Annotated in this window: 53 protein-coding genes (1 of these 53 only partly in view); 35 read left to right on the top strand and 18 right to left on the bottom strand. The window is 64.0% G+C overall.

The genetic code is table 11. The features are described from left to right. On the bottom strand, positions 1–1,429 hold a 1,429-nt coding region (locus KLP40_RS17660; protein ID WP_215595155.1), incomplete at its 3' end, for a sensor histidine kinase. 223 nt (positions 1,430–1,652) lie between these two features. Here KLP40_RS17660 and KLP40_RS17665 point away from each other — a divergent pair. Next, a complete protein-coding gene (locus KLP40_RS17665; protein ID WP_215595156.1) occupies positions 1,653–1,961 on the top strand; it encodes a thioredoxin domain-containing protein in 309 nt (102 codons plus the stop codon). Positions 1,962–2,051: 90 nt separating this feature from the next. On the opposite strand, the gene KLP40_RS17670 is transcribed toward KLP40_RS17665, so the two are convergent. Next, positions 2,052–2,432, bottom strand: a complete 381-nt coding sequence (locus KLP40_RS17670; protein ID WP_215595157.1) for a group III truncated hemoglobin — start codon at positions 2,430–2,432, stop codon at positions 2,052–2,054. Positions 2,433–2,688: 256 nt separating this feature from the next. Here KLP40_RS17670 and KLP40_RS17675 point away from each other — a divergent pair, with 256 nt between their 5' ends. From KLP40_RS17675 to KLP40_RS17730, 12 genes are all read left to right on the top strand, one after another. Beyond that, positions 2,689–5,250, top strand: a complete 2,562-nt coding sequence (locus KLP40_RS17675; RefSeq protein WP_215595158.1) for a heavy metal translocating P-type ATPase — start codon at positions 2,689–2,691, stop codon at positions 5,248–5,250. A gap of 219 nt (positions 5,251–5,469) precedes the next feature. Further along, complete coding sequence (gene ccoS, locus KLP40_RS17680) at positions 5,470–5,655, top strand: cbb3-type cytochrome oxidase assembly protein CcoS (RefSeq protein ID WP_215595159.1); 186 nt, start codon at positions 5,470–5,472, stop codon at positions 5,653–5,655. A 70-nt stretch (positions 5,656–5,725) separates the two neighbouring features. Continuing rightward, positions 5,726–7,927, top strand: a complete 2,202-nt coding sequence (ccoN, locus tag KLP40_RS17685) for a cytochrome-c oxidase, cbb3-type subunit I (RefSeq protein ID WP_215595160.1) — start codon at positions 5,726–5,728, stop codon at positions 7,925–7,927. Between the two features lie 20 nt (positions 7,928–7,947). Then, positions 7,948–8,151: a hypothetical protein gene (locus tag KLP40_RS17690; RefSeq protein ID WP_215595161.1), complete on the top strand. Its 204-nt coding sequence runs from the start codon at positions 7,948–7,950 to the stop codon at positions 8,149–8,151. Next, positions 8,145–8,468: a hypothetical protein gene (locus KLP40_RS17695; RefSeq protein WP_215595162.1), complete on the top strand. Its 324-nt coding sequence runs from the start codon at positions 8,145–8,147 to the stop codon at positions 8,466–8,468. The genes KLP40_RS17690 and KLP40_RS17695 overlap by 7 nt, the downstream gene beginning before the upstream one ends. Positions 8,469–8,472: 4 nt before the next feature. After that, positions 8,473–9,336 (top strand): cbb3-type cytochrome c oxidase N-terminal domain-containing protein, encoded by an 864-nt coding sequence (locus KLP40_RS17700; protein WP_215595163.1) that lies wholly within the window; start codon positions 8,473–8,475, stop codon positions 9,334–9,336. 242 nt (positions 9,337–9,578) lie between these two features. Then, positions 9,579–10,994: a cytochrome c oxidase accessory protein CcoG gene (gene ccoG / locus KLP40_RS17705; RefSeq protein ID WP_215595164.1), complete on the top strand. Its 1,416-nt coding sequence runs from the start codon at positions 9,579–9,581 to the stop codon at positions 10,992–10,994. Positions 10,995–11,046: 52 nt separating this feature from the next. Next, positions 11,047–11,520 carry a FixH family protein gene (locus KLP40_RS17710; RefSeq protein WP_215595165.1) on the top strand — a complete coding sequence of 158 codons (474 nt, stop codon included), beginning with the start codon at positions 11,047–11,049 and terminating at the stop codon, positions 11,518–11,520. Between the two features lie 85 nt (positions 11,521–11,605). Next, positions 11,606–12,355: a sulfite exporter TauE/SafE family protein gene (locus KLP40_RS17715; protein ID WP_215595166.1), complete on the top strand. Its 750-nt coding sequence runs from the start codon at positions 11,606–11,608 to the stop codon at positions 12,353–12,355. 56 nt (positions 12,356–12,411) lie between these two features. Next, positions 12,412–13,290, top strand: a complete 879-nt coding sequence (locus KLP40_RS17720; protein WP_215595167.1) for a universal stress protein — start codon at positions 12,412–12,414, stop codon at positions 13,288–13,290. Positions 13,291–13,346: 56 nt separating this feature from the next. After that, on the top strand, positions 13,347–14,270 hold the full coding sequence (hemF, locus tag KLP40_RS17725; protein WP_215595168.1) for an oxygen-dependent coproporphyrinogen oxidase: 924 nt from the start codon (positions 13,347–13,349) through the stop codon (positions 14,268–14,270). A gap of 29 nt (positions 14,271–14,299) precedes the next feature. Next, positions 14,300–14,983, top strand: coding sequence for a hypothetical protein (locus KLP40_RS17730; RefSeq protein ID WP_215595169.1), 684 nt, complete (start codon positions 14,300–14,302; stop codon positions 14,981–14,983). Between the two features lie 65 nt (positions 14,984–15,048). Here the strand turns inward: KLP40_RS17730 and KLP40_RS17735 are convergent, their stop codons facing one another. Next, positions 15,049–15,915 carry a universal stress protein gene (locus tag KLP40_RS17735; RefSeq protein WP_215595170.1) on the bottom strand — a complete coding sequence of 289 codons (867 nt, stop codon included), beginning with the start codon at positions 15,913–15,915 and terminating at the stop codon, positions 15,049–15,051. Between the two features lie 57 nt (positions 15,916–15,972). Next, positions 15,973–17,256: a glutamyl-tRNA reductase gene (hemA, locus tag KLP40_RS17740; protein WP_215595171.1), complete on the bottom strand. Its 1,284-nt coding sequence runs from the start codon at positions 17,254–17,256 to the stop codon at positions 15,973–15,975. Positions 17,257–17,738: 482 nt separating this feature from the next. On the opposite strand from hemA, the gene KLP40_RS17745 reads away from it, so the two are divergent. From KLP40_RS17745 to KLP40_RS17760, 4 genes are all read left to right on the top strand, one after another. Then, positions 17,739–18,965: an NAD(P)/FAD-dependent oxidoreductase gene (locus KLP40_RS17745; protein WP_215595172.1), complete on the top strand. Its 1,227-nt coding sequence runs from the start codon at positions 17,739–17,741 to the stop codon at positions 18,963–18,965. A 283-nt stretch (positions 18,966–19,248) separates the two neighbouring features. Continuing rightward, entirely contained in the window at positions 19,249–19,452 is a 204-nt protein-coding gene (locus tag KLP40_RS17750) for a hypothetical protein (protein ID WP_215595173.1), read from the top strand. 50 nt (positions 19,453–19,502) lie between these two features. Beyond that, entirely contained in the window at positions 19,503–20,936 is a 1,434-nt protein-coding gene (locus KLP40_RS17755) for a bifunctional metallophosphatase/5'-nucleotidase (RefSeq protein ID WP_246558988.1), read from the top strand. 30 nt (positions 20,937–20,966) lie between these two features. After that, the gene (locus KLP40_RS17760; protein ID WP_215595174.1) at positions 20,967–21,233 is read left to right on the top strand and encodes a YidH family protein; all 267 of its coding nucleotides are present in this window, start codon (positions 20,967–20,969) and stop codon (positions 21,231–21,233) included. A 46-nt stretch (positions 21,234–21,279) separates the two neighbouring features. On the opposite strand, the gene KLP40_RS17765 is transcribed toward KLP40_RS17760, so the two are convergent. From KLP40_RS17765 to KLP40_RS17815, 11 genes are all read right to left on the bottom strand, one after another. Further along, the gene (locus tag KLP40_RS17765) at positions 21,280–21,516 is read right to left on the bottom strand and encodes a YgaP-like transmembrane domain (RefSeq protein WP_215595175.1); all 237 of its coding nucleotides are present in this window, start codon (positions 21,514–21,516) and stop codon (positions 21,280–21,282) included. A 52-nt stretch (positions 21,517–21,568) separates the two neighbouring features. Beyond that, the gene (locus tag KLP40_RS17770) at positions 21,569–22,522 is read right to left on the bottom strand and encodes a sterol desaturase family protein (RefSeq protein WP_215595176.1); all 954 of its coding nucleotides are present in this window, start codon (positions 22,520–22,522) and stop codon (positions 21,569–21,571) included. Between the two features lie 94 nt (positions 22,523–22,616). Further along, complete coding sequence (locus tag KLP40_RS17775; RefSeq protein WP_215595177.1) at positions 22,617–23,315, bottom strand: carbonic anhydrase; 699 nt, start codon at positions 23,313–23,315, stop codon at positions 22,617–22,619. Between the two features lie 204 nt (positions 23,316–23,519). Then, complete coding sequence (locus tag KLP40_RS17780) at positions 23,520–24,956, bottom strand: MBL fold metallo-hydrolase (RefSeq protein ID WP_317196792.1); 1,437 nt, start codon at positions 24,954–24,956, stop codon at positions 23,520–23,522. 126 nt (positions 24,957–25,082) lie between these two features. After that, complete coding sequence (locus tag KLP40_RS17785; protein ID WP_317196793.1) at positions 25,083–25,757, bottom strand: Crp/Fnr family transcriptional regulator; 675 nt, start codon at positions 25,755–25,757, stop codon at positions 25,083–25,085. Positions 25,758–25,760: 3 nt separating this feature from the next. Next, positions 25,761–25,967 (bottom strand): YgaP family membrane protein, encoded by a 207-nt coding sequence (locus KLP40_RS17790; RefSeq protein WP_215595178.1) that lies wholly within the window; start codon positions 25,965–25,967, stop codon positions 25,761–25,763. A 144-nt stretch (positions 25,968–26,111) separates the two neighbouring features. Further along, entirely contained in the window at positions 26,112–27,494 is a 1,383-nt protein-coding gene (locus tag KLP40_RS17795) for a toprim domain-containing protein (protein WP_215595179.1), read from the bottom strand. 105 nt (positions 27,495–27,599) lie between these two features. Continuing rightward, positions 27,600–29,414, bottom strand: a complete 1,815-nt coding sequence (locus KLP40_RS17800; protein WP_215595180.1) for a DUF3945 domain-containing protein — start codon at positions 29,412–29,414, stop codon at positions 27,600–27,602. A gap of 218 nt (positions 29,415–29,632) precedes the next feature. After that, on the bottom strand, positions 29,633–31,642 hold the full coding sequence (gene mobC / locus KLP40_RS17805) for a conjugal transfer protein MobC (protein WP_246558989.1): 2,010 nt from the start codon (positions 31,640–31,642) through the stop codon (positions 29,633–29,635). Positions 31,643–31,774: 132 nt separating this feature from the next. After that, on the bottom strand, positions 31,775–32,644 hold the full coding sequence (locus tag KLP40_RS17810) for a relaxase/mobilization nuclease domain-containing protein (RefSeq protein WP_215595182.1): 870 nt from the start codon (positions 32,642–32,644) through the stop codon (positions 31,775–31,777). Next, positions 32,641–32,964, bottom strand: a complete 324-nt coding sequence (locus KLP40_RS17815; RefSeq protein WP_215595183.1) for a plasmid mobilization protein — start codon at positions 32,962–32,964, stop codon at positions 32,641–32,643. The genes KLP40_RS17810 and KLP40_RS17815 overlap by 4 nt, the downstream gene beginning before the upstream one ends. Positions 32,965–33,723: 759 nt before the next feature. On the opposite strand from KLP40_RS17815, the gene KLP40_RS17820 reads away from it, so the two are divergent. The 18 genes from KLP40_RS17820 to KLP40_RS17905 all read left to right on the top strand — a co-directional run bounded on the left by KLP40_RS17820 (position 33,724) and on the right by KLP40_RS17905 (position 50,964). Further along, positions 33,724–34,539: a ParA family protein gene (locus KLP40_RS17820; protein ID WP_215595184.1), complete on the top strand. Its 816-nt coding sequence runs from the start codon at positions 33,724–33,726 to the stop codon at positions 34,537–34,539. Between the two features lie 11 nt (positions 34,540–34,550). Further along, positions 34,551–35,234 (top strand): hypothetical protein, encoded by a 684-nt coding sequence (locus tag KLP40_RS17825; RefSeq protein WP_215595185.1) that lies wholly within the window; start codon positions 34,551–34,553, stop codon positions 35,232–35,234. A gap of 366 nt (positions 35,235–35,600) precedes the next feature. After that, a complete protein-coding gene (locus tag KLP40_RS17830; RefSeq protein WP_215595186.1) occupies positions 35,601–37,268 on the top strand; it encodes a sensor histidine kinase in 1,668 nt (555 codons plus the stop codon). A gap of 35 nt (positions 37,269–37,303) precedes the next feature. Then, positions 37,304–38,065 carry a LytR/AlgR family response regulator transcription factor gene (locus KLP40_RS17835; RefSeq protein WP_215595187.1) on the top strand — a complete coding sequence of 254 codons (762 nt, stop codon included), beginning with the start codon at positions 37,304–37,306 and terminating at the stop codon, positions 38,063–38,065. A gap of 523 nt (positions 38,066–38,588) precedes the next feature. Continuing rightward, positions 38,589–39,395: a hypothetical protein gene (locus KLP40_RS17840; RefSeq protein ID WP_215595188.1), complete on the top strand. Its 807-nt coding sequence runs from the start codon at positions 38,589–38,591 to the stop codon at positions 39,393–39,395. 44 nt (positions 39,396–39,439) lie between these two features. Further along, positions 39,440–39,757, top strand: coding sequence for a DUF4134 domain-containing protein (locus KLP40_RS17845; protein ID WP_215595189.1), 318 nt, complete (start codon positions 39,440–39,442; stop codon positions 39,755–39,757). Between the two features lie 11 nt (positions 39,758–39,768). Then, positions 39,769–40,101 carry a DUF4133 domain-containing protein gene (locus tag KLP40_RS17850; RefSeq protein WP_125423216.1) on the top strand — a complete coding sequence of 111 codons (333 nt, stop codon included), beginning with the start codon at positions 39,769–39,771 and terminating at the stop codon, positions 40,099–40,101. A gap of 29 nt (positions 40,102–40,130) precedes the next feature. Then, the gene (locus tag KLP40_RS17855; RefSeq protein WP_215595190.1) at positions 40,131–42,617 is read left to right on the top strand and encodes a TraG family conjugative transposon ATPase; all 2,487 of its coding nucleotides are present in this window, start codon (positions 40,131–40,133) and stop codon (positions 42,615–42,617) included. A 32-nt stretch (positions 42,618–42,649) separates the two neighbouring features. Then, positions 42,650–43,207: a hypothetical protein gene (locus tag KLP40_RS17860; RefSeq protein WP_215595191.1), complete on the top strand. Its 558-nt coding sequence runs from the start codon at positions 42,650–42,652 to the stop codon at positions 43,205–43,207. Between the two features lie 27 nt (positions 43,208–43,234). After that, positions 43,235–43,888, top strand: a complete 654-nt coding sequence (locus KLP40_RS17865; protein ID WP_215595192.1) for a hypothetical protein — start codon at positions 43,235–43,237, stop codon at positions 43,886–43,888. A gap of 15 nt (positions 43,889–43,903) precedes the next feature. Continuing rightward, positions 43,904–44,560, top strand: a complete 657-nt coding sequence (locus tag KLP40_RS17870) for a hypothetical protein (protein WP_215595193.1) — start codon at positions 43,904–43,906, stop codon at positions 44,558–44,560. A gap of 38 nt (positions 44,561–44,598) precedes the next feature. Further along, positions 44,599–45,708 carry a hypothetical protein gene (locus KLP40_RS17875; RefSeq protein ID WP_215595194.1) on the top strand — a complete coding sequence of 370 codons (1,110 nt, stop codon included), beginning with the start codon at positions 44,599–44,601 and terminating at the stop codon, positions 45,706–45,708. Between the two features lie 38 nt (positions 45,709–45,746). After that, positions 45,747–46,361 carry a conjugative transposon protein TraK gene (traK, locus tag KLP40_RS17880; RefSeq protein ID WP_215595195.1) on the top strand — a complete coding sequence of 205 codons (615 nt, stop codon included), beginning with the start codon at positions 45,747–45,749 and terminating at the stop codon, positions 46,359–46,361. Positions 46,362–46,371: 10 nt separating this feature from the next. After that, complete coding sequence (gene traM, locus KLP40_RS17885; RefSeq protein ID WP_215595196.1) at positions 46,372–47,571, top strand: conjugative transposon protein TraM; 1,200 nt, start codon at positions 46,372–46,374, stop codon at positions 47,569–47,571. 8 nt (positions 47,572–47,579) lie between these two features. Next, positions 47,580–48,740 (top strand): conjugative transposon protein TraN, encoded by a 1,161-nt coding sequence (gene traN, locus KLP40_RS17890; protein WP_215595197.1) that lies wholly within the window; start codon positions 47,580–47,582, stop codon positions 48,738–48,740. 126 nt (positions 48,741–48,866) lie between these two features. Continuing rightward, positions 48,867–49,055 carry a hypothetical protein gene (locus KLP40_RS17895; protein WP_183405375.1) on the top strand — a complete coding sequence of 63 codons (189 nt, stop codon included), beginning with the start codon at positions 48,867–48,869 and terminating at the stop codon, positions 49,053–49,055. A gap of 188 nt (positions 49,056–49,243) precedes the next feature. Then, complete coding sequence (locus tag KLP40_RS17900; RefSeq protein ID WP_215595198.1) at positions 49,244–49,993, top strand: type IV toxin-antitoxin system AbiEi family antitoxin domain-containing protein; 750 nt, start codon at positions 49,244–49,246, stop codon at positions 49,991–49,993. After that, the gene (locus KLP40_RS17905; RefSeq protein WP_215595199.1) at positions 49,978–50,964 is read left to right on the top strand and encodes a nucleotidyl transferase AbiEii/AbiGii toxin family protein; all 987 of its coding nucleotides are present in this window, start codon (positions 49,978–49,980) and stop codon (positions 50,962–50,964) included. Before KLP40_RS17900 ends, KLP40_RS17905 begins: the two co-directional genes overlap by 16 nt. A gap of 115 nt (positions 50,965–51,079) precedes the next feature. Here KLP40_RS17905 and KLP40_RS17910 read toward each other — a convergent pair whose 3' ends face one another. The 3 genes in view from KLP40_RS17910 to KLP40_RS17920 are tightly spaced (at most 36 nt apart) and all read right to left on the bottom strand, a layout consistent with a single transcriptional unit that may run on beyond the window. Beyond that, positions 51,080–51,925: an HNH endonuclease gene (locus tag KLP40_RS17910; protein ID WP_215595200.1), complete on the bottom strand. Its 846-nt coding sequence runs from the start codon at positions 51,923–51,925 to the stop codon at positions 51,080–51,082. A 2-nt stretch (positions 51,926–51,927) separates the two neighbouring features. Then, complete coding sequence (locus KLP40_RS17915; RefSeq protein ID WP_215595201.1) at positions 51,928–53,190, bottom strand: AAA family ATPase; 1,263 nt, start codon at positions 53,188–53,190, stop codon at positions 51,928–51,930. Positions 53,191–53,226: 36 nt separating this feature from the next. Further along, positions 53,227–56,217, bottom strand: the 3' portion of a protein-coding gene (locus tag KLP40_RS17920; protein WP_215595202.1) for a DEAD/DEAH box helicase. It continues 111 nt past the right edge of the window; the window shows 2,991 of its 3,102 coding nt (coding positions 112–3,102); the start codon falls outside the window, past its right edge; its stop codon occupies positions 53,227–53,229.

Here is a 56,217-nt window from a genome sequence, read left to right on the forward strand (position 1 = left end):
GCTGGTCTTCCGCGGAGATGCCGATGCCCGGGTCCTGCACGCTGATGGTGAGCTGCCCGGCCCGGGCCTGGGCGCGCAGGTGCACCACGGCCGCGGGGCCGGAGTACTTGAGGGCGTTGGAAAGCAGATTCACCAGCACCTTGCGCAGCAGGGAGGCATCGAGCCAGAGCTGCTCGTCGCCGCTGAGGGCCAGTTCCACGCGCTGGCCGGGGCGGGCCAGGGGCTGCACGTCGGCCACGGTTTCGGCCAGCAGGGCCGGCAGGTGCACGCGGCCGGGCCGGGCCTGCACCTGCCCCTCCTCGATGCGCCCCACCGAGAGAAACTCCTCCAGGATGCTGTTGAGATGGTTCACCGCCTGGCGGATGCGGGTCAGCTGGCGCGGGCGGCGGGCTTCCAGCTCGGCCAGGGAGTATTTTTCGAGCAGGGCAACCGAGGTGAGCACCACCGTGAGCGGGGTGCGGAACTCGTGCGAGGCCATGCTCACGAAGCGCGACTTGAGCTCGCCCAGTTCCTGCTCGGCCTGCAGGGCCTGGGCCAGCTCCTGCTGGCGCTGCTCCAGCTGGGCCAGCGTGTGGGTCAGGGCCAGGGTGCGGTCGGCCACCTTCTGCTCCAGCTCGGCGTTGAGACGCTCCACGCGCCGGCGCTCGGCCACCAGGGCCTGGTCGGCCTGGCGCTGGGCCGTAATGTCGAGGATGTACGACACCACGAACAGCTCCTCATCGAGGTAGAAATAGCTCAGGCTGACTTCGACCGGAAACACGGAGCCATCCTGGCGCCGGCCTTCCAGCTCGCCGCGGTGGGCCCCCATGGCCCGCACCGAGGGGTTGGCGTTGAAGCCCTGGCGCAGCTGCTCATGGTGGCGGCCGGGTGCCGTGGGCACCAGCTGGTCGAGGCTGCGGCCGGGCAGCGAGCCGGGGGCATAGCCGAACTGCTGGTGGGCCATCTGGTTGGCCGACACCATGCGGCCGGCCCGGTTGCAGACAATGATGCCGATGGTGGCGCTGGCCACCACGGCCTCGAAGCGGCGCACGCTCTGGACCAGCTGCTGCTCGGCCTGGTGCAGGCGCTGCTGCCCGCTCAGGCGCACCAGCAGGTAGTCGTGGCCGTCGGCAGCGAAGGGCGTGAGCACCACCCGGGCCGGGAAGGTGCTGCCGTCGGCACGGCGGATGTCGGTATCGGTTTCAGCGTGGCCGTGCTGGCGGGCCCGGGCCAGGTGGGCCACCCAGGCGGTGCGGCCCAGGGCGGGGGCGTGGCCTAGGGGCCGGGGCGCGGCCAGCAGGGCGGCCTCGGAGGGGTAGCCCAGCAGCTGCACGCCGGCCGGGTTCACCTGTACTAGGCGGCCGCGGCGCACCGCCAGCACCCCCACAAAGCCGGGCGCGGCGGTGGTGGCGGCAGCAAGCAGGGCCTGGGAAAACGCGGCAGTGGGCATGAGGCGGAAAAGGCGAAAACGGAAGGCCGGCGCCGGGCAGGGCATACCAGCGCGAAGCCGGGCCGCCGCCGCCGGAAACCAGCCGGATGCGGCCGCAAAGTGCAACGAAACCACCAAAACACCGCATGACGAAGGTCACGCCCCCGGGTGATGCCGCTCATGGGCGGGCGGGGGCCGCGGCTGGTAGTTTTGTGGCTACCAACCCCTCCCCAGGCTTCTGCTCATGACTGTTCTGTCCTCCCCTCCGGTGCTGGCGCCCGAATCGACGGTGCTGCTGGTGCTGCTGCCGCTGGCCCCGCGCCCGGCCGACCTGCCAGCCGCGCTGGGGCAGCTGCAGCACCAGCTGGGCCCCCAAGTGCAGGTGCTGCGCATCGACGAAGCCACGCACCCCGCAGTGGTGCGCAGCTTCGGCACCACCGAGCTGCCGGCCTGCGTGCTCCTGCGCGACGGCGTGGAGCTGTGGCGACACCAGGGCCTGCCCAACGATGCCACCAGCCTGGGCAGCCTGCTCCGAACGCTGCACCCGGCCTAGGGCAGACAGACAATCAGGCACACGCGGCGGACTACGCACACGACATGTCCGCCCGCGCCACACGGCCCCGGCACGGCTACCGGCCGGCGGCTACTGCCCGCGCACCAGGGCCAACCGGCTCGAAAACACCTGCCCGATGTGGTGGGCGCGCAGCTTGGCTTCTTGGGCCACGGGGCCGGCAAACAGCTCGTCCACCGTCATGAAAAACAAGGCCAGCCAGCGCGCAAAGTGCGTGTGGTTGATGGGCAAGGGGAAGTGGTGGCGCAGCGGGTGGCCCTGGTAGCGGTTGGTGCGCAACAGCAGGCCGCTCCAGAAGTCGTAGAGGCGGGGCAGGTGCTCGGCCCAGTTCACCTGGGCTACGTCGTCGAAGATGGGAGCCAGCACGGTGTCAGCGCGTACTTTCTGGTAGAAGGTGTCCACCAGGCGGCGGATGTCGTCTTCGGTTTCGATATCGGCGGTGGGGTGGCTCATGTGCAGTAAGCCGGGTGGCAGCAATGGTTCATAGGTCGTCATGCTTCGACTGCGCTCAGTATGAAATTCTTACTTCATGCGCCAGGCTCCCCCTCTCCCCAAGGAGAGGGGGCTGGAGGTGGGGTTTCCGCTGCAAAGATGCCCGGATATTCCCGGCCGGCCCGCTGACGATAATCACGCCCCAGCGTGAGGCTTCTCATGGGGGGCGGGCAGAGCGAGCCGGAGCTTTGCGGCTGTACCATCCGGCCGAACTGTCGTGTCTGCTTCCGTACTTGAACGCCCGGCCACCCGCCTGGCCTGCACCCACTGCGGCGACGAGTGCCCGCCCGAACCCCTGCTGCTCGACGAGCAGCCCTTCTGCTGCGCCGGCTGCCGCACCGTGTACGAGCTGCTGGCCGCCCACAACCTCTGCACTTACTATGCCCTCGACGAGCGGCCCGGCCTGAAGGTGCAGGCGGTGGAGCTGCCCGGCCGCTTCGATTACCTCGACGAAGAAAGCGTGCAGGCCCAGCTGCTCAGCTTCCGCTCGCCTGAGCGCGCCCGCCTCACCCTGCACATTCCGCAGCTGCACTGCACCTCCTGCATCTGGCTGCTGGAGCAGCTCGGCCGCCTCGATGCCGGCATTGTGGAAGCGCGGGTGCAGTTTCTGCGCAAGGAAATTACCCTCAGCTACCGGCCCGACCAAACCAGCCTCAAGGCCGTGGTGCAGCTGCTGGCCTCGGTGGGCTACGAGCCGCAGATTACGCTGGCCGAGCTGGGCGCCCAGCCCCACCGCGCCAGCCGCACGCTCTACTACCAGCTGGGGCTGGCGGCCTTCGCCTTCGGCAACGTGATGCTGCTGGCCCTGCCCGACTACTTCTCGTGGGTGGAGGAGCTGCAGGCCGGTTTCGGGCGGTTTTTTGGGGTGCTGAGCCTGGCGCTGGCCCTGCCGGTGCTGCTGGTGAGTGCGCGGCCCTTCTGGCACTCGGCCTGGCTGGGCGTGCGCCAGCGCTACATCAACCTCGATTTTCCCATCACGCTGGGGCTGTTTTCCCTGTTCGGAGTGAGCACCTGGGAGGTGCTGCGCGGCACCGGGCCGGGCTACTTCGATTCGTTTACGGGCCTTATCTTCTTCATGCTCATCGGCAAGTGGGTGCAGCAGCGCACCTACGATGCCCTGCGCTTCGACCGCGACTTTACTTCCTACTTCCCGGTGGCCGTGACGCGCCTGCTGCCCGAGGGCGGCACCCGGTCGGTATCGGTGAAGGAGCTGCGGGCGGGGCACCGCATCCGGGTGCGGCACCAGGAAGTGGTGCCCGCCGATGCCGTGCTGCTGCGCGGCGCGGGCCAGATCGACTACGCCTTCGTGTCGGGCGAGAGCACGCCGGTGGCGCGCGCCTCGGGCGAACTGGTGTACGCCGGCGGCCGGCAGCTGGGCGAGGCCATCGAGCTGGAAGTGGTGCGCGAAGTCAGCCAGGGCTACCTCACCCAGCTCTGGAACAACCCTGCCTTCGCCAAAACCGACGCCGCCGCTACCCTGGAAACCTACGCCAACCGCGTGGGCCGCTACTTCGTGGCCGTGACGCTGGTGCTGGCCCTGGGTACGCTGCTCTACTGGGGCCCGCGCGACCCGGCGCTGATGTGGCAGGCCTTCACCTCGGTGCTCGTCATTGCCTGCCCCTGCGCCCTGTCGCTGGCCTCACCCTTTGCGCTGGGGGCCGCGCTGCGGGTACTGGGCCGCCACCAGCTCTACCTCAAAAACGGCACCGTAGTCGAAACCCTGGCCCGCGCCGATACGCTGGTATTCGACAAAACCGGCACGCTCACCGATGCCGGCCAGGCCGAAGTGCAGTACCACGGCCGCCCGCTCACGGCCGCCGAGCAGGCCCTGGTGGCCACCGCCGCCGCCCAATCCACGCACCCGCTCAGCCAGCGCCTGGCCCGCGAAGCCACCGGCCCCGCCGTAGCCCTGCACACCTGCCGCGAAGTGGCCGGGCAGGGCGTAGCCGCCGCTGCCGCCGATACGGCCGCCACCGTGCGCCTGGGCGCCGCCGCGTTCTGCGGCTTCGCCCCGACGGACCTGGCCGCCGCCGCGCCGACACCAACTTCCGGGGCCGCTCATTCCGCTGCTGCCGATGTGCCCTCCCAAGCCGCTGCTGCCGTTCCTGCTGCTGCCGGTGAAGCGCCTGCTCCGTTCGCCGCCGCCGGGGCCGTTGCCGCGCCCGAAACGCGGGTGTACGTGGCCCTGAACGACGAGCCGGCCGGCTACTACAGCTTTCACAACGTGTACCGCCCGGCGGTGCCCGCGCTGCTGGCCGGGCTGGCCGGGCTGGCCGGCCGCTACCGCCTGGCCGTGCTCTCGGGCGATACCGAGGCCGAGCGGCCCCGCCTGCGGGCCCTGCTGGGCGAGCGGGCCGAGCTGCGCTTCCGCCAGTCGCCGGCCGACAAGCTGGCCTACATTGCCGCCGAGCGGGCCCGGGGCCACACCGTGGTGATGGTGGGCGACGGCCTCAACGACGCCGGCGCCCTGCGCGCCGCCGATGCCGGCGTGGCCCTCACCGACACGCTCACCAACTTCTCGCCTGCCTGCGACGCCATTCTCGACGCCCGCGAGCTGGGCCGCCTGGCCACGCTGCTGGCCTTTGCCCGGGCCAGCCTGCGGGTGGTGCTCCTCACCTTCGGCCTCTCATTCTGCTACAACGGCTTCGGGCTGGCCCTGGCCGTGCAGGGCCGGTTCACACCCATCGTCTCGGCCATTCTGATGCCCATCAGCTCCCTGAGTGTGATGCTGGTAGCCACGCTGCTGGTGCGCCGCGCCGCCCGGCGGCTGGCGTTGTGACCTCCCCCCCCCGCCCCCCTCTCCTTAGGGAGAGGGGGAGCCTGGCGTAAGAACTGAGAATCGAGAAGTAAAAACGGAGAAGTCAGGCCCTCATGCTGAGCGCAGTCGAAGCATGATGACCTTATAGTCCCGTATCCCATCCAACCCCTAAACCACCCTCCATCGTCTGGCTCCCCCTCTCCACAGGAGAGGGGGCCGGGGGGTGAGGTGCTCTTCCCCATGACCATCATCTTCCTGCTCATCGGTATCAGTCTGACGGTGGCCCTCACGTTTCTGGGGGCGTTTTTGTGGGCCGTGCGCTCGGGCCAGTACGACGATGCCTACACGCCCGCCGTGCGCATGCTGTTCGAGGACGAGCCGGCGGCCCGCCCGGCGGGGCATGACATCAATCAACCCCGCCCGTAACGGCCGTCATGCCCGCCGGGGGGGACGCGCAGGACCTTTGGGCTACTGATTCACCCAAGCTTTCTGCGCAATGCAAGCCACCTCCCCGCCTCCCCTGACCGCCGCTGCGCCGCTGGCGCCGGACCGGCCCCGACCGGCGCTCGACACGTTTCTCTACGACAACCGGATTGTCCGCGACTTCGGCCTGGCCACCGTGTTCTGGGGCGTGGCGGGCATGCTGGTGGGCATCCTGGCCGCCTTTCAGCTGGCCCTGCCCGAGGCCAACCTGCACACCTCCTTCACTACGTTTGGCCGCATCCGGCCGCTGCACACCAACGCGGTCATCTTCGCCTTCGTCGGCAACGGCATTTTCATGGGCGTGTACTACTCGCTGCAGCGGCTGTGCAAGACGCCCATGTTTTCGCGGGTACTCAGCCGGGTACACTTCTGGGGCTGGCAGCTCATCATCCTGAGCGCGCTGATTTCGCTGCCGCTGGGCATCAGCACCAGCAAGGAGTACGCCGAGCTGGAGTGGCCCATCGACATTGCCATTACGCTGGTGTGGGTGGTGTTCGGCTGGAACATGTTCGGCACCATTGTGCGGCGGCGCGAGCGGCACCTGTACGTGGGCATCTGGTTCTACATTGCCACGTTCCTCACGGTAGCCGTGCTGCACATCGTCAACTCGATGGAGGTGCCGGTGACCTTCTTCAAGAGCTACTCCATGTACGCCGGGGTGCAGGATGCGCTGGTGCAGTGGTGGTACGGCCACAACGCGGTGGCTTTCTTCCTGACCACGCCCTACCTGGGCCTGATGTACTACTTCCTGCCCAAGGCCGCCGGCCGGCCGGTGTACTCATACCGCCTGAGCATCATCCACTTCTGGTCGCTGATTTTCATCTACATCTGGGCCGGGCCGCACCACTTGCTCTACACCGCCCTGCCCGACTGGGCCCAGAGCCTGGGCGTGGCCTTCTCCGTGATGCTGATTGCGCCCTCGTGGGGCGGCATGATTAACGGCCTGCTCACGCTGCGCGGCGCCTGGGACAAGGTGCGCGAGGAGCCGGTGCTCAAGTTTATGGTGGTGGCCGTGACGGCCTACGGCATGGCCACCTTCGAGGGCCCGATGCTGAGCCTCAAGAACGTGAATGCCATTGCCCACTTCACCGACTGGATTGTGGCCCACGTGCACGTGGGGGCCCTGGGCTGGAACGGCTTCCTCACCTTCGCCATGCTCTACTGGCTGTGGCCGCGCCTCTACCGCACCGCACTCTACTCCAAGCGCCTGGCCAACGTGCACTTTATGCTGGGCGTGTTCGGCATCCTGCTCTACGCCCTGCCCATGTACTGGGCCGGCTTCACCCAGGGCCTGATGTGGAAGCAGTTCAATGCCGAGGGCATGCTGCAGTACCCCAACTTCCTGGAAACGGTGCTCAGCCTCGTGCCCATGTACTACCTGCGCGGCATTGGCGGGGTGCTGTACCTGAGCGGTGTGCTGCTGATGGTGTACAACCTGTACCAGACTGCCCAGGCCGGCACGCTGCTGGCCCGGGAACCGGCCCAGGCCCCCGCGCTGCTGCCCGAAGCCCAGGACCCGCACGTGCAGCCCGGCCACTGGCACCGCTGGCTGGAGCGCCGCCCCTTCCAGCTGGCCGTGCTGGCCACGGTGGCCATCCTCATCGGCGGGCTGGTGGAGATGATTCCGACCTTCCTGGTGAAGTCCAACGTGCCCACCATTGCCTCGGTGCAGCCCTACCGCCCGCTGGAGCTGCAGGGCCGCGACCTGTACATCCGCGAAGGCTGCCAGAACTGCCACTCGCAGATGGTGCGCCCCTTCCGCTCCGAAACCGAGCGCTACGGCGAGTACTCGAAAGCCGGCGAGTACGTGTACGACCGGCCCTTCCTGTGGGGCAGCAAGCGCACCGGCCCCGACCTGCACCGCGTGGGCCGCAAGTACCCCCACTCCTGGCACTACAACCACATGCTGGACCCTACCAGCATGTCGCCCGGCTCCATCATGCCGCCCTACCCCTGGCTGTTCGACGACGCCATCGACTACCGCTCGCTGCCGAAGAAAATTGAGGTGCTCCGCGGCCTGGGCACGCCCTACCCGGCCGGCTTCGAGCAGCAGGCCGTGGCCGACGCCCGCCGCCAGGCCCAGGGCATTGTGCAGGAGCTGAAGAAAGAAGACATCGAGGTGAAATCCGACCGCGAAATCGTGGCCCTGATTGCCTACCTCCAGCGCCTGGGCACCGACATCAAGGGGAGGGCCGACTCCCCCGCCGCGCAGTAACCCTTAACGCCCGCTTTGCCATGGATAAAAACGTGCTCCAACACATTGCCGGCATCGAGCTGTACCCGCTCATCTCGCTGGCCATCTTCTTCCTCTTTTTTCTGGGCCTGCTCGCCTACGTGCTGCTGGCCGACCGCCGCCACCTGGGCCGCATGAGCGAGCTGCCGCTGAGCGCCGACGCTGAACCCGCTTCTTCACCTTTCACCCCTCAACCGCTATGCTAACCCGTCGCACCCTCTCGCTGATTTTTGCCGCCCTGCTCACCGGCTATTCTGCCGCCGCCCAAACTGCTCCTGCTGCGGCCGGCCCGCAGGGCACCGATGTGCTGTCGTGGGCCGTGTGGTGGGTGGCCGGCCTGGCCCTGCTCATGGCCATCATCACGGGCTCCTCCATTGCTTCGGCGGCCCAGCGCTACGGCGCCGAGGTGGCGGCGGAGGAAACCCCGGCTCCGCGGGCAGCCGAGCCGGTAGCCGCGGCAGCGCGTCCCCTGGCCCCGCAGGCGCGCCCGGTGGCGGCCCCGGTTGAATGCGTAGCTGCCTAATCGTATGCGTACCCTCCGAATCCTGCTGGGGGCGGCCGGGGCCGGGCTGCTGACGGCCGCCCCGGCGCTGGCCGCCGACACCCCGCCCGCCGCCGCCGGCCCCGACAACCGCCTCTGGCTGTTCTGGTTTCTGCTGAGCACGCTGCTGCTGGTACTGCTGATTTTCCTGCTTTTGTTCGTGGCAATGGTAGTGGCCCTGCGGCCGCAGCTGCGCAAGCTCTACGCCCTGCCCACCGTGCACGACTCCTGGAGCGGGCAGGTGCTGGGCCTGCTCATCGGCGATGCGCGCCTGGTGACGGGCCAGTACCGCGACGAGCAGCTCGACCACGACTACGACGGCATCCGTGAGTACGACAATGACCTGCCGCCCTGGTGGAAGTACGGTTTCTACTTCACCATCGTATTTGCCGTAGCCTACCTAGGCTACTACCACGTGAGCCAACGCGGCCAGCTGCAGACGGCTGAATACGAAACCGAGATGCAGCAGGCCGCCCTGCTGCTGGCTGCCACCCCCGACGACCCCACCAAGCTTACCACGTTCGCCGCCCTTACCGCCCCGGCCGACCTGGCCGCCGGCAAGAGCATTTTCGCCACCAACTGTGCGCCCTGCCACGGGGCCAACGCCGAGGGCAAAGTGGGCCCCAACCTCACAGATGCCTACTGGCTGCACGGCGGCGAAATCAACCACGTGTACAAGACCATCAAGTACGGCGTGACCAGCAAGGGCATGGTGGCCTGGAAGGGAAAGTTAGCCAGCAAGCAGCTGCTGCAGGTGGCCTCCTACATCGAGTCGCTGCAAGGCTCCAACCCGTCCAATGCCAAAGAGCCCCAGGGCGAGGAAGAAGCTCCCGCCGTGGCCAAGCGGTAGGCCCCCACGGGAACACTCCGGGGCCGGCCCCCTCTCCCGTGAAGAGGGGAGCCAGGCGGGCCTGAAAACCGGCCGCTTCCTGCCGGCCAGTGCCCCGAACGCGCCGCTGCCAGATCTGCGCCGCACCACATCATTTGCCTTACCTCTAGCCAGCCCGCCTGCTCCCTGCTATCGAGTCGTCCGGCTCCCCCTCTCCACGGGAGAAGGGGCCGGGGGGGGGGGGAGGTTACCACCAATCTGCCATGTCCACCACTGCCGTTTACGAGCCCGATGAAGACTTCCGCAACCACCTGTCGACGGTGGATGCGGCCGGTAAGCGGGTGTGGCTGTACCCGCGCAAGCCCAGCGGCCGGCTGTACCGGGCCCGCAAGTGGCTGAGCTACGGGCTGCTGACCCTGCTCTTTGCCGGCCCCTGGCTGCGCATCAACGAGCTGCCGGTGCTGATGCTGAACCTGCCGGCGCGGCGCTTCATCATCTTCGGGCAGATTTTCTGGCCCCAGGATTTCTTCATTCTGCTGGTAGGGGCGCTGGCCTTCGTGCTCTTCATCATCCTGTTCACCATCGTGTACGGGCGGGTGTTCTGCGGTTGGGTGTGCCCCCAGACCATCTTCCTGGAGATGGTGTTCCGGCGCATTGAGTACTGGCTGGAAGGCGACGCGCCCCAGCAGCGCGCCCTCGACCGCCGCCCGCTCGACTGGGACAAGCTCTGGCGCAAGACTACCAAGCACGCGCTGTTCCTGCTGATTTCGTTCCTGATTGCCAATACCTTCCTGGCCTACATCATCGGCTCCGATGCGCTGGTGCAGCTGGTGACGGACCCGCCCACGGCCCACCTGGGCGGCCTGGCGGCCATGGGGCTGTTCACGGGCGTGTTCTACGCCGTGTTTGCCCGGTTCCGCGAGCAGGTGTGCACCATTGCCTGCCCCTACGGCCGCCTGCAGGGCGTGCTGCTTGACCAGCGCAGCCTGGTGGTAGCCTACGACTACCAGCGCGGCGAGCCCCGCGAGAAGCTGCGCAAAAACCAGCTGCGCACCGCCGGCGACTGCATCGACTGCCACCAGTGCGTGCAGGTGTGCCCCACCGGCATCGATATCCGCAACGGCGCCACCCAGCTGGAATGCACCAACTGCACGGCCTGCATCGATGCCTGCAACAACATCATGGCTCTGGTGGAGAAGCCGCCGGGCCTGATTCGGCACGCCTCGGTGGCCGACATTGCCCAGGGCACGCCGTTCCGGTTCACCGGGCGCATGAAGGCCTTGAGCGCGGCGCTGGTGCTGGTGCTGGCCGGGCTCACGTTCCTGCTTGTGTCGCGCGCCAACGTGGAGGCGCGGGTGCTGCGCACGCCGGGCCAGCTGTACCAGAAAACCGGGCGCGGCAGCATCACCAACCTCTACAACCTCTCGGTCATCAACAAAACCAACCACGCCTACCCCATCACGCTGCGGGTGCTGGAGCCCGCGGGCGGCACCATCACGCTGGTGGGCACGCCGGGCGGGCTGCGGCTGCCGGCGCAGGGCATCGTGGAGGGGGTATTTTTCATCGAGCTGCCCCGCACGGCCCTGCACCAGACCAACCAGCCCCTGCGGCTGGGTGTGTTCAGCGGCGGCCGGCTGATGACTGAAACCCGCACCAAGTTTCTGGGCCCGGTGCAGTAGCCGCGCTGCCCGCTGCTTCGTCCATCCTCTCGCTTTTTCGCCGCTTCGCGCCATGGTCTCTTCCCCGCCCCGTTCTCGCAGCCGCTGGCCCCTGGCCATCGGGGCCGCGTTTGTGCTCTTCGCCACCTACATCGGCCTGATGGTGCAGCACGCCCTGCGCACCAGCGTCGACCTGGTCAGCCCCGACTACTACCAGCAGGAGCTGCGCTACCAGCAGCGCATGGAGGCCACCGCCCGCACCGCCGCCCTGCCCGCCCCGGTGCAGGTGCAGCTCGAGGCTGCCGCCCGGCGCCTGCGCCTGACGCTGCCCCCGGCCCTGGCCGGCCAGCCCGTGCGCGGCACCCTGCAGTTCTTCCGCCCCGCCGACCAGCGCCTGGATTTCACCCTGCCCTTCGTGCCCGCCGGGCAGCCCCCGCAGCAGGTTCTGAGCACCCGCGCCCTGCGCCCCGGCCACTGGCGCCTGCGCCTGGCCTTCAGCGCCGGCCCCCAGGAGTACTTCCTGGAAAGAGAGCTGACGATACACTAGCGCCTCACCTGCTGCCACTCCCGGCCCTGCTTTACAAAAGCACCGGGTATTCAAATAACCACTCACTCATTCACTCATTCACCACATGCTCTGGGCCGGTTTCTTGTTTGGATTGGTGGGCAGCCTGCACTGCGTGGGCATGTGCGGGGCCCTGGCCGTGGCCCTGCCGGGTACCGACGGCCCCCGCCGACGCTACGTGGCCGGGCGTGTGCTCTACAACCTGGGCCGCCTGACCACCTACGCGCTGCTGGGCGCGGCCGTGGGGGCGGTAGGGCAGGGGCTGCGGCTGGCGGGCTGGCAGCAGGGGCTGTCGGTGCTGTCGGGGGCGCTGGTGCTGGCGCTGGTGGCGGTGCCCGAGGCATGGCAGGCGCGGGCCGCCGCCGCCCTGGGCCTGGGCGCGGTGCTGGGCCGGGTGAAAGCGCGGCTGGGCTACTTCTACCAGCGGCCCGCGCTGGGTAGCCTGTACGCGGCCGGCATGCTGAACGGGCTGCTGCCCTGCGGCCTGGTGTACGTGGCCCTGGCCGGCGCCCTGAGCGTGCCCGGCGTAGCGGGCGGGGCTGCCTACATGGCCCTGTTTGGCCTGGGCACCCAGCCGCTGATGCTGCTGGTGGCGCTGGGCGGGCCGCTGCTGCCCTGGCACTGGCGGGGCCGGCTGCGGCGGGCCGTGCCGGCCCTGGCGCTGGGGCTGGCGGCGTTATTCATCGTGCGCGGGCTGGGGCTGGGCATCCCGTACCTGAGCCCGCGCCTGAGCGCCACCGTAGGCGCCCCCGCCGCGCCGGGTCGCCAGCAGCCGGCCTCCGTCACCTGGTGCCACGGCCCGGCCCCGCAGCCCTGAGTGGCGGCCTCCTTCATCATGCCTCGATTTTTCCTCCTCTAAAGCTTCCCCTACTTATGCCTACGCTGCTGGTTCCCATCGACTTCTCGCCCGCCTGCGAAAATGCCCTGCGCTACGCCAACAAGCTGGCCCTGCGCCTTGGGGCCGACATCGTGCTGGTGCAGGCCTGCCCCGACGCCCACCTGCACCCCGACCGCCAGGACAACGCCCTGCACCGCCTGCAGGCCCTGGCCGAGCGCCTACGCTACCAGCGGCTCACCCGCCAGAACGGCCGCCGCATCAACTACCATTACCACCTGTCCTCCGAGCCGCTGGCCGAGGGGCTGCAGGTGCTGGTAAACGGCTACCAGGCCGAGCTGGTGGTGGCCGGCCTCACGCTGCGCGACTGCGCCGCCCCGCCGCCCGCCGACGAGCCCCTGGCCCAGCTGCCCGAATTGGTGAGCTGCCCGGTGCTGCTGGTGCCGCCCGGCCACCACGAGCTGCCCGCCCGCGTAGCCCTCAACGCCGACTTTGAGCACTTCGATGCCGCCCGCTGGCTGCCGCGCGTGGCGGCCCTCACGCGGGCCGCCGGCGCCCGCTTCGAGCTGGTGCAGTTCTACGCCCCCGACCGCCGCGAGTGGCCCGCGGCCCAGAAGGCCCTGCAGGCTGCCGCCGCCCTGCTGCCCGCCGCCACGCCCCACCTGCTGCCCGAAGACGACATCCTGGAGGATTTCAGCGAGTTTGGCGAGCAGCACGAAGCGCAGCTGCTGGTGCTGGCCACTGCCGACGGCTGCCTCTCGCGCCGCTTCTGCCACCCCACCTTCCGCCGCACCAATGCCTACCACCTGCGCGTGCCGGTGCTGGTGCTGCCCACCGGCCGCCAGCCCTCGGCGGCCCGCTGTGCCCAGTGCGGGCTGCTGCAGGCCGCCGTTGAGCCTATTGCCCTTTCGTTTTAGTCCGCTACCTACGTGGCCGCGCCCACGGGCGGCCCTCACCCTTGCTTCCGCATCCCATGACCACTGTACTGCCGGCGGTTGAATCCGCCATTTACCGGGCCCGGGCCGAAGCCTGGATGAAAACCTTTCAGGACTGGCTCTGCCAGCAGCTCGAAGTCGCCGACGGCGGCGCCACCTTCCGCGAAGACCCCTGGACGCACGAGGAAGGCGGCGGCGGGCGCACCCGCGTCATTGGCGGTGGCCGGGTGCTGGAAAAAGGGGGCGTGAACTTCTCGGCCGTGTGGGGCCGCATGAGCGAGGGCGCCGCCCGCCAGCTGCTCATGCCCGACCCGGGATATTTCGCCACCGGCGTATCGGTGGTGCAGCACCCGCAGAGCCCCATGGTGCCCATCTCGCATATGAACGTGCGCTACTTCGAGGCCGGCAACGGCGAAGCCTGGTTTGGCGGCGGCCTCGACCTCACACCCATTTATGTGGATGAGGAGCAGGCCCGCTGGTTTCACCGGGAAATCAAGGCCGTGTGCGACCAGCATAACCCCACGTACTACCCGCGCTTCAAGCAGTGGGCCGACGACTACTTCTACCTGGCCCACCGCCAGGAAACCCGCGGCGTGGGCGGCATCTTCTTTGACCGCCTAACCGTGGGCCCGGATGGCACCTTTGGGGAGCTACTGGCCTTCGTGCAGGCCGTGGGCGAGGTGTACGGCCGCACCTACTCGGCCCTGATGCGCCAGAACGCCGACCTGCCGTACACCGAGCGCGAGAAGCAGTGGCAACTGGTACGCCGCGGTCGCTACGCCGAGTTCAACCTGGCCATCGACCGCGGCACCAGGTTCGGCCTCGAAACCGGGGGGCGCACCGAGAGCATCCTGATGAGCCTGCCCCCGCTGGCCGCCTGGCACTACGACTACCAGCCTGCCCCCGGCACCCCCGAAGCCGCCACCCAGGCCTGGCTGCACAAAGGTCTGAGTTGGGTATAACAACGATTCAGCGAGTTGCCTCCCCGCCTATGAAACCCGTACTCTCTGCCCTGGGCCTGCTACTGCTGGCCGCCTGCGGCGACGTGAAAAACCCCAACGGCATGCCCGCCCGGGCGCCCGCCTCCGCCTCCCCGCAGGTAGTGCCGGCGCGTCCGCCCAAGCCCGACCCGGCCGCCGCCACCACCGAAAACCCGGTGATGCCCGCCGACACCTCCCTGGCCGGCGCCTGGCTGATTTTCGACGGCAGCCTACGCGGCCACGACGCGGCCACCCTCAACCAGCTCATCGACCCCGAGTACGGCCTGTGGGTGCTGGAGCAGGCCGGCGGCCGGCCCCTTGTGTCGCGCGTGGCCGACGTGCGCCAGTTCCGCGACCAGCGCCGCCAGCCCCTGTTTGCGCTCGATCAGACCCTGCTGCGCGGCGCTCCGCCCCAGCCCGTGGCCGCGTTGCCCGCGCCCGCCTGCCCGGCCGGCACCTACGCCCGGCGGGGCACCTTTGCCGGGCCGGCCACCGCCTTCCGGGCGCTGAATTTCTGGCAGACGGCCCCTATCCACGGCGGCACCCGCAACCAAGCCCAGGCCGCCCAGGGGCGCGTGGTGCGCAGCGTACTGCAAACCGGTACCGGCTACCAGTTCCACTTCGCCAAGTCGGCCGGGGCCGGGGGGCGCTGGCGCCTGGTGTTCATGGACCTGCGCGGGGCCTGCCCCCGGTAGGCGTCGGCGCAAAAAAGCCGCTGCCTCATCAAAGCAGCGGCTTTTTTGTGTTGGCACGCGGCGGCCTACAGCCGCACCGTGAGCACCGGCGGAAATGCGTGCGTGGCCACGCGCTCGGCAATGCTGGCTTGCAGCCAGCGGCTGAGGCCGGTGCGGCCGTGGGTGGGCAGCAGCAGCAGGTCGGCATCGGCCCGGTCGGCGTAGGCCGCGATGCCGGCGGCCGGGCTGGCGGCGTGTACCACCACGGGGTGGGCGCGGGGGAGCTGGTGGTGGCGCGCAAAATCGGCCATGGCCAGCCGGGCGCGTTCCTTGTCGGCTCCGGGTTTCACCACCTGCAACAGGTGCACGGCGGCCTCCGGATACAGCTGCCCCAGCGCCCGCAGCGAGTCGGCACCCGCGGTGGGGGCTTCGGCTACAAAATCGGCGGGCATCACGATGCGCTGCACGGCCAACGCGCCCACCGGATGCTTGATGGCCAGCACCGGTCGCGGCGCCGTGCGCACCATGCGCTCGGTGTTGGAGCCCAGCAGGAAGTGTTCGAGCGGGGTATGGCCCTGGGCGCCCATCACAATCAGGTCGATGTCATCCTGCTCCACGGTTTCGGCCACGGCCTCACTCAGGCTTTTGGTAGATACCCGGTCCGTGACCAGCACGTTGGGGGCCTTGCCGGCCGCGTCGTCGAGCAGGCGGTGCATGCGCTGCTTAATCACACGCAGCAGCCGCAGCACAAACACGTCGTCGAGGCCGCCACCGCCGTTGGGCAGCTCGCCGCTCACCGGCCCGCCGTAAGTGCTGAAGTTGGCCGTTTCGGGCAGGTCGAGTACGTGCAGCACCACTACCCGCCCGCCGGCGCGGCGGGCCAGCTGCAGCGCCCCGTCAAAGGCGTAGCGCGACTCCGAGGAAAAATCGGTCAGGACCAGAAGATTTTTCATGGCAGTGTGGAAATGGGCGGGCGGGCCCCGCGGTGAAGAGGTTAAGCGGTGAATGGGTCAATCGGCCAGGACCAGGGTGGCGGGGGCGGGCAAGGCAAAGAGCGCGGCCAGCGTGGCGGCCAGCGGCTCGGCGTGGCCCTGCCCGGCGGCAGCCTTCAACTGCAGCACCGGCTGGCGCAGCAGCTTCTGCAGCAGGCCCCGGCTTAGGTCTTCCAGGTAGGCGGTTTCGGCCGCGCTCAGGTGCTGCTGCCGCCGCACCCGTCCGATTTCCTGCTGGCTAAGTTCTTCCAGCCGGGTTTTCAGGGCCTGGATGACGGGCAGGGACAGGTGCTGGGCACTCCACTGGGCCAGTTCGGCGCGGCCCTCGGCAATGATGGCGCGCACCTGCGGAATGGCGGCCAGGCGTTGGGCCAGGGCCGCGCTGGCCCGGCTTTGCAGGTCTTCCAGGTTGTAGGCTACCACGCCCGGCACTTGCTCCACGGCCGGGTCCACGCTGCGGGGCAGGGCTAGGTCGAGCAAAAACTTAGGTTGCATTACCGGCAGGGCGGCCAACTGACCCGGCGTGAAAAAGTACGGTGCCGCCACCCCCGACACCACCACGTCGGCCGTGCGCAGGCCCTCAATGAGGTGGGCAAAGGGCAGGTCCAGCAGGCCGCACTCGGCCGCCAGGCGGCGGGCCACGGCGTCGGTGCGGTTGCACACCTGCACGGTGGCGCGCCCGCGGCGCTTGGCAAAGTGGCGGCATAGGTCGGTGCCGATTTCGCCCAGCCCTACCACCAGCACCCGCGGCCGAGGCAAGTGCGCCGTCAACTCCTCCACCAGCTCCAGGGCCGCGTACGAAGTCGAGGCGGCCCCGTCGCGAAACGCCGTTTCGTGCTGCACGCGCTTGTGGGCCGCCAGCACGCCCTGCAGCAGCCGGTGCAGGTAGGGCCCGGCCGCGCCGGCCGCCACCGAGCGCTGGTAGGCCCGCTTCACCTGATGGCCGATTTGCAGGTCGCCCACTACCTGGGCTTGCAGGCCCAGTGCCACCTCGAACAGGTGCTGGGTGGCAGTTTCTCCGGTCGACAGGCTAGTGAAGTACGCGTCGTAGGCGGCCACGTCGGGCAGGCCCGTCACGGCGGCCAGCTCGGCCAGAATCAGGCGGCGCTGGTCGGTGGGCGCCTGGTAGTAGATTTCGGTGCGGTTGCAGGTGCTCAGCACCAGCACGTCGCGCAGCCCGTGGTGGCGGTGCAGGCGCTCGAGCAGGGCATCGCAGGCAGGAGGCTGCAGGGCCAGCGGCTCGCGGATGGCCAGCGGGGCCTGGCGGTGGGTTAGGATGAAGGCTTTGAAATGCGATTCCACGGGGCAGCGTAAGGTTGCCGGTTCAGCCCGGCTTAATGACTTCACAAAACTGCCACCGGTGACTCCGCAACTCCATGATGCCGCTTACCACTTCGCATGATTGTGCTCACGCCCCTTCGGTGGCAATTGACCAGTAAGCATGGTACAGACGCGCACCCAATAGATTACATGCAAAACCCCTGGTTTGCCAACACCCCAAATCGTGGGGGAGCAGATAGCAAGTGCCCAGGCCCCTAGGCTGCTACGGAGGGCTTTTGCCCCACATAAATTATGGAGGCTATACTCAGGCTGCAGGCTGAAGATAAGCCCCGCCCGGCTTGCGTCAAAGCATGAGGCATGCTGCAATTTGTAAAAGCAATTCGTCTGCATTGGAATACAATTGAAAAAATGTTAATATGTACCTTGATTCATGCGAAAGCCGGAATTTCGTTTGGCTGCTGCGTGACACGTCCTCCTTTCATTTATCATACTCCCACTCCACCATGCCTGACTCAGCAATTTCCCGGCATCATCAGTTTCTCATCATCGGCGGCGGCAACGCTGGCCTGTCCGTGGCGGCGCAGCTGCTGCTGGAAGACCGCCGCCTCGACGTGGCCATCGTGGAGCCTTCCGCCAAGCACTACTACCAGCCGGCCTGGACGCTGGTGGGTGGCGGGGCCTACGACATCCGGGACACCGAGCGCAACGAGGCGGACTACATTCCGCAGGGGGCGCAGTGGATTCAGGACGCGGCGGCCACGTTTGAGCCCGAAGCCAACACAGTGGTCACGGCCGGCGGTCAGCGCCTGACCTATGACTACTTGGTCGTGTGCCCCGGCATTCAGCTCGACTGGCACAAGATCAAGGGGGCCAGGGAGGCGCTGGGCAAAAACGGGGTGTGCTCCAACTACGGCTACGAGCTGGCCCCTTATACGTGGGAGTGCGTGAAGAATTTCCAGGGTGGCACGGCCCTGTTTTCGGCCCCCGGCACGCCCATCAAGTGCGGGGGCGCGCCCCAGAAAATCATGTACCTGGCCTGTGACAACTGGCGCAAGCGCGGCGTGCTCAGCAAGGCCGACGTGCGGTTCACTTCGGCCGGCAGCGTCATTTTTGGGGTGAAAGTATTTGCCGAGGCCCTGCTGAAGGTGGTAAAGCGCTACGGCATCAAAACCGAGTTCTTCCACAACCTGAAGGAAATCCGGGGCGAAAGCCAGGAGGCCGTGTTCGACATCATGCAGGACGGCAAGGCGGTGGACGAGGTGACCCTGAAGTTTGATCTGCTGCACGTGGTGCCGCCCATGAGTGCCCCGGACTTCATCAAAAACAGCCCGTTGGCCGCGCCCGGCAACCCACTGGGCTGGGTGGATGTGGACAAGCTCTCCCTGCAGCACGTACGCTACCCCAATGTCTTCAGCCTGGGCGACGCGGGCTCCATGCCCAACTCCAAAACCGGCGCGGCCATCCGCAAGCAGGCCCCGGTGGTGGTGAAAAACCTGCTCTCGCTGCTGCACGGGAAGGCCCTGGCCGGCAACCCCGTCTACAACGGCTACGGCTCCTGCCCGCTGGTAACGGGCTACGGCAAGCTCATTCTGGCCGAGTTCGACTACGATAACAATCCTACGCCTACTTTCCCCTTCAACCAGGCCGAAGAACGCTACTCCATGTGGGTGCTTAAGCGCTACGTACTGCCCTGGCTGTACTGGAATAAGATTCTGCCCGGCAAGGCTTAAGCCATTTTTGCCGGCGCTTTATCGCCGCCACGACGGCCGGAGCCCTTCCGGTCGTCGTTTTTTTTACGGCCGGGCTGTCCCGGTTTACCTTCTTTCCTTCTTTTGCTTACGGTGTTTCGCCTACTACTACTCTGCTGCCTGGGCCTTGGTAGCCCTGGGCGGCCGGCCAATCCTTGCGCGTGTATGGCCCCGGTGACCCGTCCGAGCCTAGGAAAGAATGCGCGGCCTCGTTCACCAGGCAGACCGGCATTCCCGTGGAAGTTACCGCCGGGCGCGAAGCGCAGTGGCTGGAAAAGCGCTGCAGGATGCCGATGTGCTCTACGGCGGGGCCGAGTACCTGCTCACGCAAACCGCGCTGGCCCGCCCCGGCTTTCTCGACAAGCAAAGCCGCGTGAGCCTCTACGCCCGTGAGGCCGCCCGGCAGTTCGTCACGTTTCTGCAGTCGGCGGCGGGCCACACTGTTTTTCGTAAGTGGGGCTGGCAGTAATCTCGCTCGCCGTGGCCCCGTAGTAGTTTGATTCTCCCTTCCTCTCCCCTATGGCTACCCTGACCCTATTTCAGCTTAACGATGTGCACGGCTACCTGAACCTGCACCAGGAATTATTTTACGGCCCCCAGGGCCCGGAGTACCGGCCCTGTGGGGGCTACGCCCGCATTGCTACCCTGCTGCGGCAGTGGCGCGAAGCCTACCCCACTCACCTGCTCTTCGACGGGGGGGACACGTTTCACGGTACCCGGCCCGTGGTAGACACGAAAGGGGAAATTCTGGTGCCCATCCTCAACGAGCTGGGTATTGCCGGCATGACGGCCCACTGGGACTTTGCCTACGGCCCCGCCCACCTGCGGCGGCTGGTGAACCAGCTTAACTACCCGCTGCTGGCGGCCAACGTCTATGATAAGCTGTCGGGTGAGCTGGTTTATCCGGCGTACCACGTCTACGAAACGGCCGGGCTGCGCGTGGGCGTCATCGGGCTGGCCTGCCCCATCGTTGACAAAACCATGCCGCCCCACTTCAGCGAAGGCATCCGTTTTACCGATGGTACGCGGGAGCTGCCGCGCCACGTGGCGCAGCTGCGCGCCACTGAGCGGGTGGATCTGGTGGTGCTGCTTTCCCACTGCGGCTTTCCGCAGGACGTGGCCCTGCTGGAGGCCCACCCCGGCGTGGACGTGTGCCTGAGCAGCCACACCCACAACCGCCTCTACGAGCCGTTCCGGGTGGGAGAAACCCTGGTGATTCAGTCCGGCGCGCACGGTTCCTTCGTGGGCCGCCTCACCCTCACCGTGGAAGCCGGCCGCGTGACGGCCCACGAGCACGAGTTGCGGGAGGTAACGGGTGACCTGGTGCCCGACGCGGCCCTGCAGGCCCAGATCGACGCGGCGCTGATACCCTATGCCCACCTGCGCGAGGCCGTCGGCGTTACCACCACGAGTCTGCACCGGGGCACCTCGGTGGAGTGCCCCATGGACGATTTCCTGCTGGAAAGCCTGCGGGCCCGGGTACCGGCCGACCTGTACTTTTCCAACGGCTGGCGCTACGGCGCGCCCGTGCCCTCCGGTACGGTTCGCCTGGAGGACCTCTACAACATCGTGCCCATGGACCCGGAAATTGAACTCGTGCAGCTCACCGGGGCCGAGTTACGGCATATGCTGGAAGCCAATCTGGAAAGCACCTACAGCGGGCAGCCCCTGCACCAGATGGGCGGCTACGTGAAGCGGGCGCTGGGGCTGAAGGTCTATTTCAAGGCGGAAAACCCGAAGGGCAGCCGCCTGCAGACCGTGTACGTGCAGGGCCAGCCCCTGGCCCCCGCCCGCACCTATACGGCCGCCTTCATTACGGCGCAGGGCGTACCGCCCCGGTTTGGGCGGGAGCGCCGCAAAACCGGCCATCACGCCGTGGCAGCCATGCGCGCCTACCTGGAGCAGCACCGGCCCCTGGCCATCGGCAACCACGAGACCTTTCAGGTGGTATAGCCGTCGAAACCGTCCAGCCCGTCTGCTTTTATGCCGCAACCAGCCTACGACCAGCAGCGCCTGGCCGCCGCCCGCACCCGCATGGCCAATGAGCGCACCTTTCTCACGTACGTGCGTACCAGCCTGGCCATGCTCGGCTTTGGCCTGGTCCTGATTCAGCTGCACCCCGTGCGGGCCGGCTCACTGGGCTATTGGGCCGTCGGAGCTGCTGCCCTAGTGCTGCTTATCGGCTGGCTGCGGTTTCGCATGCGGCAGCGCGAGATTGAAAAATGCCGAATGCCGGCCGATACTCCCTGAGAATGGGAGCCGGCCGGCATTCGGCAATCGGCATGATCTATTCTGGCTAGGCTGGAACCGGGCCCAGAATGTCCCGCAGTTGGGGACCTTCAAACGGCAAGCCGGCCAGCGGGGCCAGCAGGCAGGAGTCGGTAGCCCCCATAGCCAGCGGCAGCAGCCCAATAGCCACCAGGGGCAGCCCCTTGCGGCCCTGCGCGAGGCCGGTACCAATCAGGGCTGTGCCAATAGCCACCCGGGCCAGCCGGCCCGCGGGGGAAGCAATGTAACGCAGTAGAGTATCCATGGCAGCAACGTGGGTAAAAGTGAATGGGAAAAGCAACTGCCCGGTTATACGGCTAATCCGGCTGGGCAGCTAGGCTATCCTGTTTCCGTTCCTGGACCAGTAGGGGCTCCGCTACGGTGGCTAGCTGGGTGAAGGGAGCCAGCTGCTGGGCCACGAACGTACGCGGGTAGTGCTCCACGCCATCGAATCCCAGCGGCAGATTTGCCTGCGCACGGGGCACGTAGGCCGTACCGAACAGGTAATCCCAGATGGTCAGCGTCAGGGCGAAGTTCACCCCGTGGCGGCGGGCCAGCGGCAGCTCCTGGGCGTGGTGCCACAAGTGCGTTTGCGGATTATTGAAAACGTACTTGAATGGTCCCAGCGGGGCGTACAGGTTGGCGTGGTTGAAGTGGCCGACGGTGAGTGTAAACAGATGCACCAAAAAGAAATCGGTCAGCCCGAAACCAATCAGGGCCAGCGGCAAGTACTCGAACAGGCGGTACACGACCGTCTCGACGGGGTGGTAGCGCAGGTGGGCGGCAAAACCCATTTCCTCCACCGAGTGGTGCACCTGATGAAAGGCCCAGAGCCAGTCGACGCGGTGCAGCAGCCGGTGCACGTTCCACTGGATGAAGTCGCGCACCACAAACAGCGTCAGCAGCCGCGCCCACAGCGGCCAGTCCTCGATTTCGACTGCCACCAGATTATGAATGCCCACCAGCGCCAGCCCGTCCTGAAACAGCTGGACGAAGACGTTGGAGAGGGCATTGTAGAGGATGAGCGAGAACAGGAAGTAGTTGAAAAACATGTAGAATACATCCAGCCAGAAATCCTGGCGGAACGCGCCCTGCCCGCGCCGCCAGGGCCAGGCCAGCTCCAGGCCCCAGAACCCCAGCGAAACTGCCACCAGCCAGTAGAAGTAGTTGGTGGGGTGCGGGTGCAGGACTTCCGTGAGCAGGTAGCGCCCGTAGCCCGTAAAGGAGTCGCGCACCAGGTGGGCGTAGTCGGTCAGCGAAAGCAGCAGCATAGACAAGGATAGCTGAAAACCCCGGACGGGCATCCGGTACTAAAAACACTACGCTCCGGCAGCCCGGGCCGGATTGCCGGGCAGCCAAACCGGCTCAGGCCAGGAACTGGACGATGCCGGACTCCAGCTCGTAGTAAGCGCCCACGATGCGCAGGCGCTGCTGCGCCACCGCTTCCAGCAGCAGGCGCGAGTTGGCCAGGCGCTCCATCGTCAGGCGCACGTTGGCCTGCACAATGCTGGTGAAGCGGGCCTCGCCCGCGCCCTGGCCCAGCAGCACGGCCGGCCGGATGGCATCCACGAGGGTTTCCATCTGCCCCGCGGCCAACCGGGTGCTTTCCACCGACTGCAGCGTGGCGGCCACCGCGCCGCAGCTCTGGTGGCCCATCACCACCAGTAGCGGCACCTGCAGCTCCTGCACGGCGTACTCGAGCGTGCCCACCACCGCATCGTCGAGCACGTGGCCCGCGGTTCGCACTACGAACAGGTCGCCCAGACCCTGGTCGAAAATTAGCTCCGGCGACTCGCGCGAGTCGGAGCAGGCCAGCACAGTGGCCAGCGGGGCCTGCCGGCGCACGATTTCGTGGCGGCGCTGCAGGGTTTCGTGCGGGTGCTGCAGCCGGCCCTGCTGAAAGCGCAGGTTGCCGGCCCGCAGCGTTGCCAGGGCCTGCTCGGCCAGGGACTGGGGGTCGGTGGCGGCGCGGGCCACGGCTGATGGCAGAAGGTAGCCGGCCGCGGCCAGCAGCGCGGCCTGACGCAGAAACACGCGCCGGGTTACGGAAGCGGAAGAAGACATGCAGAACAACTCAAGAGGGGAAGTACCGGGACCGGGGCGGGCACCCCGCCGCGACGGACGTCGGCAATGCGGGCCGCCGGTCAGGCGCAAAAAATAGTCTGGCAGCCGCACCTTACCGTTCCGGCCGGCCACACAAGCCAGCGCCGCACAGCGGGCCCTGACCTGCCTGGCCGGCCGGAACGAAAGGCGTTGGCCGGGCCTGCATCAGGCAGGCTCCGACGCGGGCATGGCCAGCGGCAGCCCGGCCTGCCGGATGGCCTGGAAGCCGCCCGCCACGTTGATCAGGTTGCGCCAGCCCCGGGCCTGCAGCACGGACACGGCCATCATGGAGCGGTAGCCGCCGGCGCAGTACACGTACACCGGCCCCTGCTGCGGAATAGCGGCCAGCTGCTCGTTGAGCGCATCCAACGGCACGGAAACTGCCCCGGTCAGCGCCCCGTCGGCAAACTCGCGGGCCCGGCGCACGTCCACCACCACTGTGGCCGGGTCAGCGGCCAGGCGGCGGCCCAGCTCCTCGGCCGTCACTGACTCGATGGTGTCCAGCGCGTGGCCGGCCTGCTGCCAGGCGGCGGGGCCGCCACTGAGGTAGCCCAGGCTCTGGTCGTAGCCCACCCGGGCCAGGCGCGTAACGGTTTCCTCCTCGCGGCCGGGCTCGGTGACCAGCAGCAGGGGCTGGCTCAGCGGCTGCACCAGCGCCCCCACCCAGGGGGCGAAGCTGCCGTCAAGGCCGATGTTGACGCTGCCAGGCACAAAGCCTGGGGCAACATCTTCGGGGCGGCGCGTATCGAGCACCAGCGCCCCGGCGGATTCGGCTACCAGTTGAAAGTCGGCCGGGCTCAGGGGCGTCAGGCCCTGGGTGAGCACCTGCCCGAAGCTGCCGTAGCCGGCTTTGTTGAGGCGGGCGTTGGCCGGGAAGTAGGCGGGTGGGGGCAGCAGCCCGGCGGTGACTTCCTGCACGAATTCGGCCCGGGTGATGCCCGGCCGCAGGGCGTAGTTGGTGGCTTTCTGGTGGCCCAGCGTATCCACCGTTTCCGCACTCATGTGCTTGCCGCAGGCCGAGCCGGCCCCGTGGCCGGGGTACACGGTCACCTCGTCGGGCAACGGCAGGATTTTAGTTTGCAGCGAGTCGTAGAGCAGGCCGGCCAGCTCGTGCTGGGTGAGGCCGGTGGCCGCCTGGGCCAGGTCGGGCCGGCCCACGTCGCCCAGAAACAGCGTATCGCCGGTGAACAGGGCCACGGGGCGCTCGTGCTCGTCGCGCAGCAGGTAGCAGCTCGATTCCAGCGTGTGGCCGGGCGTGTGCAGCACTTCCAGCGTCACACGGCCCACGCGCAGCCGCTCGCCGTCGGCGGCCATGTGAGCGGCAAAGTCGGGCGCGGCCGTGGGGCCGTACACGATGGCGGCCCCGGTCTGCTGGGCCAGGTCGAGGTGGCCCGAGACGAAGTCGGCGTGGAAGTGGGTTTCGAGCACGTACTTCAGTTGCACCCCGTCGCGCTCCAGGCGGTCAAGGTACGGCTGGGTTTCGCGCAGCGGGTCGATGAGGACGGCCTCGCCGGCGGAGCGGACATAGTAGGCCCCGTGGGCCAGGCAGCCGGTGTAGATCTGTTCAACCTGCAGGGCGGCATCTTGAGGGTGTTCGGCCATGAGTGAAAGTGGCGGCGGGGAAATAAGTGAGGTAGCGGCCCGCCGACTCTACAAAGGTGCATTCCCCCCCTGCCCCGGTCAGTGACTTTTGTCACCGCCACCACGCTGCGGCCTCGGCCGGCACTTTCAGGGATGCAGCGCGTCCAGGTTGCGCACCTCGATGCCGTGGCGGTGCAACACCAGCAGGCCCCGCTGCTCGAGCTTCTTGAGCAAGCGCGACACCACCTCGCGGGCTGTGCTCAGCTCGTCGGCAATCTGCTGGTGCGAGAGCAGCAGCACCGGGCCCTGGGCCTGCACGTGGCGGCGCAGGTAAAACACCAGGCGCTCATCCAGGGCCCGGAAGGCCACGGCGTCCAGGGTCTGCAGCAGCTCGTCGAAGCGGCTGCGGTAGGCTTCCACCACGAAGCGCGTCCAGGCCGGGTAGCGCGTGAGCCAGGGCTCGGCCGCTTCAGTGGGCAGCAGCAGCACCTGGCTGGGCCTGGCGGCGCGCACGGCCAGGCTGGCCTCGGCGGCGCGGGGCACGGGCAGCAGTGTGAGCGAGCAGGCGTCGCCGGGCGATAAGTAATACACCAGGAACTCCTGCCCGTCGTCGCCGGGACGGTAGATTTTCAGCAGTCCTTCCACCAATAGCACATGGTGGCGGATCAGCTGGCCGGGACGCAGCACGTCCTCGCCGGCGGCCACCCGCCGCAGCTGCCCCACCCGGGCCATTTCCTCGCGCAGGGGCGCCTCCAGGTGGGCAAAGCGGCGGGCCAGCTGGGCCGGCAGGGTCAGGTTCTCGTCGGGAGTGGACTGGGACACGGGTTATCTGGAACAGGTGCTGATGCCGAACGGCTTGTAGAGCGGGCAGAAGCCCACGAAGCTCGTCAGCACAAAGATACCGGCTACCACGAGCAGTCCGGTAGCTATCGGCCCGCTCAGCGTGCCGGTCAGGTACAGGACAAGGACGGTGAGGGCGGCTACTACCCGCAGGGCGCGGTCGGCGGTGCCCATGTTACGACGAAAAAGCATGGTTGAATCAATAATTGATGAACAGGCAAGTGTACCACTCACGGGCCAGTCGTTTCATGACTTTTCTTATCCTGTGACCTGATTCTGATCATGCTTACTTCGCCTCAAGGGAACGTGTGACTTCTGGTTGCCCTCCCGGACTCGTCATCCGAGGCGACGCGTAAACCGGGTGCGCTCCTTGACCTCGTTCACCCCATCCCTGTGCCCCCCACCCAGCTCGCGCTGCACCACCTGCTGCAACTGGTCCTGCTTCAGGTCCTGGTTCCAGTCCTTGCCCTGGCTTTTCACGATTTCCACCCGGTGCCCGAAGGCCAGTGTTCGGATGGCTGCCTGGTTAAAAGCCTGCAGCGCCGCCGGGCTCATGGGCAGGTGAAACTGGTAGGTGTGGGCGTCCACCTTCTGGGAGTGGATGAGCTCATCACGCAGGGTCGGACTCGTGGCCGGCGTACCGGGGGCTCCGTTAGCCTGGCGGAACTGCTGACTCGTCTGCTCGTTGTACGCCTGCAGCTGCCGGGTTAGCGCCTGCACGCCGGCCGGCTGGGGCGCCACGATTTCGACGGTCAGTTGGTGCTCATGCTCGCGCACCGCTTTCATCGGGTTCTGGTCGCTGGCCAGGCCCGCCAGCAGCCGCGTATCGAAGTGGTGGCCTTGGGTGTCATTATCGAACGCGGCCCGGATGGCCGGAATCTGCTCCTCGCGCAGCAGCCGCTGCAGCTCAAAAATCTTGTTCTGGGTGAGCGTACCGGCGGTGGAAGCGTACAGGGCGCTTTCCTCAGGGTGCAGCTGCGCGTAAGACAGCGTATCGAGGGCCGACTCGCTGACCACGAGTACCGTGGTGGGCCGGCCTTCGGGTAGCCGGCTCAGCCACAGCGAGCGGGAAAACTGGCTTTCCGGCGCCTGCCCCTTGAAGCCTGCGCCTTTGAGTTCCAATCCTACTACCCGCCCTTCGTGGTAGGCCGGGAAGGCCGTGTTAACGAATGTTTTGGGCGGCAGACCCGCCCGCTGCACGGTGTGCCGGTGATTGAGGATGCGCCCGACGAACTGCGGATGCCGCAGCGTAACCTGGCTGATGCCCCGCCCTTCGAGGTACGTACTGTCTTCCAGCGGCCGGCAGTCCCTGGTGAAGATGCTGTGGAACTTCTCGCCGGGGGCGGTTTCGGCAATAGGTGGCAAATTAAGCCGAGGCCGCTGCGCCTCGGGCAGGTTCAGGTAGGCGCGGAAGTGGTCGTTGACGGCCTGCCACAGGTTGCGGCCCGGCGGCTGGGCAATACCGGCAATGCGGCCCGAGCTTACCCGGTTCTTCATCCAGTCGATGACGCTGCCCTTGTCGCTCTCATCCTGGGCGTTGAAGTACATCCAGTCGCCACCCCGGCCCTTGAACACGACCAGGGTATCATCGCCCTCGAATACGTGCCACTTGCCCCGGCCCAGGTGCTCCCCTTTTTTGAGGGTGTAACCGAAATGGCTCAGTAGCTCGGGCAACTCCACCTGCTGCTTGATTTTCTGAAAGGTCAGCTCGTGTTCCATGGCGTGGGAATAGATTAAGCTGGGCAATACCCGGAAAAAAGTAGCCCGGAAAAGAGCTTCCGGGCTTGAGTTAATCAGATGATGGCGTGGAAGTAATTGGGGCGCTTAGTGGCGCGGTCCCCGGGCTTTCACCGGCATCGTTTGCTCTTTGGCCGGTGTGGCTGCCACCGTCTTGGTAGCGGCTGATGCCGCTTGCTGCGGCGCCAGCCGCTGGTCCACCTCATGCGCGGCGGGACGCACTTCGATGCAGGCCTTGGCGGCGTTTACCTGCACGGTGCCGTCGAACTGCCGGCCCCCGTCGCCGCTGGCCATACCGGCCAGGGCCACCACTTTGCCCTCGCGCAGGTCGTGGTGCTGCTCGGGCGTGAGCTTGACGCCGGCAATGGTGCCGTGCAGCGTCACCTTGTCCTCGGGCAGAATCACCACCTTGTTCATGGCCTTGTCCACGGCCACGTAGCCGTTGTAGGGGCGGCCCTGCTCGTCCTTGAGGCCGCGCAGCAGGCCGGCGCTGCCCTCGGTTTCCAGCCGCTGGCGCTGCTCGGGCGTAAAGGGCAGCCCCCCAATCTCGCCCGGAATCATCAGCCGGGCCTGGGGCAACTCCATTTTCAGCGTGGCCGTGCCGTCAGCTTCGCGGCGCAGCACCATTTTGCCCTCAAACCGAACGGGTTCCTGGTCCGACCGGCCCGTTACCTGCATGGCCAGCAAGTCGGTTTGCCGCCCGCTCAGCAGCTTTTCTAGCTGCCCGCTCTGCTTCAGCGTCTGCAGGGACAGACCCAGTGAAGCCAGCACCTGCTGCGGCACGTCGCTGGCCTGGAATGGCAGGGCGACGGGTGCCGGCGGGGCTATCACCTCATCAGGGGTCGGCTTGCCGGGGTCGGCGACGGCCACTGCGTGGGCATTCAGGGCAGCTGGCGCTTGGTCGGGCACCGCTTCCGCCTGGGCAGTGCCCGCCTTGCGAAGCAGGCGCGCCTGCAAGTCCTGTCGGGTTTGCTCGTAGTCCACTTCCAGGTGCTGCCGAGTCTTCGGGCCGCCGTTCAGGTGGGCGTAGAAGTTCTTCAGAAAGGCTGACGCCGGGTTGCCGCTGGTGTCAATGTCAAAAATGCTTTTCCCGTCGCGCAGCACCTGCTCGGTGGTCTTGCCCTGCTGCTGGGCCAGCTGCTGCACGCGCTGCTCGGCTGCGGCCTGCTGCCCCTGCTCCAGGACGGTTAGCGCGTGCTTGGGCACGGCCGCGAGCTGGGCGCTCAGCGCATCCCACTGATCGGCGCCGAATGCCTGCCGCACCTGCTTGCTGCGCGGGGGCTCGTAGCCGTCATCGTAGCCCGCCTCCTGCCGGCGGGCGGCCGCCTGCTCCGGCTTTTCTACCACGGCCACGCCGTGGCCCACCTGCCGCAGGCCCTGCAGCGTTGCTTCCAGCTGACCCAGCTTGTTGGACTCCGGATCGTAGCTAACGGCAAAGCCCCCCGTGAGTTTGCCCGCCGGGTTGCGCTCGAACTGCAGCGCGCCCACGGCTACGCCGGCTTCGCGCAGCTGGTCAAGGTAAGCGCGCATCTCCAGCAGCGGGGCCACCTCGGCGCCCTTCTGCTGCCAGGTGATGCGCAATTCGCCCACGGGCGCCGCAGCTGCCATATCGATAGCCTGGCCGGGGACGGCAGCCTGCTGCCCCTCCCCTACCGGTGGCGCCTGCCCCTGCGGGATGTTGCTTGGTTGCTCTGTCAGGCCGGCCGGTCGCTCATCGGGTATCAACGCCGCAAGGACTTTATCAGCGGCTGGCGTATTGCCCGGATTGGAAACTACCTGGTCGCTCCCTTGAATAGGTTGCGGTGGGGCCTGGGCCTGCTCGGTAGCCAAAGACTCAGTTTGTTCGCCGGTCTGCGCCTGGGTCACCGGCGCTGGGGTCATCTCGTCATCTTGCTCAGCCATCGGAAAGTAGAATAGAGTAAGGAAAAAGCCGCCCGACCGCTTAGCACGGGGCTGGGCAGCCCGTAATTCGACTTGGGCAAACCTATCCGTCACCAGTAGACGCGCAGCAGAAACTTGACGAGTGGTCGGAATTGGCAGGTAAGGTGCCGGCTGGGTACACGAACGGCATCGTCAGGCCAGCCCATTTCCGTCGTCGCACCCAAGCAATCCCAACAGCCTTACTGCTCGGCTTTCTCTTTGATCAGATGACGCAGCGACGGGTCCTGCTTGATGCGGGTCAGCTCGCGGGCGCACAGCTCCTTCACGTCCGTTTTCACGCGGTTGAAGTTGGCCTTAATCATCTCTTCGGCCTCATCCTTACCCGTCGCCGGGTTAATGAAGCTGGTAATGTCGGGGATGGGCTGGTAGCCGCTGGCTTCCGCTGTCACGGCCTTTACGTCCACCTGGATGCGGGCATGAAACACCTTCTGCTCGATTTCCTCGCCGAAGTTGTCGGCCACTGCCCCCACGAAATTGCCCTGGGTGAGGTTGGCAATGGTGCTGGCCGGAATCATGCTGTCCATCTGCGTCGACAGGCTGGTGCTCGTCTCGCGCATATTGATGCTCAGGCTCTGGCGCCGCTGCAGAATCTTGCCGAACCGTTCGCTCAGCCACTTGCCGCTGTTGCCCGACACCTGCCCGCTGAACACGTTACCCACCGTGTTCTTAATGACCTCGGCCTCCTTTTGCCCGTAGTCGCGCTCCAGCTGCGAGAAGTCCTGGAAGCCCAGGCAGGTACTCACCTTGTTGCTGCGGGCCGTGGCAATGAGGTTATCGAGACCCTTGAAGTAAATGGTGGGCAGCTCATCAATGATAAGCGACGACTTGCGCTTGCCCTTCTGGTTGACCAGCTTCACCAGCCGGGCGTTGTAGAGGCCCAGCGCGGCCCCGTAGATGGCCTGCCGCTCGGGGTTGTTGCCCACGCACAATACCTTGGGCTCCTCGTTACTGTTGATGTCTAAGGTGAAATCGTTGCCCGACATCACCCAGTAGAGCTGAGGCGAGGCCAGCCGGCTCAGCGGAATCCGGGCCGAGGCAATCTGCCCTTCCAGCTGCTCAATGGCGTCCTTCTGAAACGCCGACACGAAAGGCTTGACCAGGTTCTCAATTTCCGGGTAGGAGGCCAGCACCGGGAAAATCTCCTCGTAGTCACGGCTCAGAAACTCGATGACGTGGGGGAAGGTGCAGTACTTGCCCTTCTCGAACAGCTTCAGAAACCAGATGATGGCCGCCACGAAGTTGATGGGCGATTCCACAAAAAAGTCCCCCTGCTTCTGAATCCAGCTCTTGTTCAGGTTCAGCATGATGGTCGACGCGCTTTCGTAGGCGTCCACGATGTCGGTCATCAGCTCGGGCAGCAGAGGATTGCAGCGGTGGCTTTTGCGGGGGTTGTCGAAGTTGATGACGTAGAAGCCCACCGGCCTATCGAACTTGTCCTGGTGACGCAGCAGCGTGTTGTAGCAGATGCGGCTCAGGTCGTCAAACTTGTAGTCGTAGATGTACATGCAGAAGCCTTTGGCTAGGTGCTGCCGGATGAACTCGTTGATAATGGCGAAGCTTTTGCCCGAGCCGGGGGTACCCAGCACCATCGTGGCCCGAAACGGATTCACCACGTTCAGCCAGCCGCGGTGCTTCTTGCCGCGCAGCTGGTACTCGGTGCGCAGATTCACCGAGTACTCGTTCTCCAGTAGCCGCTCCTCCTGCGGAAAGCTCTCATTGTCCTTGTTGAAGATGTCCTTCAACAGGTCGTTGTTGAACAGCCGGCTCAGCCACGCCCCGGCACTCAGCAAGAGCAGAAAGCCCGTCGTCAGCAGCCCGGCGTAAAGGACCGTCGTCAGCCCCGCCCCCAGCGTCAGCCCGCGCACCGCATCCGCCCCGAAGAGCAGTAGCAGCCCCAGCGCGGCGGAGCCCGCCACCGTCCGGCCTTTAAGCTCCTGGTTAGCCCGCCCCCGCGTGCCCAGACAGCTGAGCAGCAGGAATACTACGGCCAGGCTCTTGCTCACCCAGCTGGCTTTGAACAGAAACGTATTGCGCGTGAAGCTTTCCAGCAGGTGCTCTACCACGCCCGTCGTCCAGCCCAGAGAGCGGAAGTAGCCAAAGCAGTAGTAGTAGATGTTTACGGCCAGCAGCCCGATGGCCAGCAGGCGCATAAACTCCATGATTTTCCGTAACCCCTTTTCGTCTTCCATCGCTTGAACCACTTGGTGAATCAAGCAACTTACCGCCTCGCCTTACCTCTGGCACGGATTACTTGACGAGCGGTTTAAAGTCAGCGGTGAGGTGCACGCTCAGCACACGAAGGGTGACACCGCCTGCCCTGTCTACTGCCTACGCCCCTTCCGGCGGGCTTGCTTCGGCCGTTCCGGCGGCGCCGGCTGGGGCAGCGCGGTTGATACCCTGGGACGAGCCTTCCGCTCAGCTCCCGGCTCCATAACCGGCTTCACGGATGCCGCCAGGGCCTCCCGCAGCTGCGCGCCTTTGTAGCCTACTTCCTGGCCCCGCAGGGCCACTCCTTCCGTTGCAAAGCTGACGCCGCGCAATACCCCGCCCTTGTCGTGGCTGTAGCGAATCTCGATGGCTAGTTTTTGCAATTGCAAAGCCAGCCACTGCTCCCCTCCCCTATCCGACTGGCGCAGCAATTGCGCCAACGCCTGGCTTACCCGCTGCCGTGCCGCCTCCCTGGTGGGGTCCAGTGCCTTCAGACTGCGTCGCCTTTCGGGCAGCGGGTCCATGCCCAGCTCCTGGCTTATCTGCCGCGTGACGGCCGGCTGCCGGTAGAAATTATTATCCGTGCGCAACGCCGGGCCGCCGTCAATTGGAACCCGGTTCAGGTAGATGTGCACGTGGGCGTGCTGCTTGTCCCGGTGCTCATACACGACTATCTGGTGCCGCTCAATCGGGGCTCCCATCAGTTCACAATAGCGTTTGGCCGCCGCTACCTTCTGCGCCTGACTAACGACCTCACCGGCCTTCCACGAAAGCACCGTATGCCACACGGGTTTCTGCACGCGCTTGCTCCGCGCCGCCACGGCCTGCATATCCTGCGCCATCTCTTTCGGGCTTCCCGGAATCACGTTGGACACCACTAGCAGCGGCGCCTGACCGGGCTCTTTACCCCTTCCCTGCCGCTGCCCAGCCCCGTACGTTAGCGCGCCCTCGAAGTCGCTACCCGTGATGGTTTTCGCAATCATACTAAGTAACCTCTAATAATTTTAAGCGCCTCTACCAGCTGCGCCTCATGGTTGCTAAACGACTTTCCAGCCTGGGCCAGGCGGGCAATCTGATTAAGATTAGTGCCAATGCCAACCAACTGCCGCCGTAAGTCCGGCGGCACACTTTCCTTTATCTCTGCGCCCCGTCCAACATCGCGCAAATACGCTGATACCTTTTTGTAACCGGCTGCCTGCGCTTTCTCTTGCAGTTTCCTTTTTTCATCCGGGCTCACGCGTACATCAATGCGCAGCGTGCGCGCGGCTTCAGTGGTGGTTTCATCTGACTTTTCTGCTTTCATAAGCTACTTACTACACTTGATGACGAATAGGCTGCCAAAAAGCAACCGCAACCCTATTACGCAAATTTAAGCAGCTAAAGTTAGCAAGCCAAGCCCTGTGAGCCTGCGAACAGGGCGATGTCATTGAATCGGGCAAACGAAGTTTGTCCGGACAATGACATGGCTTGCTTACCGATGAACGAGCCGATGGAACGAGGTCGTTGAACGGGGCTAGGACTAGAATTACAATGCTTCTTTGCATCCTTGCTTCGATGCTTCAATGAAGCACTACTAGATACAGTTGTTATGAGCTATATCAGATTACAGCAGGCAGCTGGTACTGATACTGATAACCTACATATTATGCTTCTTAACTTCACTGCTTCAATGCTTCATAGTCTCACAGATAAAGGTAGTAAGAGCGATTGGCTGGTGGCAAAATTCTGCTTCGGTGCTTCAACACTTCATTGCTTCGAACAAACAGTAAATAATCACAAATTTTGCTTCAATGCTTCATTGCATCATTGCTTCTACTACACACTGACTTTTTGCTTCATTGAAGCATTGACTCAATACTTCAATGATAATTTGCTTCGCAACTTCTACGAGTCATCGACACAGTGTATCTTTGAGGCACTGCTTCTCTGTCGCAGCGAATCAGCCACTAGTTGAAACATTGAAGCAGTGATACATTGCTTCAATGCTTCAGAGACACCAAGACACATAGAAGCACTGACACGTAGTTACAACTGTAACCGCCCCAACAACCACTCGCCGCTTATGAAAAACACTCGGGTACTAGCCTTTGCCACTCAGAAGGGTGGAGCGGGCAAATCCACCATCGGCACGCACGTCGCTTCGGCGCTCTGCTACCTCTACGGCTATAAGGTAGCGATGCTCGACTGCGACTATCCGCAGAACACCCTGCACGCCTACCGCAACCACGAGCAGCAGTTGCTGCAATCCGATATAGCTTTCCAGGAACGGCTCATCAAGCAGGGAGTAACGCCGTACCCGATTGCTATTTCAAGCGTGGAAAAGGCCGTGGAGGCCATTGATACCCTGGCCGAGCAGGAGTTCGATTTTATCCTGGTGGATACGCCCGGCACGGTCAACGTTGTGGGGTTGAGTGAACTGCTGGAGCGGGTAGACTACATTTTCCTGCCCATGGAACCGGATATGGGCACTATTGCCTCCACGATGTCCTACATGCACATTCTGGGCAACTTCACCCATCAGCAGCGGCCGGAGTCCAACCTGCAAGGCTTTTACGCCTTCTGGAACAAATTCCTCAAGGCAGAAAAGCGGACGGTTTACACCAAAACCGCCGAGCTGTTTCGTGAGAAGGGCTACCCGCTGCTCAACAGCCGGGTAGAGTCCCTGGTCAGCATCAAGGACAAGCGCTCCACGATGTTTCCCATGCCGGAGAGGGAGTTGGGTAGACTCGGCCTGGGCAGCCTGATTACGGAAATTCTGGAGCTGGTGCTCGGCAAGGGCACCGTTACCCCCTCGGGCAAACCCATCGACTTCACGCCCACGGAATTTGAGCAGCCCGCCCCCGCTGCCACTGCAACCCTCGACGATAACGCTAACTAACGCCCGCTCCCATGGCCAAGAAAACTCCCGAATCCAAAGAAGCCGCGGCCGAGCGTCGCCAGCGTGAACTAGCCGCCCTGACTTCGGGCGTCGCCGCCTTTAGCCTGATGGGCGACGCGCCCCGGCCGGCAACACCTGCGCCAGCTCCTGTTGAGGCACCTGCCCCCGCTACTGCGCAAGCTCCGGTAGTGCCGGCTACTGCTGCTGTAGCAGCTCCACCAGTTGGGGCCAAGGAACAAGAGGGAAAAAAGGTGGCTTCTGCCCCGGAGCCGGCGCCCGCGCCTGCGGCCCCCGTTCAAGCGGTCGAGTCTGTTATGGAGGCCCCCGCCCCGATAGGGGAGGAGCCGCGGGCGACCGCGCTGCCCGTTCCGCCGGCCGCGGCCAGCACACCGGAAGAGCCAGATGATGCAGAAGCCGATGATGAGCTACCCGCCAGTACTGCCCCGGTTGCGGCAGCGGGGGAGCTTGACCTGACGCAACTGTTTGTGCATTCTTCGGAGAAGAAGACAACCACCCTGCGCATCACGGCCGACCATCAGCAGTATTTCGCCCAGCTCGGCTTTATCCTGGGTGGGGGCGCGTCGGCCCCCGACATCATTCACAACATCTTGAATCGCTTCCGGCAGGAGCACGAAGCGCAGCTGCAGAAGGCGATGAAAAAGCAGATTCGCCAGATGATGGCCCCCAAAAAATAGGGGAGCCCTGGTATCCCAAAGATCCTGCGTACGTATACGGCCGGCTCACCTTCCGTGGTTGAGCCGGCCGTTTCCTTTCCCAGTACGGCCTGATCCTGAACCCTTAGCAGCCAGTAGGGGAGGGGAGAGGGCGCGCTATCTATCTGCTATGCCTACTCATGTATCTCGTTGTTCATCAACCCACCAACAGCCCGTTACCGCGTGAAGAGGGGTAGTATGTGGGGGTTGCTTGGCCTGCTGCTCGGCCCCCTGGCTGGCGCTTTAGCTCAGCCCCCAGCCAGGCAGACCCAAACCACCGACTCGCTCCGGGTTTCGGCCCGGTCTACCATGTCGCCGGACTCCGTACGATACCAGGCACTGCGCGCTTTGAGCGATAGCCTGTTTGCGCTGGATGTACCGCAAGCTAGGCGGGCGGGAGAACAAGCTGTGGCGCTGGCCCGCCAGCGGAGCGACTGGCCGGGTGCGGCCGCCGCCCTCTACCAGCTGGCAGTAAACTGCGAGCGGGCGGCTGACTACGTAGCTGCCATGCGCTACAGTCAGCAGGGTGTCGAGCTGACCCGCGTGCATCTTCCCGGCGAGCAGTGGCGCTTCACCCAGACCCTGGGGCTGGTGGCCGTAGCCACGAAGGACGTGGCCGCCGGCCTGCGCTACCTGCGCCAGGCCCACCGGCAGCAGGCCGCCATTGCGGGCGTAGCAGCCGGAGAGCGGGGCAATTTGCTGCTCCACCTGGCTGACAATCACTTAGCACTCCGTCAGCCCGACTCTACTTTGTACTACGCCTCCCGGGCACTGCCGCAGCTGCGCCACGCCGCGGACAGCCAGGGGCGGGGGCGGGTCTATTACCTGCGCGGGGCCATCTATGCCGAACGCCTGCCGGTCTCGCGCCGGAGTCTGCAGGCGGCCGCCATAGAGTTGCAACGCGCCCTGAGCGTGTTCCAGCACGCTGGCCAGGAGGCCGATGCTGCCCGCGCGGCCCTGGCCCTGGCGCGGGTTCGCCGGCTGCAGGGTCGCCCCAAGACCGCCCAGCAAATGGCCGAGCGGGCGTTGCGTCTGGCCCGGGCGGGTAGGATGCCCGATGATGAAGCCGACGCCCTCTCCAGCCTGGCCCGGTCCTACGCCGACCAGAAACGCCCCCGCCGGGCCGACGAGTTCGACGCCCGGTCTCAGACCCTGCGGGACTCTCTCTTCAATGAGAACAAGGCCCGGGAATTGGCCCAGCTGCAGGTGCGCTACGACGTGCAGCTGCTCACCGAGCAGAAGCGGGCCGCCGAATTCGAGCAGCGCAGCCAGCGGGCCCAGCTACATTCGCTCTGGCTGCTGCTGGGCGGCCTGACGACCACCGTGGCCGTAGGCGGGGGATTGTACTGGCGGCTGCGGCGGCAGAAATCCCTGCTGGCCCTGGCCAACGAGGCCAACAGCCGGGCCGTGGCCGAGAAGGAAGTATTGCTGCAGGAAATTCACCACCGGGTCAAAAACAACCTGCAGCTGGTCAGCAGCCTGCTGGCCTGGCAGGGCAGCTCCTTACCTGACCCCGTGCTGCAGCAGGCCCTGGCCAGTTCCCGGACCCGTATCCAGAGCATGGCCTTGGTACACGAGTTTCTGTACCGGGCCGATGATCTCTCGCAGGTGCGCATGGACGAGTACCTGGGTGAGTTGCTGGAATCCCTGCACCGCTCGCTTACTACGCCCCGGCAGCGCATTCAACTCAGCCGCAGTCTGGACCCACTGGTCATGGACCCCAAAGAGGCCAGCGCCTTGGGACTGGTGGTAAATGAGCTGGTGACCAATGCCTATAAGCATGCCTTCCGGGAGCGGGAGCAGGGCAACCTGCACGTGGTGCTGGAAAAAACTGCGGCGGGCTTTTGGCTTGCAGTTCAGGATGATGGCGCCGGAATAACAGCTGAGCTAAACCCGGAAGAAACTCATTCGCTGGGCTTACAGTTGGTAAACACGCTGGCTCGACAGTTGAAGGCCAGTGTATCGACTGTTCCCAATCTACCCACGGGCACCCAGGTAGTAGTGGCCAGCACCTAGGCGGTTGGCTCGTTACCGGGCCCTAACCCGATGCTATGGCTACTATCCTCATCGTAGAAGACGAACTGCTGATTGCCGCCGAGATTGAACGTACCCTGGTCCGGCTGGGCCACTCGCCGCTGCCCCCCGTGGAGAGCAGTGACGAGGCGCTGCAGGTCTTGGCCGCCCAGCCCGTGGAGCTGGTGCTGATGGACATCAACATTGCCGGGGACTGCGACGGTATTGCGGCCGCGCTGCTCGTGCGGCGGCAGTTTGCCGTGCCGGTGGTGTTTCTAACGGCCCGCTCCGACTCGGCTACTCTGAACCGGGCCAAGCTGGCCCAGCCCTACGGCTTTCTGGTCAAGCCCTTCACCGATGATTCGCTGCGGGTGCAGATTGAGCTGGCCCTGTTCAACGCCTACCAGGCCGGGCCGGTGGGACCAGAGCTGGATTCGGCCGACGCCGGCACGGAGGTGCTGGGTCCCGCCGAGCGCTGCCCCAAGTTCAAGGACTACCTGTTCGTGCGCAAAGGCTCGGGCCACGTGAAGGTGCTGCTCAGCGACATTCTCTACTTCGAGGCCCTGCAGAACTACGTGCGCCTGCACACGGTGCGGGAGCGGTTTGTGTTTGACTCCACCCTTAAGGAGCTGGAGCAAAAGCTGCCCGACCAGTTTTTCAAGACCCACCGCTCCCACATCGTAAACCTGGACCACGTGCAGGCCTATGAGGAAAGTAGTGTGCTACTGGGTGCCGAATACGTGCCGGTGAGCCGTTCCTGCAAGGATGAGCTAAAGAGCCGCATTCACTTGGTAGGGTAGTCCCGCCGCCCCGCTGCCCCGTTTTGTGGCCAATGCCCGGCTGGGCTAGTTTGAAGAGGCATTGACTGGGGCCGGGCTGCCGGCGGATGCCGTTGCGGCAGAAACTGAAGCCTGCAGGACCGAGCTCATTCACCACCTGCGGCAACTAATCCGTGAACGACTCTAACAAGTGAGCTCCTGTGTGGGCCGCTACAACCCACCGGGGACCGGGCCAACTGGCTTGTTCTCCGATGGGTTGTTGTGCTTAGGGGGATGACGTAGACCTGCTTGGCCCAGAGCACATCGTGCCGGGGCTGGTCAAGTCCATGGGAGGCAGCAGAGATGAGGCCATTCAGCGCGAAAACGGTCGGAAAAGGCCTTCCATTCGTGTAGAGTCGGCGCACCTCACCACCCGATTTTAACCGTTCGTCAACTTTCTACTAATCGTTTTTTGGGACCGGATAGGTTTGCACAAGTCAAACCTCGGTTTGGCACGCCCACGCTCAGGTCGGCCGACCCGAGGTGCCACGCTTGATTCCTGACGATGCTCAGCGCTTATTCCTGGAGCCAGTTTGGCCTGTTTATGCTGGTCGTGGTTCTGCTCTACTACCTAGTAGTCGGATTACTCTATTACCGCGCCGAACTCGCCCCGCTGCTCTCGCTTAGTAAACGCGGCGCGGGCAGCACCCCGTCCCCCGCCACGGCTCCCCCCGCCCTGGTGCGCCCAACCTCCGCCTTTGCGCCACCGCAACCGGCTGCCGCCGTGGCAGCACCGGAAGCTATGGTAGAGGAGGAGGGCGCCGCCGAGAACCTGCCCCCAGCCACTGAATCGGTCGTGGAAGGTCTGTTACCGGCTTCCACGGCCACGGCTACCGGCCAGGACCAGAGCGCCGACGACAGCACGCCCATGGATGCCGCTTCGGGCTCGGCCGAGGAGCAGGCCGCCGCCCAGGACCAGACCCGCACCGAAGCCCCCGACCACGCCGATGAGCGCCTGGCGGAGCTGGTACGGCGCGAGGCTCACGCCGATGCGGACCCGCCGGCGGTAGACCAACCCGCTGAACTTCTCGACGCCGAACCCGTGCGCCAAGAACAGCTACCGGCGGGCTACGAGCCCCTGGCCTCGTTCGAGGAGCCGGTGGCCTCCCCGCTGGACATCATCACGGCTGGGCCCGCGCCGCAGCTGGTGGCCGCCGAATCAGTCAGCGAATACATCGCCTTGCTGCAGGCGGGCCAGAATCCGCCCGCCCCGGCCGGCCTGCAGGGCACCTGCCTGGCCGGGCAAATGGCCCAGCACCTGGAAGAATACCAGGCCGAACTGGCCGCCCTGTTCGGGGCCGACGAGCTGTAGCGCCCGGCCGGCCCATCCCCTAAGTCTCATTCTTTCCCATTCCTATGAACCAGAAGCATTTTAGTACCTCGCTGGCCATTCTGGCCCTGCTCCTTAGCTCGCACCTGCTCTATGCCCAGACCGGGGGCGGCAACGGCACGGCCGGCATCCAGGATGCCACCACCCAGGTCACCAGCTACTTCGACCCGCTCACCAAGCTCATGTACGCCATCGGGGCGGTACTGGGTCTGGTGGGTGCCATCAAGGTGTACAGCAAGTGGAACTCCGGCGACCAAGACACCCAGAAAACGGCCGTGTCGTGGTTTGGCTCCATGATTTTCCTGGTCATCGTGGCCACGGTGGTGCGCTCGTTCTTCCTGTAAGCCCCCAGGCCATGCCCGTATACGACCTGAACCGGGGCATCAACAAGCCCGTCGAATTCAAGGGGCTGGTGGGCAGCAACATCTACTTTCTGGTGGCCGGCATCGGGCTGGTGTTTGCCCTGTTCGTGACCTGCTACCTGGCGGGCGTGCCCCTGGTGCTGACTGTGCTGCTAACCTTCCTGGCCGGGGGCGGCATGTGGGCCGGCGTCTTCGCCCTGAACCGCCGCTTCGGCGAGCACGGGCTGATGAAAGCCGCCGCCCGCCGCTCCTCGCCCCGCTACATCACCAACCGGCACAGCCGCCTTTTCCAACGCCTCAACCAGGACCCGCCCGGCCGCGCGTAGCGGCCGGGGCGGGTACTTTTCCCCTGCCCATGAGCAACAAGGTTCTGCCCTCCGTTTCCCTGGAATCCAAGCAGCCCATCTACAAGGTGGAAAAGGACTGCCTCGTCTCGAAAAACGCGGACGTGACGGTGGCCTTCCGCCTGGAGCTGCCGGAAATTTTCACCCTCTCGCGCGAGGACTACGCCCAACTGCAGGCCGCCTTCGTGAAGGCCGTGCGCCTGCTGCCCGACCACTGCGTGGTGCATAAGCAGGACTGGTACGTGGAGGACAAGTACGCCCCGGGCTTCGAGGCTGAACGCACGCTGCTCTCCGCCGCCTACGAGCGGCACTTCCACGAGCGGCCGTTCCTCAACCACTTCTGCTACCTCTACCTCACCAAAACCTCGTCGGAGCGGCCTAACTGGGGCAGCACCTCGGGACTGCTGGCCCGCCGCCACATCGTGCCCAAGGACCTGCTCGACACGAAGGTGCTGGAAAGCTTCCTGGACAGCGTGGGCCAGTTCGTGCGCACGCTGGAAGGGGTAGGGCCCACCAACGCGCCGTTCATCCGCTCGCACCGGCTGACGTCGGATGAGCTGGCCGGGACCCAGCAGAAGGCCGGGCTGCTGGAAAAATATCTCTCGCTGGACCTGTCCGACCAGGCCCTGCAGGTAGACCTGGACTTGACCAATGGGCTGAAGGTAGGGCAGGAATTCTGCCAGATGTTCTCGGTGGCCAACCTGGATGATTTGCCCACCGCGGTGGAAACCGACAGCCGCTACGAGGCCTACAGCACCGAGTACTCGGACTTCCCCATCTCGTTTGCCGCGCCGCTGGGGCTGCTGCTGGGCACCAGCCATATTCTGAACCAGTACGTGTTTCTGGACAACACCCAGAAAACGGTGAAAACCTTCGAGCAGAAGAAGGACCGGCTCAACTCCCTCTCGCTCTACTCCCGGCAGAATGCCATCAACGTGGAGTACTACCACGCCTTTCTCAACGAGCTGATCACCCACAAGCGCCGCCCGGTGCGGGTGCACTGCAACGTGCTGACCTGGGGCAGGAGCGAGGAGGAATTGACCGAGGTGCGCAAGCTGGTTAACGCCGCCTTCAACCAGATGAACTGCAAGCCCCGGCAGAACACCGTGGATATTGCCGCGCTCTACTGGGGCGGCATTCCGGGCAACGCCGGCGACTTTCCCGCGGAGGAAACCTTCTACACCTTCATCGAGCAGGCCGTCTGCTTCTGGGCCTCGGAAACCAACTACCGCTCCACCGGGGCCACCAAGGGCATCAAGCTCTCCGACCGCCTCACCGGCAAGCCCGTGCTGGTGGACATCTCCGACGAGCCGATGAAGCGGCAGGTCATCTTCAACCGCAACAAGTTCGTGCTCGGCCCCTCGGGTTCGGGCAAGTCGTTTTTCACCAACCACATGGTGCGCCAGTACTATGAGCAGGGCGCCCACGTGCTGCTGGTGGATACGGGCAACTCCTACAAAGGTCTCTGCGAGCTGGTGGGCGGGGTGTACTTCACCTACGAGGAAGACGAGCCGATTGCCTTCAACCCCTTCCTGATTTCGGGCAAGCTCGACGTGGAGAAGAAGGAAAGCATCAAAACGCTGCTGCAGGCGCTCTGGAAAAAGGACGACGAGGCGGTCAGCCAGTCCGAGTATGTGTCGCTCTCCACGGCCGTGAGCCTGTATTACGTGATGCTCGAAGCCAACCCGGCTATTCAGCCCAGTTTCAACACGTTCTACGAGTTTGTGAAGGGCACCTACCGCAGGGTGCTGGAGGAGGAGAAGGTGCGCGAGAAGGACTTCGATATCGACAACTTTCTCTACGTGCTCGGGCCCTACTACCGCGGCGGCGAGTACGACTACCTGCTCAACTCCGATAAGGAGTTGGACCTGGTGCAGGCCCCGTTCATTGTCTTCGAGCTGGACAACATCAAGGACCACCCCATTCTGTTTCCGGTGGTCACGCTCATCATCATGGAAACCTTCATCTCCAAGATGCGCAAGCTCAAGGGGGTGCGAAAAATGATTCTGATTGAGGAGGCCTGGAAGGCGCTAACCACGCCCGGCATGGCCGCCTACATCAAGTACCTGTTCAAGACGGTGCGCAAGTTCTTCGGCGAGGCCATCGTGGTAACGCAGGAAATCGACGACATCATCGGCAACGAGATTATCAAGGACGCCATCATCAACAACTCGGACTGCAAGATTCTGCTCGACCAGCGCAAGTTCATCAACCGCTTCGAGGAGATTCAGGCCCTGCTCTCGCTTACACCCAAGGAAAAGGACTTGGTGCTGAGCATCAACCGCGACAACCAGCCCGCGCGGGGCCGCTACACCGAGGTGTTTATTAGCCTGGGCGGGGTCGTGTCGAAGGTGTACGCCATCGAGGTGTCGAAGGAAGAATACGTGACCTACACCACCGAGGAAACCGAGAAGGTGCGGCTGTTCGAGAAGCTGCGCCAGACCGGCGACATGCCCACGGCCATCAAGCTGTTCGCCGCCGAGCTGCGTGAGGGGTAAGCGGTTCCAACATCAACAAAAGGGAAAAAACGATGCGCACTCAATTGCTTCACCTAGCCCTGCCGCTGGCGCTGCTCAGCAGCTGCGGCGCTGATACATCCCCGGCCAACTCGCCGGCGGCAGCCCCAGCAGCCAATGCTCCTGCTCCCGCCTCGGCCGAGGTAGCCGCCGCGCAGGCCCTGACCGACAGCCTGGTGGCCTTGCCCGCCGCTGAGCCAGCCGACAAGACGGCGGCCCGTCGCTACGCCCAGTTTGTGGCAGCCTGGCAGGGCAGCGACTTGGACGCCTCGGTGAAGGAGCACCCGGTGGTACGCAGCGGCTGGGCCCGTTACCGCTACGTGCTGCGCACGATAGCCCGCTCGCGGGGCCTACCCCGGGTGCAGCCCGAAGACGTGGCCACCTGGAACGGCCTGGCGGGCCGCTGCGAAACAGTGGCCACGATGCTGCTGGCCCTGACCAAGGAGCCCAACGTGACGGCAACGCAGGCCCTGCCCACGCTGCTGGGCTTTGAAGGCGGCACCGGCCAGGCCCGTTTCGAAGCCGAGCGGCACCTGAAGTACCTGCTGCACCCGCAAACCCGAAATCAATAAGCTTTCCACCACCCAAATGTGCCGCCCATGCAGAAGAAAATCATCCTCCTCAGCCTGGCCTCGCTGGGACTTAGTGCTACCCGGGCCTCGGCTCAGCTGGTGGTATCGGCCCCGCTGCTGGAAGGGCAAAGCGCGGTGCAGACCGGCCTGCAAAAGACTATGAAGGGACTGGAAGCCGCTGCCAACAAGCTGGTGGCCTTCGGGGTGAAGGAGCAGGAGCTGACCAAAACCTTTGCCCGCAAGAACCTGGAGCAGCACAAAGAATGGTACGACGGCCTGCTCAAAGTCAGCGCCGCCGTGCGCGACTACCGCCGGGTGCGCTCCATCTACGCCAAGCAAACCCAGATTATCCAGCAGTACTCGGATGCCATCAACGTGCTGCGCACCTCGCCCTATATCACACCCCAGCAGCTCACGCAGATGACCAGCGTGTACGCTCAGCTACTGACGGAAGGAGCCAACACCGTGGCCGACCTGCGCACCGTGGTCAGCCCAGCCATGCTCAAGATGACCGACGCCGAGCGCATGGAGTTCATCGACCAGCTGGACGCCAAAATCACCGACCAGTTGGGCCTGGTCAGCTACTTCACCCGGCGCAACATGCTGCAGTTGCGGGCGGCCCAGCAAATCGAGCAGGACCGCCAGACCCTGCTATCGTTCATGGGCTCCAGTGCCCGCTAACCCCTCCCGCTGCCGATGAAAACTGCCTTCTTATTCGCGCTGCTGGTGTTGCTGGGTCTGGTGGCCCGGCCGGCACGGGCCCAAACGGTGATATCGGCGCCCATCTCCGAGCAAATCTCGCGCAAGCAGATTCTCCACCAGGGTGTATCGACCACGCTGAAAGGCCGGGCCAAGGTGCTGGCCGGCGATATTAAACAGCTTAGCACGGCCATCAAGGGCATCACCGACCAAACCCAGGCCCTGCACGCGCAGTGGTACAGTGGGTTGCTGCAAATCAGCGCTGGCGTGCGCAACTACCGCCGGGTGCGGGAAATCTACGACGCCCAGGCCACCATGATTACCCAGTTTTCCAGCGGCGTAACCGAGCTGCGTACCCGGGGCCTTACGCCCGCGCAGGTTAGCGAGGCCTCCACCATGTACCAAGTGCTGCTGCAGGAAAACGTGTCGCTTATCGCCGAACTGGCCACCATCATGACCACCAACCGGGCGCAGATGACGGACGCCCAGCGCCTCAAGTTCATCAACCGCATTGCCGACCGCATGCAGCAACAGCAGCACCTGATGACTTACTACACCAACAAGTGCCGGGCCGTGGCCTACCAGCAGCAGCAGGCCCGGCAGGACCGAGCTTCGGTGCTGGCCCTGATTGGGGCCGCAGACGCCGCCCGCTAGCGCCCCGCCGCTTTTCTCCCACCGCATTTCCCGCCGCTATGGACATGAACTCAATCACCATGCAGATGCTGCAGATGGAGCAGATGCTGGGCCGGCTCTACGATTCGATGCTGCCGCTGGTCGCGCAGTTCGTGACCCTGGGCCGCGCTGTGGGCGGCATTGCCGCCCTGATATTCATCAGCTCCCGGGTATGGGGCCACATTGCCCGGGCTGAGCCTATCGACCTGTACCCGCTGCTGCGCCCCTTCCTGATTGGCCTTGCCATCCTGCTGTTTCCGCAACTGCTCGGCGGCCTGCGCGGCATCACGGGCGCGCTGGCCACCAGCACCGACTCGGTGCGCACTGACCAGACCGCCCGCATCGACCAGCTGCAGCAGCAGAAAAAGGCTCTGCTGGCCCGCCAGCCGGGCAACGAGTATTTCGCCACGGATGAGGCCTATGAAAAGCGGCTGGAAGAGCTGGGCGGGGCCACAGGCATGAGCAATATGGGCCAGCAGGCGGCGCTGGGCTTTGACAAGCTCAAGTACGAGGTGAAGCAGGACTTCCGGGAATGGATGAAAAATACCCTGGAACTCTTCCACATCGCCGCCCGTCTGCTCGTCAACGTGCTGGCCACCTTCCTGCTCATCGTGCTGTCGGTGCTGGGGCCTCTGACCTTCGGCATTGCCATTTTCCCGAGCTTCACCGGCTCCATTGCCAAGTGGCTGGGACAGTTCGTCACCATCAGCCTGTGGGTGCCGGTAGCCAACATCTTCGGGGCCATCATGGGCCAGTTTCAGGTGATGATGCTGGAGGCCGACATTGGCCGCCTCAACACCGGCGCCGGCGTCGACTCCGCCGATTTTGGTTACCTGGTTTTTCTCTGCATTGCCATTGCCGGCTACCTGGTCATTCCCTTCATCACGGATATGATGCTGGCCGCTTCGGGCGTGAGCGGCGTGGCCCGCGCCATGCAGGGGGCGCTGGTGGGCACCGCCGCCACGGCCGGCGCTGCGGCCGGGGCTGCTACGCGCCTGGGCGCGGCCCCGGCCGCCGTGGCCGCCTCCACGGGGCCGGCGGCTACCGACAACCGGTCCTGGGGCGAGCAGCTGGGCCACCGCGCCGGCACAGCCCTCCGGGAACGGGTCTTCGGTCGCCGCTCCGCCTAAGCCCGGGCCCTATTATTCCTCACTAGCCCTCTCCAGCCATGTTCGCATCCCTGAAAACCATTGATTCCGCTTTCCAGCAGGTCAAAACGCTGGCCCTGCTCTTTATCGTGGCAGTGCTGGTGCTGGCCGGCGCTATTGCCTACTTCGCGTTTCAGACCACCACCGCGGCCGCCAACCGCATCTACGTGCTGGAAGGCGGGCAGCTGCTTACGGCCGGCGCCCGGGATGCGCGGGCCAACCGGCCGGTGGAGGCCCGCGCCCACATTACACGCTTCCACGAGCTGTTTTTTACCCTGGACCCTGACCAGAAGGCCATTGACAGCAACGTGAACAAGGCGCTGTACCTGGCCGACAACTCGGCCAAGCGGCAGTACGAGAACTTCAAGGAGAAGGGCTTTTACAACGACCTGATTGCCGCCAACATCAGCCTGGAGATGGGCGTGGACAGCGTGGTGATAACCAACGCACGCCCCCTGGTGGCGCGGTGCTACGGGTACCAGCGCGTTATCCGGGCCACCTCGGTGACCACCCGCAACTTCCTCTCGGAATGCTCCCTGCGCGACGTGACGCGCTCGGAGAATAACCCGCACGGCTTCCTGATGGAAAATTGGCGCGTGCTGCGCAACGAAGACCTCAGTACTCAGCCCCGTTAAGCCCCACCCGATGGAAACCAAACCGCACGACGCGCAATTTCTGCGCACCCGCAAGATGGCCACCTTCCTGCCGGTAGTGGGCGTCCCCTTTCTGGCCGTCATGTTCTACCTGGGCGGCGGCGGGCAGGGCGCGCCCGCCGCCGCCCAGAACGTGCCGTCCGGCTTCAACACCACCCTGCCCACGGCCGAAAAAGGCTCCATCACCGCCAGCAAGCTCGAAGCCTACGCCAGCCCAGTGGATACCCTGCGCAACCGGGGCCTGGTCGATGCCCGTCTCGATACGGCGGCCGGCTCGGGTCTGTCGTACTCCATCGGCGCCGATGGCAAGCCCGGGCCCAATGGGTCGGTGGACAGGTCCGTGGTGGAAGCCCAGCAGCAGCTCATTGCCGCCCAGCAGGCGCAGCTGAACGATGGGGCCGCGCCCGGCGCTGCGGCCACTCCAACTGCAGCAGCACCCGGCGCCCTCACGCCCCAGGAGCAGCTGGAGCTGATGCGCAGCCAGCACGAGCGGGAGCTGGCCGAGAAGGACGCCCAGCTGCAGATGGCCCAGCTGCTGGCGCAGAGCAACAGCGGCGGGGGAGGGGTAGCCCGCCCGGCCGTGCCGGTGGTGGCCAAGACTAAGAAAAAGGCCAGCACCCGGGCCAAGGTGGTCGATGAGGATGCCGTCGTTTCCCGATTGGGCGGGGGCGGCTCGGGCAGCCGGCGCACGGCTTCGTTCACCGGCCTGGATGATGGCCGGGCCGCCACCGAGGATGCCAACACCTTGCCGGCCGTCATTCACGAATCGCAGGAAGTGGTCAGCGGCTCACTGGTTAAAATGCGCCTGACGGAATCGGCCGTGGTCAACGGCCGCGCCCTGCCAGCCAACACCTTCATCTACGGCAAGTGCAGCCTGGCCGGGGAGCGGCTGAACATCAGCATTGAGACGCTGAAAACCGGCATTCGGGTCTTCCCGGTGGCCCTCGAAGTCTACGACGTGGACGGCCTGGAAGGCCTGCACATTCCGGGCGCCATTACCCGGGACGCGGCCAAGCAGGCCGGCGCCGACGGCCTGAACGCTGCCGACGCCATGACCATGAGCGCCGACCCTACCCTGGCTGCAGCCGGCGTCGCGGTTACCGCCGTCAAGGGGCTCGGCCAGAAGAAGATCCGCCTGGTCAAAGTGCGCCTGAAAGCCGGCTACCAGGTCATGTTGAAGATTGACAAATAAGCTACCCTATGAGAATTGCCCTTGCCCTCTGCACCCTGCCCCTCAGCCTAGCTGTGGCACCCGCCCTCGCTCAATCCACGACGCTGGCCAGCACCCGACCCGTGGCCCCAGCGGCTCCGGCGAAGCTCGCGACGTATCCGCTGTTTGTGTCGGAGCAAAAGACCACCCACTTGGTATTTCCCTCCCCGGTCACCTACGTCGATTTGGGCAGTGCCGGGCTGATTGCAGCCAAGGCTACGGGCTCCGAAAACATCGTGCGGGTCAAGGCGGCCGGCAGCGGCTTCAGCGAAACCAACATGACCGTGCTCACGGCCAGCGGCAAGCTCTACTCCTTCGTAGTGGGCTACCAGCGCAACCCGCGCCAGCTGGGCCTGGACCTGGGCGCGCCCAGCGCGGGCCCGGCTAAGCTGCCCGTGCTCCCGCTCTACGTCTCGGACCAGAAAACTACCCACCTTGTGTTTCCCTACCCGGTCACTTACGTCGACCTGGGCAACTCCGACATTCTGGCCGCCAAGGCCACGAGTGCTGACAACATCGTGCGCGTGAAGGCGGCCAGCAACCACGTGACCGAAACCAACATGACCGTGCTGACCTCCGGTGGCAAGCTGTACATGTTCGTTGTCAACTACCAGCACGACCCGAAGGTGCTGAGCCTGGACCTGAGCACGATGACCAGTTCCACTGCCCAGGCCGGCAGTGGCAGCGATGCCATCCTGTCCAGCACGCCCATTCCGCAGGGCAACCTGGATGCCTATTCTAAGCAGGCGCTGGCACGCGGCGGCGCGGCGGCCAGCGACACGAAAAACCAGCTCAGCGTGCGCGCGGGCAGCGTGGGCTACCAGCAGGAAACTCTGTTTTTCCCGCTGCATCTGCGCAACCGCTCCAATGTGACGTATGATGTGGATTTCGTCAAATTCTATATCCAGGACAAGAAGGTAGCCAAGCGCACGGCCGAACAGGCCATTGAGCTCACGCCCACCTATGTCTACAACGGCAACCTGAAAAAGATTGAAGCCGCCGGCAAGCTCCAGCAGGTATTCGTGTTCAAGAAGTTCACCATTCCCGACCAGAAAAACCTGGTCGTCGAGGTGTACGAAAAAGGGGGCGGGCGCAATATCAAGCTCAGGCTTTCCAACAGCGACCTGCTCCGGGCCCGCGGCTTCCGGTAGCCTTAACTCGCCTGTGCGCCTTGCTTATTGGCATCGTTGTGTGCACCAAATCAGTATCATGTCGTTTACCTAATAGAGGAAGCAGGGCAAACGACCGGCTCGATACTCACTCTCATCCATACTGCTATGCGTATTCTGCTGCTTATCGCCTTGGTTATTTTCCTCTACTCATCCTGGGCACCAAGTTGGGGAGCTCAGGTGGCCACCTGGAGCCTGTTGCTCTATTTCGGCTTCAAGTTCTTCCGCCTTTCCAGCTCCGTCATGCACCGGGCCTCTCGCAGCCCTCAAGACCGTTACGACCCGCACAACCACTAGCAGTTCCCCGCTTTTCAGTTATCCATAAGCACCCTCCTGTTGCCTCTAGACGGTAGCGAGAGGGTGTTTGGGTTTTACGTGCAAGCTGCTGCTTGAGTCCGTAACTTAGGTGGAACACAAAGCACATTTTGTAATGTTTTGCAGTCAAAAAACTTTACAATTGATGTATCTTTACCGGCCCCAAGCAGATGGAAAAAGCGCCCAAATCCACGACCGCCCGCCAGAAAATCCTCAACCGCTTGCAAAAGTTGGAGCCGGGCGCCCTCGTGCGCTACCAGGAGTTCGCCAGCTTAGGCATCGCACCGGGTACAGTGGCCGTGAACCTGAGCCGGCTCCGCCAGGCAGGTGTGGTGCAGCAGGTCACCAAAGGCACCTACCGCCTCCCCCTGCAGAGTCGGTTCGGCCCGGTTCCGGTTTCCGAGCAGCAGGTAATGCAGGTGCTGCTGCAAACGCCAAACCAAAAGCTGCGGGGCTACCCCACCGGCGTGGCAGCCTTCAACCGCCTGGGCCTGACCACGCAGGTACCCCAGGAAATTCAGATTGCCACGTCCCGGCCGGGACGGCCCAAGAAAGTCGGCAACGTGCGCGTGCGCTTCGTGCGCAGCCGGGCCGATGTCAAGCCGGAGCAGGTAAAGCTCTGCCAGCTGCTGGATGCCCTGCGGCAGATTAAGCGCCTGCCCGACACTTCGCCAGCCGCGGCTCTGCTGCGCCTGCGCGAGCAGGTAAAGCAGCTACCACCGGCTGAGCAGGCCACTCTGGTTCGCCTGGCGCAGGAGTACAACCCGGCAACGCGCGCCCTGCTGGGGGCCCTGCTGGAAGAGTTGGGTGAAGTCAAGCTAGCCACCAAGCTGAAAGCCAGCCTGAATCCCTTATCCACTTATAAGCTTGGTTTGTCCGAGCAAGCTTTACCCAACCGCGCGCAATGGCAAATCCGATGACCCTGCACACCCACGAGCAGGACTTTCGCAACCTGATTACCATCACCGCGACGGCCCGGGAAATGCGGCAAAGCTTCATTGAGAAAGACTACTGGGTAACCTGGGTGCTGCGCAATCTGGCCGACTCGGCCGTGGCCGACCACGTCGTGTTCAAGGGAGGCACCTCGCTCTCCAAGGGCTACGGGCTTATTGAGCGGTTTTCGGAGGATGTTGACCTGGCCGTTATCCTGCAGGAGCAGCAAAGCGACGGTGAGCTGAAACGGCTCATTCGCGACATCCATAAAATCGCCGCTGGCGACTTGCCCGAAGTAGACGTGCCGGGCTCCACCAGCAAGCGCGGCCACAACCGGCTCGTGTACCACCAGTACCCCCACCTGTTCACCGACCCGGTGCCGACGGCTACCGAGCACATTCTGCTGGAAATAACGGCCTTTGGAGAACCCGAGCCACACAGTAAGCGTCCCTTGATTTCCTACCTGGGCCAGTACCTACTCGACCATGGGCAGCCGGACGCCGTGCAGGAATACGGCCTGGAAGCTTTCGATTTCAACGTACTGAGCCTCTCGCGCACGTTTGCCGAGAAAATCATGGCCCTGGTGCGCGCATCATACGAAGAAGACCCGCTCGCGGCAACGGGCCGCAAAGTGCGCCACCTCTACGACCTGCACCAGCTGGCTAACCAGCCCGAGGTGGCCGCCTTACTGGCCGGCCCCGGCCTGGCCCAGCAGCTCGCGGCCGTGCAGCGCGACGATGCGCGTGCAGGCGTCATTGGCCCGACCCTGGATTGGAAAACCAAGCCACTGACGGCGTGCTGGGCCTATACTGAGGAAGCTACGAATCTACGTCAGCTTCAGCAGCCCTACGAGCAGGAGTTGCCAAGCCTGCTGCATAGCCCACTTCCTGCATTTGACCAAGTACTACACGTTTTACAGCGTATCGCGCAGCAACTACGAGCCTATGATGGGTTGTAATCTAGAACCAAAGTAGAATACTGTCAAACGTCTGTATATCACTAGCATGGTGTACCTGCTCGCCAGCCTCAACTCTTGTAGTTGTCTTTCTCATATGCGTTAGTGAGGCACACAACTACGGTTGACTGGTTTGCGCAGCGAAGTAACGGTTCATGCCGGCGAAGAGATAGTTGTCTGCCTGCATCGCTGACAATTGCTGCTGAATGTCCAACTTCAGTTGATTATCAGCCGTGTCCGCTAAAGCCCGATGCAACAATTGAAACAGCTTATAGATCTTGTAGCGGTTAGTTTTTAGCTCGACCCGATTAAGACCATAGTAGTTTTCAGCCGCTTGCACGTGTGGTTGGTAGCGCGGTTCAGCCGGTACCAGAATTACCTCCTGTAGTACATCATCGGCTACGTAAGCGAAATACTGGGCAGGATTATCGGTATAGGGATTGAGAAGTAGGGCCTGTTCCTGCTGATGAGCCTGCGCGTAACGTGCGATGCTGTAGCCTCCGGTGCCAGTCAGGGGATCGGGCGAAAGTAACCCTACTAACTGCTGCAGTTCTGTATCGGAGAGCAAGGCGGTTACCAGCGGCGCCGGCAGCCGGCTGCTTCCTGTTAGAAGCGGGAAGTTGTCGCCTTTGTACAGTTGATTGCAAATCTGGCAAGCGTACAAATAGTTATCATAAGTGTAGGCCAGCCACCAATAGATGCTTTTGGGGCGGTAGTGCTCTACGTCGCCGTGCGCTACGATATCTGTAGTGGCCTCACAGTACGCACACTTGCCGAAGCATTCCTTTTTTAGCTGACTTTTAGATGCTTTCCAGTACGTAGATAGAAAGGCATGCTGCTTCAGCTTACCATTCAACACATCTCGTTGGGCTTGTAACAGAAGTAAGTCCTGCGCCAGCTTTTTGGGTCCGCGGTACTTAGTTGCAATTGCTTTGCTGCTTCGGTCGCGTTGGAGAGAAATCATGCTTACCGGGCATTAAGGCTGGCTTCAATACGCTGTAACAGGTCCATCTCCAGGTCACTCACGAGCGGCGTGTTGCGTTGGGGGCGGGTGTCGGCTAAGCGGTTGCTGACGTTGGCCAATTCGCGCTGCTCGGCTGTGGTCAGCGTTTTTTCGCGGGCTTTAAGCTGCGTATACTTTTGTTTGGCCGTTTCCACTTCTCGGCTCTCATCAGTGGCCAAACCAAATACTGGCGACATCAGTAGCTGATTGACCAGCAACTGTTGCGGCGATCCAATGAAGGGCACTAGTTCCACTGCCTGTCGGGCATTACGCCGTAGAGCAAACAACTCATCTTCACCAGCCTGTTGCGCCGTTAGAGCCGAATGTGTAGTAGCTACTATCTGGAAGTTGGGCAGCTTCTGACTGATAAAGTCGTAAAGTAGCCGCTGCCATTTGGGATGCAGGTGCAGGTCTATTTCATCGAGCAGCAGCAAGCCTCGGGCGTGCAGGGGCCGGCGGTGGTCGCGGAAGGTTTCTGTCACGCGGTACAGCAGGTCGCCAATCCAAGCAGCCATGTTCTGGTAGCCATCGCTGAGTTGTTCCAGCGGTATCAGCCCGTCGCTCGTTTCAAATAGTACCTGCTTTTGGCGCTTGTCAATCGAGTGAAATGAAATGCCCGGCAGGAAACTGTTGAGCGCCTCCCGTATCACCGCTAGGCCACTTTTACCATTACGGTAGTCAAGGTCCATGATCCAAGCGGCCAATGGGTGCAGCGTGGCCCCGGCATCAAACAAATTGCGAATATTGCCGGCCCGGCTGCCGTACCGGCTCGCTTCGGAATAGCTCATGGTACTGGCCGCATCGCTGACCAGCCGACGGCTGGCGCCGTAGCCAACCACAAAATAGTTACGATCGGCATTGTCGATGGCGTCATCTATCAGTTGTAGTACCTTTTGATTGTTGGAAATCAGCCGCGAGAGGGTATCGCCCCGCCTGATTTTCAGAGCCAGTTCCCGCTCCTCGCCTTTCTTGGTTGTCAGGCACGCTCGAATGGTGCAGGACGGCTTGCCCAGCGCAATCCAGCTGTCGAGGTTACCCACAATTTCGCCCAGGGCATTGCTGCCGCAGGTTATCAGTGCAATGGCTTTGAGCAGGTTGCTTTTGCCAGTGCCGTTCTCGCCCAGCAGCAGCGTCCACTGCCGGTTACGGGTGGCAGTTACCTCAAAGTCCAACTCCAGCTTGGCGAGGCATTTGAAGTTTTGCAGTGTGAGCTTGCGTAGGAACATAATCGGTGGGGTCGGTGGGAAGGAGATGAGCTACTGCTAAGCACTGCCGATAACCCGCAGCGGTACCCCGGCCAGGTCATGCACGAAATTTTGAGTGACGCCCAGTAATTTAAGAATTTCGTCGCCCACGTTAGCTTGGCTGATGGAAGGCTGCACGATGATAAATGCAAACTCGACGGGCAGTTGCCTTTTGGCGAGGCGCTTCAGGTTTTCGAGGTCTTGCAAGGTCCCTTTCTCCAAGCGGCTGCGAGAAACTCCTTTTTTCGTTTTGGGGTCGCGCCGCAACAGGTGTTGGAAGAGTGCCTCGGGGCGGCGGTGTTTCCAGTGCACCGAGCGTTGGGTTTGTCCGCACACTTCGTACAGGTTTTTCACGGCCTTGCCGACCTTGCCTTTCTGCGCGTACTTAAGGTGAAACAGCTCCACCGCTATTTTGTCGGCGTGCAGCTTGATGGTCACCACGTCGGCCGCCTCACCCGAGCTGTCATCGTCGTAAATGATGTCGTAATCCTCCTGCTGCAACTCTTGAATTACCCGGTACTGCACAGAGTCCGTGATGGGCAAGACGCCCTGCGACTCCGCGCTGATATCCACTCCCGTCCAGTCCCAGGCTTCAATGGCGGCGGCTGGAAACAAGCCAATGGACTGCTTCAGCGCTAGGTGGTCGTTGCCCTGCACCGATGAGCCGTCGGCAAACCAGACTGTGGGCGGAAATTGCTGTAAGAATTGAGCGGCTTCCACCTCGCGCCGGCCGTAGACGGCGTGCGTTACGGGACCGGTTAGCTGCGTAACGGCATAGTGAGGGTACATGGCTCCTGGCTCCCCGGCTTCTTGTAGAGTAATCCGAAACGTGGTTTGCTGGGTGTCGCTGGCCAGCACAAAATCAACGGTGGTAGAGCTGAACGCTCCCGTCAGTTCCAACGTGGCGCAGGATAAATCGACCAGTTCCGTGCCCAGCCGAAATTTGTAGTACACTTCACTTTCGGCGTACAAATCTTCGTGCCAATCAATCCAGACGGGGTCGCTCGGCGGAAATTCGCGCACGTAGACCGGTACCAGTGTGGCCTTCAGAAACTGGTTCGGGTCGATGCTGTTGTCCAGTAGCTGTTTCCCAATTTTGCTGCACCACTTCGTAAACACGCTCAGATTGTTCTCGCGCATGAGCCAGATGCGTCCCTTGTAGGAAGCACCCTGGTTGCGCTGCTTGCCGTTTTCGTAACCGGTACCCATCACGAAGGTTTTTTCGCCCTTTTGCTGCTCCAGCAGGCTGACGGCCTCCTCCAGGTCGCGCCCTACCAGCATCCGAAACCGAATATTCTTGCCCAGATGGTTGCGCAGGCCCACGTTCTGCAGGTTGATGCGGTGCAGACCGTCGAAGGTTTTGAATACGTCGACGCCCCGAATCAACTGAGCACCTTTTCCAATAATGGCTTGGGCCAGGGGCTCGTACAGCGACGAGTTATCGGAACTGTTGATGAAAAGCAGGTTGAGCCGTGTATCCCAAAACACGACGATGATGCGCCAGGTAAGCTGGTACACCTCTTTGGAATCCAGCCAGTCCACTCCCTGCTGGTGAGCCGTTAGGATGAGCAGCAGTTTATCATCGCGGTTCAGGTCATCGAATTTGTAGAATGCCTTATCGTAGTCGGGCAGCCCGGCCGCGAAATTGGCTGGGTGCCACGTATCGGTAGGGTTGCGGTACACCACCGTGCTAAGCTTGATCTTGATGTTGGCAATGGGCAGCTTGGCCTCGTCGAGCTTCGAAAAGCCGGCTAACAGCTTATTGAAGTCCACTGCTTCGCTGATGCGGGCCTGGCCCATGTTGGCCAGCAACTGATTCCAATTGGCATCGCTGGCGTACAAGTCATCTAACTCTTCGCCTACGTCGGGGTCGGCAATGTTGGCGATAAAGCAGGCGTTGCCCAGCTGCTCATCAAACTTGGTGCGCGTGAAGCGGCCGGCCAGTTGCAGCGTGATGGGCAGGCTCTTGCGAATGTCGTGGAAGGCGGCAATTTTCAGCTCCGGCAGGTCGAAGCCCTCCCCCAGCATGTTTACGCACACGATGATGCGAGCCTGCCGCCCTACAATCCGGCTCAACGTTTCCTTGGCCCCAGCCATGCCCGAATACAGCAATACTGGATTCAGGTCAGCGTGCGGGGCGTATAATTTATACACTTGGCGGGCCCGCTCCTTGGTGGAGCAACGAGCCATCAGAATATGGTTGTGACCCGCCGCCAAATCTTCTCGTAGCCGCGCCAGGGCTACGTCGGCAATAGCCTGGTCTGCGAGTTCTGGCTTGAACACGCTCACCGGCTTAAATTCGATGGTTTTGTAGTAGCCTTGCCGCTGGGCCTCACTCAGGGGAAAATTGAACAGGATGTTGCCTTCAAGCCGCTGGCCGTCGTTGCGAAACGGTGTAGCGGTGAACTGTAGGACTTTGCGGCCGTCGAAATGGTCTTTGACGTACTGCCAGGAGGTTGCCTTAACGTGGTGCGCCTCATCAATGAACACGTGGGAGCATTCAGTAGCCAAGTGCTTCAACTGGGCCGGACTGAGCGTCTGCAGAATGGCCATGGTGGCCACCACCACGTTGCTTTGCCTCACGAACTGCTCGAATTCAGCTGGATCAGCGAATGACTGGCGCATGATGCCCACGGCAGGGTAGCTGGCGGCACTTCCCACAATACCAAACTCCTTGAGCAGCCCCAGCATAATGAACTTCTCGGCAATTTGAGTGCGGAGTGCGTCGGAGGGCACAATGACAAGAAGCTTCTGGCATTGATTGGCAATCAGCACCGCCAGCATGGTTTCCGTCTTGCCGGTGCCGGTGGGCAATACCACGATGCCCGTATCAACCGGTAACTTTAAATGACCGAGCACTGAATAGATAGCCCCGAGTTGGGGCTGGCGTAGCCCGTTCACGCCCGCATCCCGGTCTTCTTCTACAAATGCAAAGTTCCCCCGCCAAGTATGCGTGATGGTGGCGGGGTCAGCAGCTGCGGCCCGGTCGCCTTTCAGCCACTGTTTGAG

Origin of the sequence: Hymenobacter piscis (assembly GCF_018760735.1) — a bacterium.
Taxonomy (GTDB): Bacteria; Bacteroidota; Bacteroidia; order Cytophagales; family Hymenobacteraceae; genus Hymenobacter; species Hymenobacter piscis.

What these genes read in the sequence shown, in the direction of transcription:
- KLP40_RS17855 (WP_215595190.1), top strand. Translation starts at nt 40,131, where the DNA reads ATGAGCAACAAGGTTCTGCCCTCCGTTTCCCTGGAATCCAAGCAGCCC.
- KLP40_RS17795 (WP_215595179.1), bottom strand. Translation starts at nt 27,494, where the DNA reads ATGGAACACGAGCTGACCTTTCAGAAAATCAAGCAGCAGGTGGAGTTG.
- KLP40_RS17780 (WP_317196792.1), bottom strand. Translation starts at nt 24,956, where the DNA reads ATGGCCGAACACCCTCAAGATGCCGCCCTGCAGGTTGAACAGATCTAC.
- traK (WP_215595195.1), top strand. Translation starts at nt 45,747, where the DNA reads ATGTTCGCATCCCTGAAAACCATTGATTCCGCTTTCCAGCAGGTCAAA.
- KLP40_RS17755 (WP_246558988.1), top strand. Translation starts at nt 19,503, where the DNA reads ATGGCTACCCTGACCCTATTTCAGCTTAACGATGTGCACGGCTACCTG.
- KLP40_RS17710 (WP_215595165.1), top strand. Translation starts at nt 11,047, where the DNA reads ATGGTCTCTTCCCCGCCCCGTTCTCGCAGCCGCTGGCCCCTGGCCATC.
- KLP40_RS17760 (WP_215595174.1), top strand. Translation starts at nt 20,967, where the DNA reads ATGCCGCAACCAGCCTACGACCAGCAGCGCCTGGCCGCCGCCCGCACC.
- KLP40_RS17815 (WP_215595183.1), bottom strand. Translation starts at nt 32,964, where the DNA reads ATGAAAGCAGAAAAGTCAGATGAAACCACCACTGAAGCCGCGCGCACG.
- KLP40_RS17895 (WP_183405375.1), top strand. Translation starts at nt 48,867, where the DNA reads ATGCGTATTCTGCTGCTTATCGCCTTGGTTATTTTCCTCTACTCATCC.
- KLP40_RS17690 (WP_215595161.1), top strand. Translation starts at nt 7,948, where the DNA reads ATGGATAAAAACGTGCTCCAACACATTGCCGGCATCGAGCTGTACCCG.
- KLP40_RS17720 (WP_215595167.1), top strand. Translation starts at nt 12,412, where the DNA reads ATGCCTACGCTGCTGGTTCCCATCGACTTCTCGCCCGCCTGCGAAAAT.
- traN (WP_215595197.1), top strand. Translation starts at nt 47,580, where the DNA reads ATGAGAATTGCCCTTGCCCTCTGCACCCTGCCCCTCAGCCTAGCTGTG.
- KLP40_RS17915 (WP_215595201.1), bottom strand. Translation starts at nt 53,190, where the DNA reads ATGTTCCTACGCAAGCTCACACTGCAAAACTTCAAATGCCTCGCCAAG.
- KLP40_RS17800 (WP_215595180.1), bottom strand. Translation starts at nt 29,414, where the DNA reads ATGGCTGAGCAAGATGACGAGATGACCCCAGCGCCGGTGACCCAGGCG.
- KLP40_RS17835 (WP_215595187.1), top strand. Translation starts at nt 37,304, where the DNA reads ATGGCTACTATCCTCATCGTAGAAGACGAACTGCTGATTGCCGCCGAG.
- KLP40_RS17770 (WP_215595176.1), bottom strand. Translation starts at nt 22,522, where the DNA reads ATGCTGCTGCTTTCGCTGACCGACTACGCCCACCTGGTGCGCGACTCC.
- KLP40_RS17735 (WP_215595170.1), bottom strand. Translation starts at nt 15,915, where the DNA reads ATGAAAAATCTTCTGGTCCTGACCGATTTTTCCTCGGAGTCGCGCTAC.
- KLP40_RS17875 (WP_215595194.1), top strand. Translation starts at nt 44,599, where the DNA reads ATGGACATGAACTCAATCACCATGCAGATGCTGCAGATGGAGCAGATG.
- mobC (WP_246558989.1), bottom strand. Translation starts at nt 31,642, where the DNA reads ATGGAAGACGAAAAGGGGTTACGGAAAATCATGGAGTTTATGCGCCTG.
- ccoG (WP_215595164.1), top strand. Translation starts at nt 9,579, where the DNA reads ATGTCCACCACTGCCGTTTACGAGCCCGATGAAGACTTCCGCAACCAC.
- traM (WP_215595196.1), top strand. Translation starts at nt 46,372, where the DNA reads ATGGAAACCAAACCGCACGACGCGCAATTTCTGCGCACCCGCAAGATG.
- KLP40_RS17665 (WP_215595156.1), top strand. Translation starts at nt 1,653, where the DNA reads ATGACTGTTCTGTCCTCCCCTCCGGTGCTGGCGCCCGAATCGACGGTG.
- KLP40_RS17745 (WP_215595172.1), top strand. Translation starts at nt 17,739, where the DNA reads ATGCCTGACTCAGCAATTTCCCGGCATCATCAGTTTCTCATCATCGGC.
- ccoS (WP_215595159.1), top strand. Translation starts at nt 5,470, where the DNA reads ATGACCATCATCTTCCTGCTCATCGGTATCAGTCTGACGGTGGCCCTC.
- KLP40_RS17700 (WP_215595163.1), top strand. Translation starts at nt 8,473, where the DNA reads ATGCGTACCCTCCGAATCCTGCTGGGGGCGGCCGGGGCCGGGCTGCTG.
- KLP40_RS17845 (WP_215595189.1), top strand. Translation starts at nt 39,440, where the DNA reads ATGAACCAGAAGCATTTTAGTACCTCGCTGGCCATTCTGGCCCTGCTC.
- KLP40_RS17825 (WP_215595185.1), top strand. Translation starts at nt 34,551, where the DNA reads ATGGCCAAGAAAACTCCCGAATCCAAAGAAGCCGCGGCCGAGCGTCGC.
- KLP40_RS17900 (WP_215595198.1), top strand. Translation starts at nt 49,244, where the DNA reads ATGGAAAAAGCGCCCAAATCCACGACCGCCCGCCAGAAAATCCTCAAC.
- KLP40_RS17715 (WP_215595166.1), top strand. Translation starts at nt 11,606, where the DNA reads ATGCTCTGGGCCGGTTTCTTGTTTGGATTGGTGGGCAGCCTGCACTGC.
- KLP40_RS17850 (WP_125423216.1), top strand. Translation starts at nt 39,769, where the DNA reads ATGCCCGTATACGACCTGAACCGGGGCATCAACAAGCCCGTCGAATTC.
- ccoN (WP_215595160.1), top strand. Translation starts at nt 5,726, where the DNA reads ATGCAAGCCACCTCCCCGCCTCCCCTGACCGCCGCTGCGCCGCTGGCG.
- KLP40_RS17870 (WP_215595193.1), top strand. Translation starts at nt 43,904, where the DNA reads ATGAAAACTGCCTTCTTATTCGCGCTGCTGGTGTTGCTGGGTCTGGTG.
- KLP40_RS17840 (WP_215595188.1), top strand. Translation starts at nt 38,589, where the DNA reads ATGCTCAGCGCTTATTCCTGGAGCCAGTTTGGCCTGTTTATGCTGGTC.
- KLP40_RS17765 (WP_215595175.1), bottom strand. Translation starts at nt 21,516, where the DNA reads ATGGATACTCTACTGCGTTACATTGCTTCCCCCGCGGGCCGGCTGGCC.
- KLP40_RS17820 (WP_215595184.1), top strand. Translation starts at nt 33,724, where the DNA reads ATGAAAAACACTCGGGTACTAGCCTTTGCCACTCAGAAGGGTGGAGCG.
- KLP40_RS17810 (WP_215595182.1), bottom strand. Translation starts at nt 32,644, where the DNA reads ATGATTGCGAAAACCATCACGGGTAGCGACTTCGAGGGCGCGCTAACG.
- KLP40_RS17905 (WP_215595199.1), top strand. Translation starts at nt 49,978, where the DNA reads ATGGCAAATCCGATGACCCTGCACACCCACGAGCAGGACTTTCGCAAC.
- KLP40_RS17865 (WP_215595192.1), top strand. Translation starts at nt 43,235, where the DNA reads ATGCAGAAGAAAATCATCCTCCTCAGCCTGGCCTCGCTGGGACTTAGT.
- KLP40_RS17695 (WP_215595162.1), top strand. Translation starts at nt 8,145, where the DNA reads ATGCTAACCCGTCGCACCCTCTCGCTGATTTTTGCCGCCCTGCTCACC.
- KLP40_RS17670 (WP_215595157.1), bottom strand. Translation starts at nt 2,432, where the DNA reads ATGAGCCACCCCACCGCCGATATCGAAACCGAAGACGACATCCGCCGC.
- hemF (WP_215595168.1), top strand. Translation starts at nt 13,347, where the DNA reads ATGACCACTGTACTGCCGGCGGTTGAATCCGCCATTTACCGGGCCCGG.
- KLP40_RS17860 (WP_215595191.1), top strand. Translation starts at nt 42,650, where the DNA reads ATGCGCACTCAATTGCTTCACCTAGCCCTGCCGCTGGCGCTGCTCAGC.
- KLP40_RS17910 (WP_215595200.1), bottom strand. Translation starts at nt 51,925, where the DNA reads ATGATTTCTCTCCAACGCGACCGAAGCAGCAAAGCAATTGCAACTAAG.
- KLP40_RS17730 (WP_215595169.1), top strand. Translation starts at nt 14,300, where the DNA reads ATGAAACCCGTACTCTCTGCCCTGGGCCTGCTACTGCTGGCCGCCTGC.
- KLP40_RS17790 (WP_215595178.1), bottom strand. Translation starts at nt 25,967, where the DNA reads ATGCTTTTTCGTCGTAACATGGGCACCGCCGACCGCGCCCTGCGGGTA.
- KLP40_RS17775 (WP_215595177.1), bottom strand. Translation starts at nt 23,315, where the DNA reads ATGTCTTCTTCCGCTTCCGTAACCCGGCGCGTGTTTCTGCGTCAGGCC.